The sequence below is a fragment of the Adhaeribacter arboris genome (assembly GCF_003023845.1).
In the GTDB taxonomy this organism is placed as follows: Bacteria; Bacteroidota; Bacteroidia; order Cytophagales; family Hymenobacteraceae; genus Adhaeribacter; species Adhaeribacter arboris.
The window spans coordinates 2,824,257-2,880,200 of record NZ_PYFT01000001.1; the positions used below are offsets into that span (position 1 = coordinate 2,824,257).

Here is a 55,944-nt window from a genome sequence, read left to right on the forward strand (position 1 = left end):
CTGGTTCTACTTTAAATGTACCCTTCTCAGTAGCTAATAAGCCTGGGGATTGCCAGTCCTACATTGTTCTATTATCAGATTCCAAAGGTTCCTTTGAAAATGCGCGCATAATTGGTAGAGGCTTAACCAGCCCTATTCCGGTCACTATCCCGGTGGCTTACTCTCTTGCTGGCAATGGATATAGGATTAAAGTGGTAAGTGCTACTCCGGCAATAACCGGAACGGATAACGGGACTGATATAAATATTATGGCGCTTTCCGAAATTACCATCAGAGCAAGTAAAACGGATCTTTGCCCCGGAACGGTAGGTGTCGTTTATACCGCTTCTTCAGACTCTGGATTTACTTCTTTTTCTTGGACTGTCCCCGGAGATTGGATTATTACCGGCGGACAAGGAACAAACAAAATAACCGTAACCACGGGTACATCAAACGGAGAAGTGGCGGTTACCGCGGTTAGTAAGGAGTGTAATATTCCGGTTACCAAGAGGTTGCCTATTGTTTTGACAGAAGTTTTTCCACCCCACGTTTGGAGCTATGCTACCGCCGTTTGTAAAGACGCCACTACTACTATTGTGGCATCAGGGGCGCCTTCCAATACTACTTATCAATGGTATTCTTCTGCTAATGGTACCAACCCGATCTGGAAGAGCAGTAGAGATTTTTCAAGTTCAGAGTCAAGATTCTATACCCCTGCAATTAATACTACTACCACTTTTTATGTATCTATTTTGTTTCCCAGTGGCTGTGAAAGTGAACGGGTCCCTGTTTTAATAACGGTTAATCCTCTTCCAGATACTCCCGCTTCTATTTCGGCATCCATAGTAAAACCATGCACTGGCTTAGTAGTAACGTATGAAGTTCCAAAGATGAATCAGGAATTAGGTTATAAGTGGGAAGTTCCTGCTAATTGGACAGTAATATCCGGACAAAACACTTCTAAAATAAATGTTCAAGTAGGTACGGGAACGGGAATGGTTAAGGTAGCTGCTTATAATTATTGCAGTTCTAGTTTAGTCCGTTCTTTGCCGGTTGAAGCCAGCACTCCCGTTCGTCCTACAATTGCCACAAGTCCCATATGTGGACCGGGCCGGGTTACCTTCAACGCTATTAACGTACCACCAACAAGTAGTTTACGATGGTATACAACTGCTACTGGCGCTACACCCATTGCAGGGGAAACAGGTAGTACTTTTGTAACCCCTTCTCTTACCTCAACCACCAACTATTATGTTTCTGTTGTTACTCCGGAAGGATGTGAAAGCTCCAGAGTTGCTATAGAAGCTATTATCAATTCAGCCCCAACAGCCAATGCCGGGCCAAATGAAACTATTTGTATAAGTACGCTAGGATATATATTAAAAGGGGGTGTTCCTGCTGGGGGGCAATGGTCCGGCAAGGGAGTAACTGCTGGTGGGTACTTTAACCCAGCTAGTGCCGGCGAAGGTAGTCATGAATTGACTTATAGTATCACCCAAGGTAGTTGTACCGTTGCAGATACAAAGACTATAATTATAACAAAGGGACCCGCTGTTACACTAGCTCCATTCGGAACGGTGTGCCGGACCGTTCAGGATTATGTTTTAACCGGTGGTCAGCCAGCAGGGGGAGTATATAGCGGAGCTGGAGTAGAGAATGGGCTATTTACGCCGGTAGATTCTATTGAACAACACTTGATCGCCTATACTTACACGGGTAAAGGGGGGTGCTCTACCACGGTTTGGCAGCCTATAACCGTTAGCACCTGCACTGGAATGGCGGAAAGTGAGTTGACTTCTAAGCTGGTAACTTATCCCAACCCAACCAAATCCGATTTAAATATTGAGCTATCGTTGCCAAAAGCCACTACCATAAAGCTGCTGCTCCTGGATGCAAGAGGGGCGAAAATGTTGGAGAGAGATTATTCTAAAGTACACGGAGCGTTTCGGCAAGTAATAAGTTTGAAAGACAAACCTCGGGGCATTTATCTGCTGCAATTAGTTTTTAAAGATAGCGTGATCACCAAGCGAATAGTGGTAGAGTAAAAAATCTAAGGGAAGTTCGCTTGTTCGAACATAAAATTGTTAATCTCTCTAGTTTCTTTTGTTAGAAGCGGTCCTAATAACTATTATTATGTTAAATATAATAATTGATTTAAGATGAATTTCTACACACTAACAATTACTACAACTTCTAAAATTACTTTTTCTTAATATGTTTAAACCTTTTATCAAATGTTAATTGAGCGTTGGAGATTACTTTTATTCTTGCTGCCTCAGGATGATTAGGATTTATTAAGTAATTGAATTCAGGAGGAACAATACTACTTGGTACTTTAAGAACAGCGGCACTTTTCTCCTGGACAAAATCATCACCTATTAATTGAGTACTAAGAATTGGTGGCTTAGCATCCCAATTATCAGGTAAATCTTCTATACTTAATTCTAATATTTCAACATCATCTGGTATGTCTATTTCAACATAGTGTCGATCAGTCGGCAAGTCTTCACTTAAATCCAGATGAACAGAAACCTCTAAAGTTGCTAGTGCACGTGACTCTGCCGTATATACTAGATAAGTGTTAAGACTATTCCATCGATAACCTTCCGTTAATGCTGCTCCAATTCCAGATAATGTAGTGTCAAGATATCTTTCCCTCTCAATTCTAAATACCCTCATTACGCCATATTTCCATATTCAAGCCTATTCAAACTATTCCTCACTTCTTGAATTCCTGTCAACGAATCGAATAAGCTTTCTGGAGTAGCATTCCCTAAAGAAGCATTTGGTTTTTTCAACCAACGCTGAAATTTTTCATTTTCATTATTAAAAACTTCTAACCCGAATCCTAATAATTCTGTAAGAATTAGGATTAATTCACTATCCCTTCCACTTAAAAATTCATTATCTCTCTTTCGTTTATTGTATGTAGTTTGAGCTAGTCCGATTAATTGCAGCATTTTCTTAACGGGTAAATCAGCCTTCTTACTAATAACATCAATTGATTCATAAGGCAATCCTGTTCTGATAAGGGCTAGTCGATCCATTTGCGTATCCCAAACGTATTCATTTTCATGTCCTGGAACATTAATACTCCATTTAACACGTTTCGTCTTTGTAGATATAGCATTTTTAATGCGTTCAGCCCTTTTAATGCTCTTTTCTGGATCAAACTTTCTTAAAGTAATCGATTTTTTATCTTCCCTTGTTGCCATAACAGTATATATACTGCTAATGTACAGCAAATATACTATAAATTCAAGTATTTTTTATTATTTACTGACTCACTAAGTTGGAGTAAACCTAGAACGTTTTACAGACACATAGCTTAAGTATTTAACCTTAGCTATGTTTTCCACAAATTGTAAAAAGCAACAAATTAATTAGATTTCGTTGTTTTGATTGAACAGAATAAAAATCAAATAGATAAATTAACCTATGTAATTAGCATTGTATACTTGAATTCTATATTGTCTATTTCGAAGACATTAACTTTGATGCATTCAAATTTTTCAGGATTAAAGATAGCTAGATTATAGCCTTTAGAATAAAGTGAGCTTTGAAACATTACTCCATCATAACCAATAGATTTAATGTATTCAGACAAATATTGAGTAGGTAAATAATCTAGTTCATTGTCATCCCTGCGTCTAGGCTTTGACAATGTGGATTCTAATTTAGAAATAAAAGGTAAATGAATCAGAATATTTTCTAATTCCTGCTGCTGTTCGCCATCCGCCCAAGTAATAGGATCATAAAAATTTCCTCTTAAATTTATAACTTTAATATCCTCTTTAAGTCTAAACTCTCCAATAGTTACATAATCAAATAATGAAGCACGTGCTTCATAAATAGTTGTAGTGACTTGATCTGCTAAATATAAATAAGATATACCTAAGGGATTAGCCCTGCCAGGCTTTGTTTTATCAGCAGGCGGATGTCCCATTTCTGAAGTACTAAAACCAATTTTAGAAGATATTCTTGCCCGAAAGAATTTACGGCCCTTAGAAACTATATATTTGTATGGAAGCAATAAAGATTTTAGCCTATCTAAATCTAAAAGATTTTGAAGGTGGAAACGATTTACTGATTTAATCTCTTCTTCAAATCTTTCCCATGTAATTTGTAGTGGTTTTACTTTATCATCGTTGCTGGCATTAATAGTACAACTTAACACTACTGGATTTTCAAACAATTCTTGATAACTAACATAATCATCAGCAACTATCTCTTGTAATAATTCTCTTCGTTTATCAGAAACTTTTTGGGAGAATATTTTATTAGTAAAATCTTGTTCAATCTTATTTTCAATGGGGCTACCTACTTCGGGATTGACCTCATATAAACCTAAAATATTTTGGAAGATTGGGTTCAACTCACAAGGATTATAAATGGATACTTGCTTAGAATAGCAATAATCGCAGTCTCCAATTGTAGCAAAACTATTTATAATACCTTTTAAATGTGGACTCGTAAAGCATTCTGAGCAACAATTCATTCTAGATCAAACTAAGGACTAATTCAATGTGATTCATAACCGAAAGCTTTTTAATGCTTCCTAATCCGGGAAAATGGCCATTATTATGTAACTCTTTAAATTCGGAAATTGCCCTAGTATCTAGAGTACTAGTATTACACCAATAAATTAATTTATTTAAAGCTTCTTCAAATTTGCCTCCTATATCAGTAGTATCCATGTTAGAATCCGAAACAAAATGTTTTACACGGATTTTATTTTGCCGGGTGATATAGGATAAATGAATAGCAATAGCATAAGGTAAAAAACCTCCATCTGAGTATATATCACCAATGGTCAAGAAATCTGAAAATCCTTTAAAACCATCTTGTTTATAAAAGAGATGTTCTTCCGAAAATTCACTGTCATCAATAGATAAATAATCAGCATTTTTTTGTTGACAACAGAAGAAGTCGTCTAATGTAACTAAAGTAGTGGATTCAAAATTTCGGTAGTACCGGCGATTAGTTTTTCCTAAATGAACTACATTATTAATAATAGGCAATTCACTATAATGTTGAATATACTTTAAAATGTTTGTAATGTCCTCACGGCCAGCAATATGAATCAGCGTTATTCCTGAGCATGATAATTGTTGAAAATCTTGGTTATTAACTAAGTTAGCATAGTATTTTACATCTTTGCTTCCATCTATTATAATGGCAGCTTGATAGTTAGTATATCCAGCTAAGTCCTTTTTCAACAAATTAAGAATGTTACCGGACGATTTAACTAAATCACCTACACCTGGATTAATGATAACATTATAATTAATATTCTCTCGGCTTAACTCAATTAAGGTTTTTTTTAAGGTAGGAGAATCTTTTACTGGTTCAATAATTGGAGAAACTTTGCTATCATTAGCAGCCATGATATCACAAATCTCTCTAAGAGCAATTAGTTCAAACTGCTTGCCTCGGAGGTAAGGAAAATACATATTAAATCATTTCTTTTAGGAAGTTAAATAATTCTGCATATTCATTTTCCGAATAGTCCATCGAGTAGCAGATATGCTTCAATTCATATGGGGTAAACTCTGATTTCAATAAATTAGGACATCTTATTTTCCTGTCTTTCAACTGATTAAAGGCCAGTACTTGAAAATCATTGATGTTAATCAATTTTGCCATAGATAAGCATTCTCTAAAGATCTTAGTACCTGGCACATTCGGAATTTCACCAAAATGATTCTTGATTAAATTTAGATATTCCTGCTTACGAAGAGTTTTAAATATAGTAACGTGGTTAAAATTATCTGTATTTGATTCGGCTTCCTTAAGCGTTTTAAGGCTCATATTTTTAGTAAACTCTATAATGCCAATTTCTGTGTCTCTATACTTATTTAACAGCTTATTGGCATGTTTTGAACAAGAGACTATATAAACTTTATTAGCAAATTCTTTATAATCAGAAACTTGCTTATCAAGCTTTGTTAAGCTATCCAAATCAGTTTTAATTTCAAAAATACGTGCTTCACCATTTAGTAGGATAAAGTCGGCGATAGATCCTCCTATTCGAAATTCATTTAAAACTGTAGTAGTATTTAAACTGTATTTTCCTAATAATAGCTTATTGAGAAGTGCATTTTTGTAGAAATACTCACTTCTATATTCAAAATGAAGTTCATTATAAAGATATTTAATAATAGAATTGTAAGATTCTGGTTTAGAAGAATTAATGTGTTTTTTTACACAATAACGCATATACTCTTTATCCTTCTTCTTAACAATCTTGTTGAAGTTAGAAGGAGTAAAAATTTGGGATAAGCTTCTAAAATTATTTGCGCTCTTCTCTAAAACAAACATTCTGAACAAGAATACTGAAATAGTACTATCTCCTAAGACATATTTACTTGCGAGTAATTTAAGAACAAATCTACAGCAACTATCATTCAGATGTAAATAAGTTCTGTTTATTTTGCTTTAACCCCAATTAAATATAGTTGTCAAAATATTTTACATTAGTTAAAGGGTGGTTTAGGTAAGTAAATAAACTGCTATCTTTACTTACGCCTAAAGTTTACTATTTCATGCCCGAACAAATTACCCCTTATATCGAGCAATTTTATGATGATGCGGAAATCTGGCTCATCATCAACGAGGCTACTTATTTCCAGCAGCAGTTCCAAGAACCGGATATCCTCAATAATACCGTTTGCGTGGTTTTGCCCATTGTTCGCCGGCTGCCGGGGTATGTACTCCATCAATTCGATTTAGAGCTCTTTATCAAGCATCCAGAAAGCACGGACTTAGGTCAGCTCGAGCTTTACCGGGTGCGAGATTTTATTCGCCAAAAAGTAGATCTAGGTCCTCTCATGCAAGGAGTACAGCAAATTACCGGCGTAAACATCCACCAGGTACTGAAAAAGATAAAGCAGCAGATTAAATTTTTACAGCAGGTAGAAAACCAAGATTTACCCATTGTACCAGCTCAAATGATTTCACCTTATAACTCCCCACTGTAACTTAACTATTGTAAATAAGTATAAATTTTGTATACTTTTGTATACCTTTATACTTTACTCGCTACAACTGTTGCTACAGCTATAACGAGTAGAGTATGAAGTGCTCTGAGGAGTATTCATTAAGCTTAGCGCTGTTAAGCTTAATGCTAGCACAAAGTTCTGGTAACTTAAGCTAGAAAGTAAAGTTTGCCGAATAGGATCAGTGAAGAAAATAGGTCAATAAGCCTATTAGTCACTTCCGGCGACATTTTAAAGGAAAACGTTATCTCCATTTGTATAAACGTTTAAGGGTTAGTAGAAGTACTCTCCCACAAAGAAGGAAACCGCTCGCAACAGTTTCCTTCTTTGCTTAATGTGATACGGGTAATCGACTTAAATACTCATCGACTGTTTTTATCACATATTTTAAAATACTCAGAAAACCTTAATACTTTCTTAATAGTAATTTTGAGTATAACGGTTTAGCACCCCACCATTGTTCTCGCTTGTCTAAACTAAATTATTAAGATGAGGATATTTTTTAATCAGGATACAATAGATATTACGTATTCTGGTTAAGGTATTCCAGCTTACCACTAAAAACCCAGATACTTTTTTGACATTTTTGGGCTAATTTTTAAATCATTCACCTATTTACTCCTAACTATTGAAGTATAGGGAAAAGAATCTATATTGGTTGATCCTTTAACTTACTTTACTATTTAACTGCGCCTACTTATTTTGAAAAAACTATTAGCAGTACTCTTGCTTGCAAGTATTTTAAAACTCATTAAAGTAGCTTAGAAAAAAATGCTGGCAGTCAAGTATAGAACTAACAAGAAACCAGATAATCTAGGTTACAATATTAGTTCAACTAACAATTATATAAACGGGGGAAATTGGCGTATTTTCAATTCAAATACTGTTTAACTATAATGTGTAGTCCGTAGTAGGTAATACTTGCGCATTCTCCTATCTGGCAAACTCACCACAATTACGTTCAGGATTCAAGTAAAAATACTGGGGGATTTTAGCTGAATGAACAACTAATGCATTATACTTTGACTAATCAAAATAGGTTACTAGTATATGGCCAAATTTCTTGCCAAGTTTTACATTTTAATTTCCATCAAAAGCTAGGTAAGAACCCTCTAGGTAAGAGAGGAAATAAGTGGACACCCTTCTATTTTCCTAGTTAAAAAAGGCGGTTTTTCAGGTATCTAGAGGCTTAGAAAAACTGGGCAAAAAAGAGTAGTTTTTATAAACAACTATAATTGCTTCTCTTAGTAATTGTGATAGACAATCAGCTCTTGAGAATAAATAAACTTGCTTATATATAATAAATAATATATATATTTGAGGGTTAATTTACTTCCTCATGTATAAAGCATTTTTACTGGCTCTGTCTTTTCCTCTTTTGCTAATTAGTTGTAAAAAAGAAGGCAATGAAGTGGCCCCTATACCCGTGACCCCTCCGGTGGCTGCTCCCGTAACTTGTACCCTGCAGCGCTCCAATGGAGACAATGGCACCATTGAGGTTTACGAGTACGATGTCAATAACCGGATCAAAGCGGTTAAAAGGCATGTTCCTGCTTTTTCCAATTCTCCTGCCCGCGATTTTACCTATACCTTTTACCGGGACAGCAACAATCGTATTGTAGAGATTATTGGGGGCAATGATGCTGCGCCAGAGTTTCAACAAAAGGAAACCTACGAGTACGATGACCAGGGGAGATGGATTAAAAACACGGTCACCAATGTACCAGACGATAAATATTTAAAAGTTACGGTACCGGAGTACGATGCCCAAAGTTTAATGGTGAAAGCTACCGAAACCCGAAAAAATGGATACAACACCTATGTTCGGGAACGCACCTACGAGTATAAGAACGGCAATGTCATTAGCATTCGAACCAAAGAAGGCGATCGGATTACTACCAGCCTGTACGAATACTATCCAGATCAGGAAAATCTATTGAGTGAATATGAACGCCAAACCTACTATACTTTTGGGTTAGGTAGTCCGCCAAAAAACAAGATGAAGAGCTATAAACACATAGATAATACCTATGTGACCGAAGGCACTTACTCCTACATCTTTACCGGACCTGGATACGTGCAGCAGCAAACTTTAACGGCAAGCGCGAATGGCTCCAAGACTAGTTCCACTTTTACCAATACTTATAAATGTGATTAAAAAGATAGGATAATAAATCTTAGGTATTTAACTCGAGGAACTTAAAGCTACCTGGTCGTTACTGAAAATAGCTTTAAAGTAATGCCTCTGATCCCGGTAAGTCGAATTATCAGGCAAGGCTACCCTGCGCTTCAACCAAGTCAAAAATTCAGGTAAAACTTTTTGTTTCACCAGTTCCTCTACTCTCTTTTTATCTTCTGGTTTGATGGGGCTAATCACAATATAATACCGTTCCTGATCAACCCTCGGGTTTGGTGGCCATAGCTCACAACTAAAAATAGGAAACTTGTCATCGAAATGGTTGGGAATCCGATATTTCAGAAGAACATTTATATCAAAGGGGAAGTCTCTTAAAGCCTCTTGCAGCAAAGAGGTTTGCAGGGCATAGCTCATTCCCTTTCTAATCTTCGGTTTTTCTATGGTTAGCTTCATAGATCAATATAACGTACCATCATTAAAGTTTAACCGCATATTCCAAGTAACGGTAACAGGTTGCTCTCGAAATTCCTAGAATTTTGGCAATCTCCTCCGCTCGCTTACCCGAGGCCAAAAGAACTTTCGCGGATTTCGCTTTTTCTTGCGCTTCGGGCGTTAAACCACCAGGCCTCCCTCCTGCTCTACCCCTAGCTTTTGCTGCTACCAAGCCCGCTTTGGTTCTCTCTTTAATAATCTCCCGCTCAAACTCCGCTAAAGAAGCAAAGATGTTAAAGGTAAAACGACCGGTGGAAGTAGCCGTATTGATCCCGTCTTGTAAACTCACAAAGTCTACTCCCCTTTTCTGAAATTCGGCTACGAGGTCAATCAGATCTCGCAACGAACGACCCAGCCGGTCCAGCTTCCACACCACCACCGTATCTCCGGAGCGGAGTTGCCCCAACATCTTCTCCAGCTCCGGTCGTTCTTTGTTTTTCCCCGATTTCTTTTCCTGGAACACCAGCTCACATCCTTGTTTGGTTAGGGCGTCTAGTTGCAATTCCAATTTTTGATCCTGGGTGCTCACCCGGGCATAGCCTATTTTCATATTTGTCTCACGAATGCCATCTCAAATATACAAATTTGTTTTTGATTTGTGAGATGGTCATTTGATACGGTTTTTAGCCGAAAAAAGCCTCTTTTCAGAGGCTCCGATTTCGTCTCACAAAACGGTCGTGGCTGTTGCACAACTCCCTTTTGAGCCGCGTCCTATTTCCCTATCTGAACTCAATGCTGCTCCTAATAGTGCTCTCTTAGTGGAAAAACAGCTTAGTAAAAGCAAAAGAATAGCTGCTAAAAGCAGATTCTTGATTCTTTTGAAGTGCCAAAGCTTGGCTGACCGCTTTCACCGGTTTAAACTTCAGATATTTCTTCAAGTTAAAAGCAGTGGTGGCCAGCAGCATCACCTTGTGAGCCCCGGCTTTACCCCGCACTCCTATTTTCCGGAGACCATAGTAATGAATTAAGCTGCCGAAGACCGGCTCTACCGTGCTTTGTCGAACTCGCTTCATCCGTTTACCTTTTCTACTTTGCTGTCTTTCTAATGCTCGTCGATATTCCGAATCGTATGCAGTACGGGTGATTTGGCGGCATTGGCTTTTGGGAACGCAAGAAGATTTGAGCGGGCAATGTTTACAGTCCTGGTAGGTAGCCCGGTAGATTTTTAGCAAACCTCCCTCCGCATTGGTGTCATAGGTCTTAAAGGCGAGTATCTTCCCGGTCGGACAGGTGAAATAGTCAGCTTGTTGGTCATAAGGAAAACCTTCTATCTCGGACTTGTACTGGCCAAATACGGGTATCCAGCCCGTTATCTTTCTTTGCTCTAAAAAGGCGTAGTTGCTACCGTTAGAATAGCCACCATCCGCTAGCAGTTCCTTTAGACGTAGTTCATTATCTAGTAGCCGTCGCTGCAATCTCAGCGTGATAGCCGGCAAATATTGGCTGTCCCGCCCATCAGCCAAATCCGCTTGAACATGGCTGATAACGCCTTTGGCTGTATCCACCGCCAGGCTGCAATAATAGTTAAGTTGTCTGGCTTTGCCCGGTTTGACCGATATGCGGGCATCCGGATCGGTGGAACTGTAGTGCGTTTTATTGCTGACCAGGCGGGCCTTCTCGTGCTTACCGCCTAAGCCTTTGGGAGATGCTTTCAGCTGATCTTGGTGCTTTTCCAGTTTTCTTAACTGGTACTCCGGAGCCGAGAGGAACTGTTCTGGCTTTCCCTCTTTATTCTGGTTGGACTTCTTTACTACCGCTTCATTCTCGAGGATAACCTTCGTTAAGTGCTTTTTCACCGACTCGGGTGATTGTTTTAAAAGCAGGCTATCCATCGAAGCATTGGCCTTAATGGGGGCGGAGTCAATCGCCTGCCGATGACCGGCTACCATGCCTTTCTCGACACATAAGCGAAAGACTCTATCAAACAGTAGCTCAAACAACTTCTCCGGGTAAAGCTGCCGAGTACGAGAAACCGTGGAGTGCCAGGGCAAGGGCTCATCTATTTGGTAGTCTAAAAAGTAAAGCAGATCTAGTCGGAGGCTACAGTGCTCGATCAGTTGGCGGTCGGAAACAATATTCTCCAGGTAACCCACCAAGCAGAGCTTAAAGAAGACTACCGGATCGATCGACTGCTGACCACATCGTCCGTAGTAAGGTTGGGTAAGCTCGTAGAGAAAATCCAAATTCAACTGCTGTTTCAAGCGGCGATAGAAGTTGTGTTCTGGTACATGTGCCGAGAGCGAAAAAAGCAACGCCTTTTCATCTTCCAAAACCTTTCTGCCTTGCATAACCTTAAAAAATAGTCCTATCCTTCTTCAACGATTAACTTCAATCAAGGGGTTGTGCAACAGCCACGGTCGTTTTACGAGACGCCTGGTCAACGTATTTCCGGACTAAATAAGGCCTGATGCTTACCGGGTCTCTCCTGGTAGAAATCACTTAACCGATTACTATCCGTGTATTATCCGTTTATAAACGGATATATCCGCTTATAAACGCGGCTAAGCTTATCAGATGGGCAATGGTAACTCATTTTATACCTCTAAATAGCAGGAAATATCAATTTAAATGCTGCGAAATGCTTTACGGGATGCAAGGATAAACCCTAAAAAGATCTGGAGATCCAAACGAGAGTGTGATTTGAAAGAAAAAGGGCGGTTGGCAAGATAATTGGATAATTTTATATATATTACTTCTAGTATGAACCAAAGAGCCTTATCTAGTAAAAAAGCCACTTTTAGCCTAATAGAAGCAACTATACCTATTCCGTACATAGTGCAGATAACCGGAACTACTCCGTTTAGCTGGTAGTTAGGCGTAATAGGAAAAATTTGGGCTGGGAAGGAGTGGCTAAACAACTGAAATATAGCCATAAAAGCAGAAAATTAGGAGTTTCAACCCGTCTTTGACAGCTAGGTCAAAGAAGAAAAAACAGGAAAAAAGACCGGATTAAAACCGTTTTTAAGGAAGGTATTTTACCTGTTTTTGGTACTTGTTAGAATAACAATACCTGGTTGAAACGAATAAAAAATGGCTTTTATTGCCTGCTAAAAAAAAGTTTAGCCCCGTTTTTACCTCTTTTGGCCAGCCCTTTATGGGTGTTTTATAAAAATAAAGGAGCTGGTGACTTCTCTTAGCCTCGCCTAAATGAAATCATCCCGCCTTTAGTTTTATTTCTTCATTTTTAGGAAAACGTTTGTTTCTCTTTAAAAAGCAGAGAAACCTAAAGAAGGGGAAAGCGGTAAATTTTTCCTACTATAAAGGGTAGTTCTTAAAAAATCAGCTACTTTACCTAAAAAAAGAACTACCCCGCCTAACTACACCTAAAAGACACCAAACCCCAGCCAATTGGACAAGGCGTCTTTTAGCCTTGTTCGTTACCTGTAAGAGAAATTAATAAAATTGGAAAAATATAGCACGGACTTCCTTATAGCGGCTCATAATAAAAGCTCTTCTCATAAAGAAGGAATTTTGAGTAGTGAAAAATGCATTTGCTTTTACTGCCAAGAAATCTATCCACCGACTGAAATTGAGGAATGGATTGAAGAAAATAGTGGAGGTGAAACAGCAGTTTGTCCAAAGTGCGGAATCGATTCGGTGCTTGGTTCAAAATCTGATTTACCTATTTATGACAAAGAATTCATCGACCAAATGACTGAATATTTTTTCTAAAAAATAAGGCTAGGACTCAAAACAAGAGCAAAAAAGAAAAAACTCCTACAGGTAACAACACCTAAACGTCAGCCTCGGCCGACGGCCTCCGCCGTCTTTTAGCTTAGTCCGTTGGCAGTAATAAAAGTTAAAATTCGGAATAATTTTTTAAGTAATCTGAAATGCCTTATATCTATAAAAAAGGTAGTGGACAAGTAATAGAAACTGGATTTAAGGATATTCCTTTGAAGTTGACAAAGGAAAATTTAAAAGAATTATTGACTGAGATAATAAACCAGGAAACTAAATATACTCACCAAGATTTTGCAAATTGGTGTAGAACTCACTTTTCAAAGATTATATCTCAAGATATTGAATTAGAAGAAATCGGAATTGATGAGGCGACTTATGAAGTAATAATGGACGTTGATGCGCAATGGGATTTATATTTGGTAAATACTTTCAAAATAGATGAACTAAAAGAACTGGACTTAACAAAAGTTCACTTGCCTTTGGAATGGTTTAAAAATTGGCTAAAGCAATTAGAACAATAAAATTACTTCCGCCAACAAAAGCTAAAAAACATTAAAACGTTTTTTAGCCCAACCGTTAGGTGGTATAAAAAATATAAAAGAAATGTTCTTGTTGATTTATCATGGGAAGCCGCAGAGTCAAACGGGCGACTTGGAAGATGTTGGTGGTGCTTACATAAAGTGCTGGATAGAGTCAGAAAATTTTGACCAAGCTGACACAACAGCACAACAAGAAATAGAAGGAATGGGCTGGAATGTTTTGGAATTAGATGAAGCCTTTACAATAACTAGAGAAGATTATTCAGAAGACCTAAATGAACTCGAATATTACGAGCAAGCATTAATTGATAAAGAAGTCTTCCTATTCCATACTTACCCGATTGAAGAAGAATAAGAAGAAAAAATTACACCACTTAACATTGCATAAACACCAAGCTACGGCCGACGGCCTTGCTCGTCGTTTATACTAGGCGTTAGCCCAAATTATAAAATAAAACCAGTGGATAATGTTTTAAGAAGTTTACTATCGAAATTAAAATCAACTTGGAATAAGGAAGGATTAGACGTCAATATTGGTATTTCGGATAATCAGATTGAAAGCCTTGAAAAAATAGTTAATTATAATTTTGATGAAGATTTTAAGGAATACTTAAGGCAGATAAATGGTTTAAAAGATTATGAATGGGATAAGGAGCTATTTTCTTTTTGGTCTATCGATAGAATAAAATCAGATATGGAGAATGTCACCCGTTAAAACTTATTTGCTTCGCTGATTATAGTATTAATCTTTGTAGCTATGGATTTAATATAGAAGATAGAAAGGTTTACAGTCATTACCAGCATACTGAAGGATTGCATTTTATATCAAATTCATTTACAGAATTTATAGACCTTTATCTAAAAGATTCAGATAGTTTAGTTAAATAATTAACTTGGGCTAACACAAGCTAAAAAGCATTAAAACGCTTTTTAGCCGCGGCCCGTTGGCAGTAATTACAATTAAATTTAGAATTCTGAATGAGTATAGAAGAACTGAGAAAGGGATATTTTTTATGTGACGGAGAAATTATTTCTTTAAATGTTAATCTGGACTATTCCTCCTATGATTCTTCGACCACAAAAGTTGCATTAAGGGTTAGAAAAAGGATAACAAGAAAGCTCTCTGAACCTTGCATTGTGGAATTAACCTTTATTAAAGTTCAAGATTTAAGGCTCTTTGAAGATTTTAAAAGCGGAAGAGATTATTCCGATATAGTTTTAAAAGAATTAGAATCCGGACAAATTTACCTTTCTCTAGACCCATTTGGGAATAGTGGAGAACCACACGAGGAGGACAATTTGGTAATAATTAGCAAAGGAATCCTTGTAGAAGAAAAGAAAAAAGAATAACAACTGCCAACACAATGTATACCAAACCCTTGCTTCGCTGCGGGCTCGGCATACACGCGGCACGTTAGCACTTATAATAAATAATAAATTAATTGGGGAAGAAGAACCAAGTGTTCACAATTAAGAAAGTAAATACCTTGAGATTGGTGTTTGTCCTCCTTTTAATATTCTTAACAGGTTGCCAAAGTAAACATGAGCCTGTAGAGAAGGTGCCGAACGAGCAAGGCAGGGAAAATGAGAGTTACGTAAAAGCACTTATGACCCATTATGTAGCTCCAAGCACTAGAAGCAAGGACTTACTTCCACCACCACCTTTAGGCTATTCCTATTTTACTGCAGGTGCAACATATAAAGGAGATACTCTTCGGATTCTGTTAAATACAGTGAAAGAATTAGTTGACTTAAGCGTGTTAGCTGGAGAATCGACGGACTCCGTTTCAATAGTTTCACTTGTCAAGGGTGAGACCTTGCTAGAACTGAATGAAGAGGCTAAAAATGAAACAAAAGTTATAAAGCGTTGGGCTAGTGTTGACTCGATTAAATCACAAGGGAAGAATTATACTCTTAACCATTACTTTAGTGAAAGTGGAATGCAGAGAAAGAACCTTGACTTTCCAGAACAAGCATACCTAATTGATGCTTTATCGGATTGGGGGTTGCTAGTATCTTGGGACGACTATATCGGAACTTATCGTATTAATAGCTTAAAATAAAAATTACAAGTGCTAACCACGCCTATACGGCAGCTTCGCCGCCGCATAGCCAAATACGTTAGGGGTAATATATAATAAAAATTAAGAATGAAAGAGGCAGTAATTTCGGTAATGATAGTCGGTGCTTTCATGGTTGCCTCCTACTACCTTCATAAGTACATGCGGAATATAAAATCTATGATTTGGTTCTTGTCCGTAGTTCTTATGTATATAGTGTTGCTTTACGGCTACTTAGAAATAATTAATAAAATACACCAATATCTTAGAGATAGAGGCATTTATATAGAATTTGGACATGCAAGTATTTTATTATTAGAATTGGGTGTAATCTGTTTGTTTTTTGCCTTAATAAATATTGTTTGGGCGGCTGTTAGTAGATATAGGAATTTACAAAATAAAAATACTTCCCCTAACCACACCTAAAGCACACTAAAGCGTGCTTTAGGTAAGTACGTTAGCAGCAAATTTATAGATATAAATAAAAAACCGAAGAATATGTTAAATGTAACGAGATTTACGCGCTTAGTAATTATTTTTTCAATGGCTATGGCTCTTGCTAGTTGTAAGAAAGACAGCGAAAGTGCTCCAAATTTATGGAGATCCAAAACTTGGAAGAGAGGCCTAATTGACAAAAACCCATCTACTAATCCACCAGGCGCAAATGTTTATTATGCTGTAGTTGATTGTGAAAAAGATGACACTTTCAAATTTGGTTCAGATGGAAAATTAGAATGGTTTAGAAATAATGACCACTGCGGAATAAACGAGACCCCAATGGTAACTCAAACTTACACTTTTAACAGAAAGACAAAAGAATTATTCATCGACAGCGATAAATATAGCGATACATATATTGTAGTGGAAGAAACAAATAGTCAGATTAAATTTTATATTCCAATAACTAGAGCAAATGGAGTTGAGAATATGATTTTTTTATTGCAATAGACAAAATAACAATATCTGCCGCTAACCATGCCTAAAGCACACTAAAGCGTGCCTTAGCCCAGTACGTTGTGCTTAATTTAAAATATTAATGAATGAAGTGAATGGATAAGGATACCGCAATATTAACGCTTAATGAAAAATGGAATTGCGACCTAAATTTTGGTTGGGTTCCCATTACAAGCAACGTTGCGATTGAGAATGTAGAAATATATGACTCAAGCTACTTTCAAAACTACATAGGTGAAATAAAAGAGATTATAAAAATCAATATCAAAGAAAACCAACTTTTAGAGATCCGTGAAGACGGACAATTCAAAGAAGTCAACATTGATGATTGCGATTTCTACTACGACGGACTTGAATATATTTATACAGACAAGAACTTCGAAATTGTATTATATTTTTCACACGAAAACTCAACTACAATTGGTGGACGGGAAATAATTTCCGAACTCCATAAAATATGGCCAGGATACCGTGAACATTTTTGGTCAATGTAAAAGAAAAACTAAGCACAACATTGTGTAAAAAATATGCTACGGACGACGGCCTAGCATACTTTTTACACGAGACCGTTGGGGCACATTAAAAATGATAGAAATTGATACACATAAAGTTTCATTAAAGTTTTTTGACTTTGACTGTTTACCAGATGAGTTGACAAAAGAACTTGGCCTCGAACCGACTAGGACAGCATTAAAAGGTCAGGAGTATTACATAGGACCAGAAAACAAGAGAGTAAAAAAGACTTGGAAATGGAATTTCTGGGAACATCAAATTACTATAGTAAAAAAAGACTTTTGGATTGGCAACCAAATAGATGACTACATAGACCAAGTTATTAAGCCAAGGCAAGAGAATATAAAAAATATAACATCTAAATGTCAGTCTGAATTTTCCATAGTACAGTACCTCTATGATGGTTGTAATCCAGGGCTGCACTTTAAAAGTAACAGGTTAAAAATCATTGCGGACATAGGAGCAGAAATTGATATTGATATTTATGTGCTTGGAAGTGAGCAGATAGAAAATAAAAAAAGGAAGAATAACGAGCCCCAACACAATGTATACCAAACCCTGCTCCGCAGTGGGCTTGGCATACACGCGGCCCGTTGTTAGCAATTATTAGTTAAACTTAACTTGGATACATCACAAGAGCTTGAAAAAAGAAATGCGATTAAAAGTCTAATTTTCTATGGCATTTATATAACCGTTATTATTTTGATTAATGCCTCAGGAGCATTTAAGTCAGGTCCTTGTACACCAAATCTTGATATACTTTCAATTTTTCTAATTGGACCAATCAGTCTGATTCTTCTAATAAAGAATTTAGGAAAGCTTTTCGCCAAACATCCTACAAAATATTCCACCTTAATTCACGGTGTAGGATTACTAACCTGGATGGTCATCCTATTCTTAGGATAGTGGAAAAAAACTGTTTCTAAAACTAGTTAAAGGGCAGTCGGGTAATGTTCGGTTGGAACAGGAAAGGTTTTTATAACGGTAATCAGTTCTCTAAGCAATAAACAAGTAAATCTCCCAGCCGCCGCTTAGCCGCGGTCTGTAGGTCGTAATTATAAATAAATTATAAATGAGTTATGATTTAATGGTTTTTCAAAAGAATGCCGCTCCATTAAGAAAAAAAGATTTTATGGCGTGGTATGAAAATCAAACCCAATGGACAGAAGACCATGGCTATGATGACCCTGAGAATACTTCCGCTGAGTTACGGAATTGGTATGTAGAAATGCAAGGGCGCTTTCCTGACTTGAATGGACCTAACGCAAACGACCCTACGGAAAACCCGAACGAAACGGATTATAGTATTGGGAGAAAGATAATTTATGCGGCATTTAGCTGGTCCCAGGCTGAATCTGCTTATCAAAAAACTACAGAATTGGCAGCAAAATATAAGCTGGGCTTTTTTGACGCAAGTGGTTCAAGTGCTATTTGGATCCCAGATGGTAATGGAAAATTAAAGATATTAAAAGAAAGTGAACCGAAGCCTTGGTGGAAGTTTTGGTAAAATAACGCCGCTCAACAGGGTGCCTAAGCCTTGTTCCGGCCGACAGCCGCCGCTTACACGAGGCTATGAACAGTTATACTAAAAGAATGACGTGAGATCTATTACCAGGATATCCAAACTCCATTTTTATGCCTTAGCCTTAATTCTTCTGAATTTTGGTATAAATCGCATTTTCGGATTCAGCCTAAATCTATTTCTAACAATTTGCTTAAAGTCCATTATTTACTTGTCTGGAATATTCCTTTGTCTAGTAAATTTAAAACCATTCCAAAAAAGAGCGTTTTATTATTTCATTTATCTCTTCACCCCAATTTCTTTTCTGATATTCTATTTTGTCCATGGAATATTTTGGGGACTGATTTGTTCCATGACTTTATCGCCTATATTTCCATTAAGCGCAGAGTATAAATCAGAGTTAATTATTTACGAAAAATTCAATGGTTTTTTGGGAGCCTGTTGCTATTATGAGGTACGGGAACCAAAGGTTCTCCTTTTTGAAAAAACATTAGGTGTCATTGATTTAGACGATCCATATATAAGCTTTAGAAAATTGAAGTTAAATGAAGGACAAGACTCCATTATAGTTAATGGTCAAGGTATAAAACTACAATAGTCCGGCTGTCAACACTGGCTGATTGTGATCGCTTGTTTTTAGTATTGCCACTAATCAATTCGCGACTAACAATTAGCATAAGCGTTAATAATTGGACAAAATCCAGAAAAAAGCTCCTATTTAACATATTAATCGTTATTGGCATAGTTCATTCTAGCATTTTAGATAACACTTTTTGGGAAACTTCTTCTGTTATTTTCACCATTAAATAAATACTTTTTAGTTGCTTATCTACAATCATATAGTTTAACAAAAAGCAATTATTTAAACTCTTACTGCTTTGGTTTAACACAATAAACTCTGTATTTCTCTCTACTCCATTTAACCTACAACATTTAGAAAGTAATTGCGGATTCTAGCTTCTGCTCCCAGAAAGAAACAACTTAACCAGTAACTTCTTGCTGGATCCTCCAAGTGTATCAAAATCGCGCGTTTGCTGTACCAAAAACGAACAAGTTTGTCTAGTAATAATTCTTATTCAACTCTATACCAACTACTTAACAACCCGGCACAAGGTTGGCACTTCGTATTTGTTTATGTAGAATTTAAGCGCTAGAATGAAGATTAGGCAATAAAAGCACCAGAGAAATTCATTTTTGTTCTTCCAAGGGAGGATGGAAAATGAACAAACCACTAATTACACCAGGGCTACTACAAAGGACAGAAGCTTTTACCAAAAACTGTACAACCTAAAACATATCCTTAAACCTGCGATCATGTTCAAAAATTATTTTACAACTGCCATCCGCAATATTTGGAGAAATAAAACCTACAGTGCCCTTAATATTTTCGGATTAGCTGTCGGTATTGCCTGCGCCGGGCTCATCTTTTTGTGGGCAGAAAATGAATGGAGCTGGGACAATTTCCATGCAAAGAAAGACCGGTTGTTTCAATTAAAAGTAAACATGACTTTCGGCGGAAATAATTTTACTATGGGCTCCACCCCAAGGCCCATGGCCAAGGCCTTGTTAAATGAAATACCCGGTATTGCCAATACCGCCAGAGTTTCCGATGAGGGGCAACGTTTGCTTTTTAAAGCCGGCAATCGGGTGTTCTATGCAACAGGTCTTTATGCCGATGCTGCTCTGTGCACCATGTTCTCCTTCGATTTTATCGAAGGCCATGCTAAAAATGCCTTTCCGCAATTACATTCCTTAATCATTACACAAAGTACCGCCAGGAAATTTTTTGGCGGGACAAAAAATATAGTAGGCAAAACAATCCGAATTGATAATAAACAGGATTATGTGGTTAGCGGCGTGGTAAAAGACCTACCCCAAAATTCCACGTTGCAATTTGAGTGGTTGGCCTCTTACGAAATTAAGATTGTAGAGAACAAAGTACGAGCTATTAAGGATAAAATTACCCTGACCGACGATATGGACTGGAGCGGCTATGGACCATTCACCTACGTGGAGCTGGATAAAACAGCTAATCTTACTACTATCAATAACCAACTAAAAGATTTTATTCCGCAACGAGCACCCGACCAAACCAGCCAAACTTTTTTGTATCCCATGGCGCAATGGCATTTGTTTAATGAATTTACCAATGGCAAACCCACCGGTGGCGGCGCGATTACCCAGGTTCGCCTGCTAGCTGTAATTGCTTGGATTATCCTCTTCATTGCCTGCATCAACTTTATGAATCTTGCCACGGCCAATAGTCATAAAAGAGCCAGAGAAATCGGGGTAAGAAAGGTGTTGGGTGCGGAAAAGACAAGATTGGTTTTTCAGTTTTTAACCGAAGCTTTATTCCTGTCCGCCATTGCCGCGGTGTTTGCAGTCATTATTATTAGTATAGCGCTGCCCACCTTCAATGCCCTCATGCAAAAACAGCTTTCCCTCCATTTGGAAAGTCCCTTCCATATAACTGGCTTATTGGTGATTGTTCTTATTTGTGGCTTGGTTGCCGGCAGTTATCCCGCCTGGTATCTTTCCTCATTCCATCCTGTTCTTGTACTGAAAGGATTGAAAATGAAAAACGGCAGCGCTGCCTTTATCCGGAAAGGTTTGGTTGTCTTTCAGTTTGCCGCATCCGTTGTATTTATCATTAGTACTGTTATTGTTTACCTGCAGATACAACATGTAAAAAATAGGAACCTCGGCTTTCATAAAAACAATCTAATCGAGATAAATCCGGAACGGGCTATTTCAAAAGTATTCCCGCTCATTAAAAATGATTTACTGAGCACCGGTGTCATCCAGAATGTTGCTCTGGCCGATCATTCCATCCTACAGGGTGGGAATACGGATAACCGGTTTAGGTGGCAGGGAAAACCAGATGGCCAGGAGGTATCCATTGCGAATAGAAGTGTAAGCCCGGAATTTATTGCTGCCTCTGGATTAGAAATTATTGACGGAAGAGATTTTAGAAATAATACTTCCGCAGAAAAGTCGAAGGTTATTATTAATAAAGCAATGGCTGATTTGATGGGTCAGGAAAGTGCGGTTGGAAAGATTATTCAATCGCCCAGAGGAAATGCGGATAATGTATTCACCAACATGACCGTCATTGGTGTCGTCAACGATTATGTGTATGGAAATATATACGGCAAAGCCCAACCTTTAATTATCTTTTGTCAGTCCCCGGAAAACCAGAATTTCATATACATAAGAACAAAGGCACCCGGCAACGCCCCACAGGCACTAGCCAGGATAGAAGAAGTAATGAAAAGATATAATCCGGCTTATCCTTTAGAGTATACATTTGTGGATGACCAATTTAATAATCTGTTTTCTAATGAAACACACATCAGCCAAATCTCGGGTGTGTTTGCCGCATTAGCCATAATCATTTCGTGCTTAGGCTTATTTGGTTTGGCAACCTACACGGCCGAAAGAAGAACCAAAGAAATAGGTATCCGCAAAGTATTAGGGGCTAGTGTTACCAACATTACCACCTTACTATCAAAAGATTTTTTACAGTTAGTAGCCATTGCCTGCCTGCTGGCTTTTCCCGTGGGGTGGTGGCTGATGCAAAACTGGCTGCAAAACTATGAATATCGAATCAATGTAAGCTGGTGGATATTTTTAGTAGCGGGATTGTTAGCGTTTGTAATTGCTCTGATGACGGTCAGTTTCCAAGCCATTAAAGCCGCTATGGCCAACCCGGTAAAGAGCTTGAGAACGGAGTGAGGTGTCAGATCTATTCTTTTGATCCTTGTTCTGGTAATGCTTTAAAACTATTTAAAGGTGACTGGCACAACTTAACGCCACGCAAAACATCCAAAAAATTAGATATAAGAGAATAGCGCTAGGAACGCTAAGTCATTAACGACTAAAGCGTTGCTACTCCCCTCCTACTCCGCTAATTAAGTCTTATAAGTTCAAATATGTAAAACAGCTAAATATAATCTCCTAACAATGGTTGTTCTCCAGACATTTGGTCCATGTATTTTGGAACAAGACAGACTATTCATGCTACCATTACGTACTTGAGTTATTTTCTTATTCAAGCACAACCTAGAATTAATCTGTCCAGTAAAAGAGCAAGTCTGTCAAGTAAAAGAGCAAGCTATGAACCCATTACCAACCAAAGGATACGGAGCTACGGGCTCCTTTTTTAGTGAACTAAAACCCCTGGACTTCGAGCGAAAAGCACCCCAAGCCGATGAGATTTTAATTGATATTTTATATACCGGGGTTTGTCATTCGGATTTACACCAGGTGAAAAACGACTGGGGCAATACCATCTATCCCTGCGTACCCGGCCACGAGATTGTCGGCAAAGTAGCCCAAGCGGGTGCGGCGGTCACCAAGTTTAAAGTCGGTGATATAGTTGGGGTGGGTTGCATGATTGATTCCTGCGGGGTTTGTCCTTCCTGCGCCGAAGGAGAGCAGCAGTACTGCGAGGGGCCGGTAAGTTGGACGGCCACCTACAATGGATACATGAAACCCGATGGGAGTGGTTTTAACACCTTTGGCGGTTACTCCGACAAAATTGTGGTCAAAGAATCCTTTGTATTAAAGATACCGGCAACTTTGGATATTAAAGCGGCTGCCCCTATTCTTTGCGCCGGAGTGACGACGTACTCTCCGCTTAGACACTGGCAGGTAAAAGCGGGGGATAAAGTAGCCGTGGTTGGTTTAGGCGGTTTAGGCCACATGGGGGTGCAGCTAGCCAAAGCCATGGGCGCAGCGGTTACCGTGATTACCACTTCCAAGGAAAAACAAGCCGATGCCGAAAAATTAGGCGCGCACCAGGTGCTTTTTTCAGAAGATACCGAAGCGATGCAGCAGCATGAACGCGCTTTTGATTTTATTTTGAATACCATTCCGGATGCTTACGACATCAACGATTATATAAGTCTTTTGAAAAGAGACGGTGCCGTTGTGGCCGTGGGGGTACTAGCGCCTTACAAAAAACCCACGAACAATATGGAAGTAGCGATGCACCGCCGGACGGTAGCCGGTTCATTAATTGGGAGTATCCAAGAAACGCAGGAAGTATTAGATTTTTGCGCCGAACACCAGATTTTACCCGAAGTAGAAATCATTCCTATCCAGCAGATTAATCAAGCCTTTAAACGCATGCAGCAAAAAGAAGTGCATTATCGGTTTGTTATCGATATGCAATCCTTAAAAGAGGAAAGTAATTAGCTTACCGGAGTTATTTCCATAATGCCGCGATAGCTACCAAGTCAGGAGAAACCTACAGCTATTCCCAGGAGTAGCTGTAGGTTTCTCCTGACTTAATCCGGTAGTTGATTAATGTCGCGGGGTTCTAAGCGAATTTGGGCATTCATCTCGTGCCGGTACCGGCTAGAAGTTTCGTAGGCCAAACGTCTTGCCCGGTTGATAGATCCTAAAGGCTGGTGTTCCGGTAAACAATGAAACGGATTGAACGAAAGCACATCGTCGGCAAACACCCTTCGCGCCGGACTGTAGGCCTCTTGCGCCGGAATCACGATCTTCCCAATGGGTTGATATGGGCTTAGCTCTTCGGGCCATTCTACGGAGGCATCTTCCACGGGCATGGTGCGCAGATCGGTACAAAGCTGGGCCCGTAACTCGTACTCGGCTCCTTGCTGGCGAAAGAAGTCCACTACCACGTCTCGCCAGGTTTCCTCATCTTCTACTTTCAACTCTTGCTTAGCTAAAGCCTGCACGTTGCCCGAAAGCGGTGCCGCACTAATCTTAGCCACGTAGTCCCCGTACCGGAAGGCTCCCATGGAGTGGTAGGTTTCCCCCAGAATGTGGTAATGCGGATGTCCCGGTCCAATCGGGTTGATTTGCGGATCCACGCCCACGGCTTGCAATGCTTTATTGGCAACTCGCGACACAGCCGACAACGCCTCTTGGAAAGCTTCCGGCGTATGGGCGAGTTTCTCTAGTTTCAGCTGCATGTCATGGTAGCTGTTGATGTCGCCCGTAGGGATCACGGGATCACTCACCAACAAGAAATCTTGGGTGACCTCGTCCGCTTTATCCGGCAGAAACTTGCGTCCTTCCACGCCAATTACCTTTATGGCAAATCCCTTGAAAGTAGATTGTTTATCCGAACCCAGCGCGCCCGGGGCGGAAGACAAACGAATTATCACGGGGTAAGTGCGGGCTTGTTGAAATAATCCTTGCGCTAGATGGCTGGGCAAATTAGAGTAAACGTGCAGCTCCCCCGAAGAATACCATGGCTTTTAGCGTGCGCATCCCGGATGGCGTGACGGTGCTTGTCGAACATATAGCGGTTCAACCGGCTCATCGAAGCCACCGTTTCTTCCGTTAATTGCTGTTCATCGGGTTGGGTTTCTTCCACGCCACTGTCGAAGCGGACGTAAGAAGCAGGTTGAGTGATAGACATAGGGACGATTGCTTTAGTAGGAAAAAGATAAACGCTCTCTTGCTTAATTAATAAGGTTGTACAATCCGGTAAGATTTAAATCCCACTTATACTGTCAGGGGAACTGATTTAAGAAAGGTCCTGGGCCTCTAACCAGTTATAGACGTACTCGGCTACTTCTTCCCAGCCCGGCTCACCGCAGATAAAATGACTCCGGTTGGCAAATTCCTGCAATGCCGTTACACTATTCATATCGGTATAGCCTCGCACGTTTTTCTCGTTTAAGTGCGGGGGACGATCTGATCTTTCTCGCCGGCGATAAACAGCAAGGGCACGTGCGGCAAGTCCAGATCTACCCGGCCCGCCTCGCCCATACAATCCCGGAACACGTTGCGGCTATCGTGCGTCGCGTACTGCTCATAAGCAAGGGTGGCTTCTGCTTCACTCAAGGTATTGGCAAAAGAAGCGTGGAAGGTTGCGGCATCCATGTAAATGGGTTCGTTTCCTTTCAGGGGATTGGCGATGGTAGCGCTGTTTTTGACAAAGCTCCAGTCCAGATCTACCATCGCGTTCGGGGCTACGGAGTCGATGGGCACCCCAGCTGCAATCAGCTCCCGGTTCGCCAGTAATTGCACGATTAAACCGCCTACGGAATGGCCAATGACAATAGGTTTCGTTTCTTGGTCTAAAATCAGCGTTTCAATGGCAGTCACTACATCATTTAATTCTAAATCGCCTAAACCAGCGGGTGGGTTCTGCCGCAGCTCGGCCGGCTCTCCTTCATGTAAAGGCCAGGCGGGAGCTAAACACGTATATCCCCGTTGGCTAAAATAGTGCAACCAATTTCCCCAGCTTTTTTGGTTTTGGAACATGCCGTGCACAAATAGGATCGTCTTCATCGTAGTAGTTTTTTGGTCTTCCTGGCATGTACGGAGAAAGGTTTTGGCTGGATTGCCAGTCAATAAATCAAAAGGTTTAATTTTAGTATTTTACATTCGGATTAGGTCAAGAAATACCTTCATCCATTTTTAGGAAAACGGCCCTTTTACGAGGCAATTTCTTTAAGCTAATTTAGGACAAGAAACTAGGTGCCGTTTCGTATTTTTAAAATGATAATCCATTTTCCATTGGTGACGAAAAAGAGTTATAAACGTTATACTTATGTGATAACTCCCCCCTGGCTTTCCCGTTCCTATACATATTACTTATACCCCCATGAAAGAAGTATTATTAGTAGAGGATGATCCGTATATGGCCGAACTGATAAGAATTCATCTTGCCGATGGGGGTATTACTTGCAGGTTTGTGAATCGGGCCGGGAGGGATTAAGGCAGGCCCAGCTGCGCCTTTTTGATCTGATTATTCTGGATATCATGCTGCCCGATTTAAGCGGCCTCGACCTCTGCCAAACACTGCGCGCCCAACAGGTGTCTGCTCCAATTATGATGTTAACTTCTAAAAGTGAGGAAATTGACAAGGTACTGGGACTGGAGTTAGGCGCGGATGACTACGTGACCAAGCCCTTTAGTATTCGGGAGTTTATGGCCCGGGTAAAAGCCCTGCTGCGCCGCCACGAACAATCTCTCCTTCACCCTCCAGATCCAGCCAATGGCCCCATTCGAGCCGGTGTTCTGCTTATCGACCCCAAAAAGCGGCAGGTATTTTTAAAAGAGCAGCCAGTTGAATTAACCCTGAAAGAATTTGATTTACTTTTTTTACTGGCCTCCAACCCAGGACGCCATTATTCCCGGCGGGAACTGCTGCAGCAAGTTTGGGGCTACGAGTTTGAAGGCTATCAGCACACCGTTACGGCTCATATTAACCGGCTACGCACTAAAATCGAAGAAAATCTAGCTGCTCCCCACTATATTCTTACTTCCTGGGGAATAGGTTACCGGTTTACCGATACCCCCGATTAATATGACAAGCTCCCGTAACCTTGGTGCCCGTAGCTTTTTTAGCCGTTTGTATTGGAAAATAGCCCTTATTTTCTTGCTGTTGCTGATGGTATTAGCCGCCATTTACGTTTATTTGACGGCCTATTCCGCTCAGCGCTACTTCGAAGCTACTCACCAACAGCTCAACCGGGAGGTCGCCGCCCACATCGTCAAATTCATGCCGCCCTTCCAAAATGGCAAAGTCCAACGGCAGCAAGCAGAAAATATTTTCTTTAACGTGATGGTTACCAACCCCAGCGTAGAAGTGTACCTGCTCGATACGACCGGAACTATTTTAACTTACCAAGCCCCGGCGGGAAAAGTAAGGCTCCAGCAGGTGGCATTACGGCCTATCCACCAATTTATTCAGGCCAAGGGCCAACTATTTATCCGGGGCGATGACCCGCGCCACCCAAACAAGCAAAAGATATTTTCGGCGGCCCAAGTACTACAAGGCCCGCGCGTAGCAGGCTATATTTACGTGGTGCTCACCAGCGAAGAGTACGTTTCGGAAACCGAATTACTATTCCGGAGTCATGTATTACGCTTAGGAGTTTTAACCATTACCATTACCTTGGTAGCCGCTCTGGTAACCGGGCTCCTCGCCTTTTGGGTAATCACTAAAAACTTAAATCAAATTATACAAACGGTGAAGCAATTCCGGGAAGGCGACTGGCAGGCCCGGATTCCTTTCCAAGAAAAAGGCGAATTAGGTGAGTTGGCTGCTACCTTTAACGAGATGGCCGATACCTTGCTCCGCAACGTGGAAGAATTAAATCGCACCGAGAAATTGCGGCGGGAATTAATCGGCAATATTTCTCATGACTTGCGTACGCCGCTAGCCGCCGTTCATGGCTACGCCGAAACCATGCTCCTGAAACAAGAAACCCTGACGGCCGCGGAACGAAACCAATACACCAGTGTCATTTTGCAGAGCAGCGAACGCTTAAAAAAACTGGTTAATGCTTTATTTGAACTCTCGAAACTGGAAGCGAAAGAAGTACAGGTCCAACCCGAGCCTTTTGTCATTGCTGAGTTAATGCAGGAAGTCCTCCAGGAATTTACCCTAACGGCGCAACACAAGGGCCTTCAGCTTGTCTGCACGCAGTGCAAAAATCCAGCGCGGGTATCCGCCGATATTGGTTTAATCGAAAGAGTACTGCAAAATCTTTTGGATAATGCGCTTAAGTACACTCCATCCGGCGGTACGGTAATCCTGCGGCTTACCCAACAGCAACAGATGCTGGAAATAAGCGTGACGGATACGGGTCCGGGGATCCCCGACACGTTACTACCCTATTTATTTGATCATTACCAGCGCTATTCGCAGGCCCCTACCGAAGGAGCGGGTTTAGGCTTGGTGATTGTAAAAAAGATTTTAGAGCTGCATCAGACTCAGATTTTTGTCAGCAGTAAGTTAGGCCAGGGCACTCGTTTCTGGTTTCAATTACCTTGCTACCAACCGGCCGTTTAATTATATAGATTTTACATTTTTTAGCTATTAGTCTGGAAATTTTTAATCTCAAAGCTCGGACTATTTTTATAGCTCATCTTAACCGTTCTATTAGGCATGCTTGCCTTTCTTTTCCCCTCAGTATCTTAGGTGGTCAAACACCCAAGTAAGTTCTTCTCTTCTTGTCAAGTATTATCCTGGACTAAAATCTTACTCTACAGTAAAAAATAATCCCTACTATCCCCTTGTATTTTACTAGTATAAAAGCTTTATCCTTTCGTGACACTTTCGTGATAACTGGCTGAATAGTATGCCGTTTTTTGATTGTATCCTTCCCGTTAACTTACTTAAACTATCATGAAAGAATCCCTTTATCTGAAAAAAAATTGTTATTTGGTAGCCATGGCGCTACTACCCATTCTCCTTTCGGCCTGTGAACAAGATGATGAGGGGACGCCAGTGGTAAGTCAACCCGTTACTATTACCGTAGAAAACGTATTACACTCCCAACCGCTGGTTGAATCCGGTACCTTTCAGGGCACCGGTACGCCGGCCTTAATTTTGCCTGGTCAGTCCACTTCCTTCCAGTTTTCGGCCGCCAAAGGAGAAGCGGTCACCTTTGCTACGATGTATGGCTGGTCCAACGATTTGTTCTTTGCTCCCGTCAATCCGGGTATACCCGTCTACCAGGCCAATGGAACCCCGATAGAAGGCGATGTCTCGGCTCAAGTTAGACTATGGGACAATGGCACGCGAATCAACCAAGCCCCAGGAGCCAGTGTCAACCATCCGGGAATAGCGGAAACTAAAAACATTGCCGAAGTGAATGGCAGTGATGCCCAAGGCAACAGTTATGTACCGGCCTCCCAACTGGTGAAAGCTACCCTTAAATACGAAGGAAATTCCGTTTTTACGCTCACTTTAGAAAATACTTCCGGCGGTACGGCTAATGAAACGCCCCTTAGTCCCGGCGTTTGGGCCGTGTCTTATATTGTGGGCGGTAACTTGCTCAATGCCGCCCCCTTGTACACGAGCGGTCAGCCTACGGCCAACGGGCTTACCAATATTGCCGAGATGGGAAATAATGCCCCATTGAACACGTATTTAGGCACCATAACCGGCATTTTTACTCCCCTTTCGCCGGTACTGGTGGTAATTTATAATGGCATCGACAACCCGATTTATAAAGCGGGCGAACTGGATCGTGGCCAAGGGCTGAGGCCTCTGGCGCAGAAGGGGAATGCCGATACGTTGGCGGCTTATCTAACCGGTAAACCAGGCATTAAAGCCGTATATGTGTTACCTGCCCCCACTACTAAAGTTTTGCTGCCGGTGATTGGTTCGCAGGCGGGAGGCAAGGTGTCGCAAGCTATTATGGTAGCACCGGACGACCGCCTGGCAATTGCTACGATGTATGGTTTTTCGAATGACTGGTTTTTCGCTACAGCGGATAACGGTGTGGATGCCATGCAAAGAGGAGACATTTCCTCCAGTATTCATTTGTATGATAACGGCACGGCTCTCAACCAGTTTCCCGGGGCGGGTATTACCCAGTTTAATTTAGCCGGCACTCCGCTTAAAGAAAGTCAACCTTTAGCCGCCGTTCCTAACCCCAATGACTTTACTACTTTACCAACTATCCCCAACATGATTCGGGTAGAACTTAAGTAACCTTTCCTTTTCTGAGAAACCTACAACAGGCATGGGACCATAAGCAGATGTCTGTTTTAGGTTTAAACCGTCTCCGGGCAAAATGAAGAAGAAGCAAGCTCCATAGGAATGTGGACCGCATTTTTCCAACCAAGAGCCCTTTTACTTTTCAACCTACCTAACGAAAACCTACTTATCCTATTTCTTAATCTTTTTTTCTTCCATCTTGTATAATTATGGCTTGGAAATAAATTCAAGGATTTGCTTCACCATCTTTTCCGCTGTGCTGGTATACTCCTCTTCATATTTTTGTAAGAGTTCTTCCCGGGAGATAATTGTCCCTTTAGCCTGTTTTTCCCATAACACCGATAAAGTGGTATAAGGCGGCAGAATCAATCCAATGGCATTAAAAAAATTGCTCAGGTTGGCAATGATATGTTGGGCCCCATCCGAATCACCTGTAATAATAATACCGCCTATTTTTCCTTCTAACCGCGAGGGTTTGCCTGCCAGTACTTCATCATGGAGTTCATCGAGCCGTTCGATTACTTTTTGAATTTCCGAAGATTGATTGTTCCACCAAATGGGAGTGGCAAAGAGGAGAATGTCCGCTGTTAACAGTTGTTCTAAAATCTGGGGCCAATCATCCCCCGAACCCATATTACTGTAAGTTCCGGGTAGAATTTGATAATTCACCAGCTTGATGATCGTACAATCAATCTTTTGCTGGCGCAAAAAACCGGCAAAGAACTCCGATAAGACTTCGGTATTAGATAAGCCTTCCTTTTTTAAAGTTCCTAGTAAAATAATAGCCTTCATCTGATAGGGGTGATTAATCGGTTCCTAATAATAATACTGCCTATGCTTTACTTCTTTTAAATTAATTTCCGCAAGCGTTGCAGTGCCTGGCGGGCCCGAGTCTTAACCGTGCCTAAAGGAATAGAAAGCTGCTGGGCAATTTCACTTTGCGTATATCCTTCGAAATACATCAAGTAAATAATAGTTTTATGTGGGATAGCTAATTGGTCGACTACCTTTCTCAGGCCAATATGCTCCGGCCGAAAGCCCTCATGCCCCAGCCGCTCCGCTAAGCTACTTGCCTCTTTTTTCTGGGTTTTTAGCTCTTGTAAATAGGTCCGGGAACGGGTTTTATCAATGGCTAAATGCCGGGCGATGTTGATGAGCCAAGTAAATAATCTGCCCTTGGCCTGGTCATAGAGATGAAAAGTAATCCAGATTTTAAGAAAGCATTCCTGCAGCACATCTTCCGCCGTTGGTTCGGCCCGGACGATGCGTAAAATTATTCCGTACAGGGCGGGAGAATAAGCTTGATAGAGGGCGGTGAGAGCCGCCGAGTCTTGGGCTTGCAGGGCCTGGATTAATTCAGTCTCGGCCATCGGGGGTTCTGTAGCCAGTGGTTGGCAATAGGTTACCTCCCGGGTGGGTAGCAGGAGCAGGGATTCTGGAAACAAGGAATGGTTGGTTAAAGGATTCTACGGACAATTATTTTCACTCGTATGCGCACTCTAACAACCAAGCGGCAGATAAACCTGTTTACTCCATCAGCAATCAGATAAACTTCTTAAATAAGTCACAATATATTTAATACGGAATAGAAAAATAAAGTTAAGTAAATAATTAAGTTTTTATATATTTTCTCTAACCGTACCTTTCTACGAAAATAATCGTGCGAAACTCCTTGGGGTAAATTCGGTAATCCGATTCTTCTCCCATGATTATATAAGTCCAATAAGTACATTTATGATAGATGACTTAAATGCAATCTCCATCAGAAAAACGGCTTTTTTACGAGAAAAAATCTATTTACCTATTCCCAAGCAAGATAATGTCTCTAAATTTTTATTAATCACTTTTGAGGACTAGCTCTTATTGAATTTAATCTAATAGTATCAAATAATTTATTCTGATCTCAGATTTAGTACTGGGTTGCTTAACGCGGCTTTTACCGATTGAAAAGTCATCGTTAAAACCGCTAAGGCTAAAACTAAGGCAGTTGTTATCACAAATACCGAGGGGAGAATGGGCGTTCTATACGCAAACTCTTCTAACCATTTACTCATCACATACCAGGTAATGGGGGTTGCTAGTAGCGAAGCCAATAGCACGGGCTTGATAAATTGCTTTAGTAATTCGGCCGTAATACTCAGTACAGTGGCGCCTAATACCTTTCTAATGGCAATTTCTTTAATCCTTAGCTGAATGGTATACAAGGAAAGGCCTAGAATGCCCAAGCAAGCAATAAAGATAGCTAAGAATGAAAAATAGCTGAATATGACCCCTAATTTTGTCTCACTGGTATACATAGCGTTTAAGGTATCATCCAAAAAGGTATATTCCAGCGATTGCTTCGGGGCTAAGCTGGTAAATTTTTTAGCTACTTCTTTTAGGACCTGATCGGCATTTTTTTGGTTAAAACGCAAGTATAAATATTGTAGCCGGTTGGGAAAATAGTGTAGCACTAAGGGCTGCACAGTTGTTTTTAGCGGGGTTATATTAAAGTTTTGGACCACGCCCACTACCTTTCCCTTTTTCAATACGGTATTAGGCTGTACCCATTGAATAGTGGTACCAATGGCTGCTTCTGATTTTTGATACCCTAGCTTTTTTACGGCTTCTTCATTGATGAGGAAACCTTCCGTTTTATCTAATGCCATTTTCTCACTAAAATCCCTGCCTGCCACAATTTTCATTTTCATGGTGCGGATAAAGTCCAGGTCAGTAAATAGCATTTGCATCGATTGGGCTTGGCTTAGATTAGAACTACCATCGTTCACCTGGTTAATCGGAATATTGGCACTTGGAATAGAGGAGGAGGCACTTACGGAATAAACTGAGCCATCTGCTAGTAACGAGTTTTTGAAAGTAGCCAAGCGGGTGGAATCCATATCCGGTAGTGGTAAAGAAAGTATGATGGGATAAAAAGAGGCAGTGAAGTGTTTAAGATGATGGAATGTTCGAAGTTCAGATCAAAATAAACTGTCCCCACTGCCAGAGCAGCAAGGTAGTAAAAAATGGCAAGAAAAAGAATGGTTCTCAGAACCTTCTATGTCGTAATTGCCAGAAGCAATTTCAGCCAATATATCGCTATAGAGGAGCGGATCCGACTACCAAGCGGTTGATACGGCGTCTTCTGGAAAGAAATAATGGTGTTCGTGACATTGAAAAGTTGCTGGAAGTGAGTAGAAAGTGTGTGCTAAGCAACTTGTGCCGACAGGGGAATGCCCTTAAGATTCAACCAACCCAAAAGCATTATAGATCCGTACAGATCGATGAAGTCTGGAGCTTTGTCGGAAAGCGCAAGAAAGGAAAATACTGGTTGTTGTATGCTTACTGTCCCCAAACAGATGAAGTACTGGCTTATAGTTGTGGCGGCCGAAGCGCTAAAACAGTACGCCAGCTACTCAAAAAGCTAAAAGGAGTGGAAATAGAACAATATTGTACTGATCATTGGAAAGCGTTTGCTCAGGTAATCCCCCGACAAAGCACACGATAGGAAAAGCTTACACTAAAAACATAGAAGGCGTGAATACTTGCATCAGAGCCAGAAACAGACGGTTCGTCAGAAAAACAACCTGCTTCTCCAAAAAGAAGGAAAACCATTTAGCAAGTCTAAACCTGATGTTTGACTATCGCAATAGACATAAAGCCAAACATCATACTTTGTAGTCCACAACTCCATATCCTTGGGTAGCGTTAGAATAACTACATTTTCTCGGTCGAACCCGAGGTTTTTACTCTTTAAAAAATTAAGTTGATGATTGACTAAAAAGGTACCAGCAATAAGCCCCATGGACACTACAAATTGGAGAGTAACCAGGAAGAGTCTAAGGGATAGACCTTTCCTAGAATTACTAAACTTGCCTTTGAGTACTTCCGTGGGTTTAAAAGCCGATAGTATTACCGCCGGGTAAAGACCCGCCAGTATACCTACGACTAATACTAAGCCAATCAATACGAAGGTAAGTAAGGGATTATGGACAAAATCGATCGTTAAGCTGCGCTCCGCCACGCGGTTGAATAAGGGCAAGGCCAAATAAGCCATAGCAATAGCTATAATCAAAGCTAATAGGGCAAAGAGGGTAGTCTCCGTTAAAAACTGTTGTAGCAGTTGCCTTTTCTCCGCCCCTACTACTTTTCGGAGCCCCACTTCTTTGGCTCGGGTCAGGGAGCGGGCCGTAGACAAATTGGTAAAGTTAAAACAGGCTAGAAGTAAGACAAACAAGGCAACACAAGCAAACGCATAGACATAGGTTATATTTCCATTCGTTCCTATTTCCCCGACCAGGTTGGAGCGTAAATGAATATCGGTAAGAGGCTGTAAATGGATGTCCTGTTTGCCATCGGCACTAGGATTGTTCAAAATGTACCGCTTCACAAAAGCAGGAAATTTGTTTTCTAAGCTGTTAGCGGCTGTGTTACTATTTAATACTACATAACTCTGAAACATGTGAAAGGACCATAATCCGCTTAGGTCTCCCAGCGTTGCCAGGGATACCAGAGAACTAAACGCAAAATGGGAATTAGCCGGCATTGGCCTGGCTAGAGCAGTCACTTCTACCGTAAGATTTCTGCCAAAAGAGTTGATGCTAAGGGTTTTTCCAATGGGATTCGTATGGCCAAAATACTTTTTAGCGGTTTCACTAGTTAAGATGATGCTATTAGGACGTTCCAGTGCCCGCTTCACCTCTCCCTTTTCCAAACTAATAGTAAAAACATCGAATAGAGTGGAATCGGCATAAAGCAAATTGTTTTCAAAAAATTGTTGTTCGCCAGGAGGGCCGATCAATGCTTTTTCGTCTTTTAATAGTCGAGTGTAACTTTTAATTTCCGGGTAATCTTTTTTCATTAAGGGTGCCCAAGGAGCGGGGGTTACGGCTAAATGGGTACTACCATTACTCCCGTCCATGGCTGATGTTATCCGGTAAATATCCTTGGCCTGTACATGAAAGCGATCATAGCTCTGCTCGTGTTGAATAAAAAGAAACATGAGAATACAGCACGCCAGACCAACCGAAAGGCCTAAAATATTAATAAGAGAAAAAACCTTGTTTTTCCACAGGGTGCGACTAGCGATTAGTAAATAGTTTTTCCACATACTTAAAGCAACTATAAGTAAATAATTTAGGGTACTATTTTCTTGAAGAATAACTTGTTCAGAGTCAAGTCATCCTTTTTTATCGGGTTAGGGAGGATGATGCCCAACCCAAAAGCAGTGGTTTCATTATCATTTTTATTAATAAAAGCACCTTCCCAGACTTCCTCTTTACCGTCGCTCATTTTCAGGGTGGCTTTAAAGTAAGCGTCTTGGATCTGAACCAAATCGGAAGTGACCTTCCTGGAATCAGGATAGCTGAGAATAGCTCGGATATTATTTCCCGTCTCCCTTTTTAATTCTAGTCGTGTTCCTTGATTTTCATCGACGTATTGGCCTATGTAAAAGGTAGACTCGTTACTGATGACCGGAGTCGAATGGATTACTTTACTCTTTTCCTTGACAATGCCATATTTTTCTTCCCTCTTATATTTTGATTTGCTAAAGGCATTACTAGCAAAGAAGGCCGCTTTTTCTTTGGGGCTCAAGCCTTGGCTAATGGCAGAAGAGTGGGTCAGAAGAAAAGTAATTAGCCCCAAAAAGAAGATTTTCATACGCTTATTCTTAAAGGATTGAAGATATTATCGGATGTGAACAACCAGATTTTATAGATATCCTCTTTAGGAATCCCATAATTTATGCCAAATAAAACTAATTGATTATCATTGTATTGTGATGAATGAAGAGTCAAAGATTGTATCACTTCCGAACAAAAACTGTTCGGAAGTGATACAGAAGAAAGAAAATAATAAATTTAAAATAGAAAGGTTTGCTAAGATTAGCGATAAGAAGAAAACGATTCCTTTTACTGCAACCAGTAGTCTTTTAGCAAGAATACCTTCAGCAGAGCGTTTTTGTCAAATGAAATAGCTCTTTTTATCTGGGACTATTTACTTGCAAAAGCCATTTTACAATGACCTATGCAGAAGGGATAAAGAGAGTTGCATGATGAAAACAAAGACATTAAATAAATTCGTGTTTGGTAGTATAACCTATCCCTAACAAAGCTCTTATTTAATAAGCTAAGTTATTGTATTAATGAAAAACGGTTATATCTATAATAAATTAGTGTCCGAAATATGTCCGAAGAAAATAAAAAACCCTTTTAGGAGTTACCTAAAAGGGTTAGCTGTGATCCCGCTGGGGATTGCTTTATTATTACAATAAGTTAATAATGAACAATTTAATATAAGCTGCTGACGTAAAAACTAACGTCTAAATAAGAAAACACGAAAAAAGCACCCGAATATCAGGTGCTTTAAAATGGGTTTCATCAATTTGGCTTTCACCAAACCAACCCTCTAAATTACGTTATTTTCCCCATAAAGGCTACTGCTGTCCTCTCCAAATAAGTATAAACTTAGGATTACCTATCTGGTCCAGGGCACTTTGAAAAGAAGCTAGTGGCGTAGAGAACATTTTACCCTGGTGCATGGGGTACTGATAATCCTGGTAGGCTAAACCAAAACTAGTATAATCCGCTTTGTATACCCACCTTGTTGCTTGCCAGGCTTTCACTTTTTCGGCTTCTCCCCAGAAAATTATTACTATTCCCTGGGCTTTGGCTCGGTCGCGGGCTTCTTTTAAGTCGTTCCAGGTCGCAAAGCCGGCTAGGTACAGGTCGCTGGATTCGGTGCGGCGGAGGTGGATATAGGGCATATCAGTATAAATACGGAATTTACTTAAATATGGAAAAATAACTGAAATTTCATGTTCATTATTTTGCACATTGCGTATAAGTTAGTATATTTGATACAGTTAAACAGAGCGGCGCAGCTCGATAAACTCTGCAAAAGGAAAATGACAATTCAAACCACCTCCGAAAAAGTTATTTTAGTTAATCGCGATAACGAAAAAATCGTTGAAATATCGCGTCAATTTTTAAACGAAGTAAATAACCTTATATTAGGCAAACAATTTAACGGCAAAGTTTACGGTTCTGAATCCAAGGGATTATCCATTTATTTAAATGGGGAAAAGGTTTCTATAACATTAGAACAAAAACAGGTTATTTATATCTTAACTGAAACTTTGTATCTGTACGATATCGAATTTAACGGCCAAATGCTTTCTAAAAGTGATATTGACGCTAAAATAGATAGTGGTAGTCCTTATATAATGGCATCCAGCTTTGTTATTTTAAGTTACGCTATGGATAACGCAAAAAAAGAAATAGAAATAGAAATAATAAACGAAAACAACATGGATGCATTAACAATCCCAACCCAAGCAGAAGCGGAACAAGTTTTCGGAGAGGTTTGCGCCGGATTACTCGATCATTTTAAATCCCCTCATTTTGATTATACGGGATATGGCGTAGTAGAAGATAAAAGATTAGGTATACACTGGGCGCATACTTTAAAAAAACTAACTCCTTTGTTTGCCGTTTTGCCCAAAGAGATTGTAAATAAAATAGGCTATGTAAATATGTTTATGGTTAATAGCGGCTTAGACTATTTACCTATTTCCCAAAAGTTTCATTTTGGCCTTTTTGATGCAACCGCAAATTTTGCCAGTAAATAAAATTTTAAATGAAAGGCAACATTACCGAAGAAGAATTGATTGCCGAGCGCAAACGGGTAGGTAATCTGCTCCGGCAAAAACGGGAAGAACGCGGCTACAAGCAAGAGGATTTTGCCCAGCTGACCGGCATGTCGCGTAGTACCATTTCCAAGATAGAAGCCGGTAATTGGAATTTCGGGATAGATACCCTTACCTTGTTTACTAAACATTTAGGAATTGAGAAATTAGGCAAATAAAAAAGCCCCTTACTCGGGGCCTTCTTTTTAGATGGGAAATAGGGAAGGCAGATAATAAAGGTTGGTAATTATTTATAATTGGATTTTATTTTAATGTAAACTTGTTGTAATTTTGCAACTTTTTTTCTACGTTGCTCACGTATACTAAAAAATCAAGGCCTTTAAGCCAAAAAATACGTATTTACTCTAAAAAATTTAAAAAAGGAAAAACAATGATAAAACCTTCAAAAAAACTTACTGTTACTGGTATTTTAAATAACTCTGGACGAATAACTGCTTTTTTCAATGAAATGCCAGGGTTGGTGGTTCAAGGAATTTCCGAAGAAGATGTTAAAGACAAATTAATAATTCTACTCGATGCATATATTATTCGGCTTGAATCAATGAAAAACAATCTTGATATTCAAACTACTTCACTAGCATGACCCGGAATTATTTTATAAATCATCTAATCGAACAGGAGTGTTATCCTGATGAAGAGTGCAACTCAGAAATTTCCCAGTTGTGGCATAATGCTATTAGTGGTGATGTGTGTTATGTGCCTTTAGACGAAGAACTAGAAATACCTACTTGGTGTCATATCATATTTGAGTTAGGAGTTAATCCTCCAATCGAATTTGATTCAGACTATCATGTTTATTGTACTTTTAGAGAAGATCATTTAAAACAAGTTGTAATTAATAAAAATAGGCAGTAATTTATATATAGTTAATAATAAAAAAAGAGGATTATAAACCCTCTTTTTTTATTATAGTTTACTTTTGCGGCTAAAAGGTTACTACGGTTATAGTTTACCCTAATTCTATATCCATCTTTTCTCGCTTATATTTAGTATGAGAGCAAATATGGCAAGAACAAGGTGCGCCGTGGGAACGATACGCATAAAACTTACCTTCTGTATTTTGCAGGTTCAGTTGCTTCAGCCTTTTTTTGTATTTGCGCATCTTGATTTGATGCCGTAAGCCTTTATCCATTCTTACAATTTTTCCTGTAAGCCTCAAGCGCGGTTAAACTAATAGCTAGTTCTTTAATACACTCAGTAATAGAATTTGCAGTAATAGTTATACCAGTATATTCTTTGCCTTCAATCCAAGCAAGATATTTGTTATCTGGCAAATCATCATAACATTTAATCTGGATGTTTAACTGATGATTATGTTGTATCGTTTGTACCATTATTTTACTACACTATACGTTAAAATACCTACCATTCCCAAAAACCCCGAAACCACCAAAAACAAAAGGATAAAGACGATATTAAAGTTATGGTAAAGCCAATATGTGGGGCTTCATGGTGCCTGATTACACCAACTATTAACAATAGAATAAAAATAGCATAAACCGACCAATAAAATCTATAAGCCTTCATTTCACCATATTATTAGTCTTTTCTTTATGGCAATCTTGGCAAAGCGTTTGAAAATTTGAGATACCACATGCGCCACCCCCATTAGAAACCGGCAGAATATGGTCTGCTTGCCAATTTGGGGTTATAACACCACAGTTGCGGCAAGCTCCTTGGTCTAATTGATAGAGTAGTTTTCTAATAATACCAGTATTCCCTTTAATAATAGCAAATTGTATATAAGAGTTATCTCTACATTTATTTGAATACCATTTTTTTCGAGGGTTATCCAGTAAATTACCACAACCGCAGGCGCATACTCCAGATAATACGGGGAATAAATCTTCTAGATTTAAATTTTTTTGGTATCTACTATAATTATCAACCATTACTTAACAAGGCTATAAGTAAAATGTAGGGATAGCAACTTTTAATCGCACTATGATAGAATGGAAATGTGAACAGTGGTTATCTTGTGCATACTAAAATCGAACGATAGTTTTACCAATACTAATACCCACGAAAGGAACTGGTTTAAAGGTTTCGGTAGGTGCTATTCCGTACCCGGCGCTTAGGCTTATATTCCAGTTTTTAGGTTTAGTGTCCTTTACGTATTTAGCATTAAGGTTTTGAAATTCTTTATCCAGTTCTGCCTGAGTTAATTTAAGCTGCTTATTTTCGTTATCGTAAGATTCTAATTGAGTATCCTTCTCTAAAATAACCCCATCCTTTGTTTTAGATTCTTTCTTTAAACTGGAAATAACCTTATCCTTAGAAGCTATTACTGCTTTCCCATTATCCAGGGTAGGTACTTTAAAATACCTGTTTACAATAACCGTATCCTGTGCTTCTGCGGCTATTCTAAGTGCCCTTTCTTCTTTTAAGCTATCCCGTATTAACTTTTCCCGAATGTCCGACTGTGCCCTATATTGGGCTTCTATCGTGCTATTATCCAGGCTTTGGTTAATAAGCTTATCGTGGTTGTCTACCCGCTTGGCGTTCTGGTTTTCATGTTGGCAGGATTTTATTAAACCAATTAACAGGAACAGCATTAGAAATACAATGCCTATTCCAATCCATAATTTTTTATTTTTCATTTCGAAATCCGACAATTAGTACAAGATAAATTCCATCGTTCAGCTTTTTCAATACCAGGGCATCCTTTGCAATAGGGTTTAAGAAAGGAAGTATTATAACCATTAGGCTTAAATTCTTCTATAAAGGGTCGGCGCATGAGCTTACCCATGTCTTTATTGTAGTAGCCTGGGGTCATCTTTATCCACGAGTATAGTCTTAGCATTGCCAACTTGCAGTTCAACTTTACAATTCTGAGTTGAGACTACGGGTGTATGAGTATTGGCAGGTGGCAAGCCAGTTAATGTGCTTATAATTCCTGCACCGGCACATATCTTACAGGTTTCATAACCAAACTTCGTTAAATTAAGTGTGCCATAATAGCCTTTCTCGCCATTACATTTAGGGCATAGTTGCCATGTATTCATAATTTTAAGGTTTAAATATCCAATTCATTATCGACCATAACACCGTCCAGATTGTCAGAACAGCTAAGCCCATGCCTATACATTGTAGCAGGGGTTTCATTTACTTTCTGGGTAATAATGTTCAACTCTCCATTCTCCAAACTTGGACATTACTTTTATGCCATCCGGACTAGTAAAGGTTGTTCTCCATTCACTAAGTCCTGTATTGTTTTTGAAACTTTCAATGGCTTGCAATACTGCTTGTACTGTTTTATACTTTTTACCCCAATACCATCGAGAACACTTTGTACCGTCAGAAAATATTACCCGAAAGGTTACTCGGTATAAACTTTCACTCATTTTTGTATTCTCCTAATAATAAGCGTAGCCACTAATAATAACATCCAAAAAGTAGGGTAACAGGGATCTATTGCAGCATCGGCAGGCGCGGCATTACGTCCAAAAAACCGCTTTTCTCATTCCCGATATACAGGTCTTTTAACAGTACTACCCGTTTATATTTAATGTGCCGGCTGTAAATACCTACCTTAAAATATCCGGGCATTTCGGCATCGTTGTAGGCGTTCGGACCATAATACTTAAGTACTTGTTTTCCGTTAATGGCCAGGATAATTAAGCCTCCTTCCGTCTTGTATCGTGGATCTGATTCGGAGAAAGTTTTGTAACTGTGCCTTACGTACCAGGTAAAGACTACATCCTGATCTTTGGGTAAGGGAATAAGTTTAAAGTTCTTTTTACCCTCTCTGTTCGTATTAGTCGTTACTTTTTTACTATCCCAACACACCATTACGTGCAAGTAATCTCCTTCCGCAAACAGCGCAATAGGTGGAACAAGGGGCTTTTCGCCTAGCCTCTTATCCTCGTGGTTATGCCATTGGGTTATTATATCGGGTTCTGAGTGCGCCTGCCAGTTTTCTACCGGGAATCGCATGGTATAGCCGTAGCGAGAAATTAAGCCGGGTTCGGAATCTTTTAGTATTTCCGAACGGACAACGCCATTCTTGTTATCGTTGGCGCTTAAAACAAACCGGGCCCACTTGGCACCTCCCAATTCCACGAACTGCAAGCCCATCGGATTAGCCGTTTGCTTGCGGAAACCTCTGGGCAAAGTGGTGCTGGCAAAGTCGTGCTGCGTACTTAGATTAGCCCGCTTTTCGGGTATCTGGAATACTGGGTCGTTGGGTTTCGGCTGCTCCGGAGTAGGCTCGTTCGGAGTAATCACCTCTGGAACCGGTACGCTTATTTCCGCTTCTTCTTGCTCAGGAGGGGTAACTACTACGGCCGTATCCGGTTGCTCTGGAGGTTCCGGTGTTACAACTGGTGGTTGGTCCGGCGTAACTACGGGAGGCGTTTCCGGTTGTTGGACTACCGGTGGATAGTACGAATGGTTATTGTTCTGCTTCTTTGGCTCACAGCTAAGCAGCAGGTTTAGGGAGAGGATTAAAAGTAATAGCCTTTTCATTTTATAACATTTCATAATGGTTACCGTCTACAAAGCCTTTAAAGTCCCCGCCCCAACGGTTTTGCGGGTGCAAGCTTTTCCAATATTTACCCAAAGGTGCGTGCGCCGTGGAATCGGTTACATATTTACCGCCGATAAATAAGTTTAAATCGCCTGCTAGCTTATCCTGGTGTTTGCTTCTATCTGCTTTGCTTTTACCGTGCGCAATGTTCCAGGCATGTTGTTGGTCCGTGCGTAAAAGTTCGCCGGCCGTAACTTCGTATCCTTGCTCAAAAGCCCATAGAATAAGTAGGGCAAAGTTTTTTAGGAATAAAGATTGTTTTTCGCGTAAAGTCATACTAATTCTCCGGCTTGATTTACTCTATATCTAGGTTTTGGTGCTTCGATTATTACATCAATCGGGCTTTTTACATCGGGAATCTTTTCAGGTGGGGTCTTCCGGTAGTTAACCGTCATTTTAGCTATAAAAGCCGCTCCTACACAGATGGAACGGACTGTTTTTAACCATTCGGCGTGTAGCCAAGCCGGGTGGAATTGTGGGTCGCTTATTTGCTCGGTAATAAAGTCCAGTAGTTCTGGGGCCGCCGCCAGAGTTAAGGCGCCATAGAAAATGCGTTTGAAGTAAGTAGGCGTAACCGACTTAAAAAGCCGCTGGTAAACCTCCCGTATTCCCTTGCCTATTACACCATTCTGGTAATACAGGATTATACCTAAGAGGACTAGGCAAAGCCCCGCTAATCCAGCTAGTGCCCCATATAGAATGTGTTCCTTATCAATGTGGAAACCGTTTATATTCATTAGTGCGTTTTAATTTTAAAGTGGTCCGCTATGTTCTGCGTAATTAAAAGGATGCGATTCATGGCCTCGCGTGGGTCAGACTTGGCCAGGGCGTCTTCTACATCGTGGACAAATTTTAACTGCTCCAGAGACATATCCCGGTTAGTTTTATTCAGTTCTTTTATTTCTAAATCTTTGGATTTAATATCTAATTTGTGAGATTCAATCAAAGCCGTTAATTCTTTTAGCCATTCTTTGCGCTCGGCTAAATGCTCTTTATCTCTACTTTGCACCCACTTGTATAAAACATATATGACAATCCCCATAAAGACTACTGCTGCCGTTTGTTGCAACAAATAGTCTATTCCTTTACTTTCCATCCGGTTCTTTGCGTAGTCGTACCAATAAGTTTTGTTTTATTTCGGCGGCGGCGGAAAGATTATCCCGGGTTTCTAGTTGGTTGACGCTGTTAATTACATCTTCTTCCAGTTTGTGCTGAATAAGCTTTTCCTTGGTTAAATCTTTAATGGCGGTGATGCGTACTTGCTTGCCCTGGTAGCGCACATTCTCCCCCTTACTTCTAAATAAAGCTTGCTACCGTCTTTATGCTTGCCTAAACACTCGTACTTCTCCCGGTAGTTTTGCCCCCTTAACTGCATAATCCTTTCGTAATCTTCCGGCCATATCAGTTCTTTTACATCGAGGTTTAAAAGTTCCGCTTCCGTATACCCGTAAATCTTACAAGCCTTTTGATTCGCGCTTACCATCTTGCCATCTTCTGTGCGAATGTGCCCCTCTAAAGAAATAGCCTCCATGGCTTTAAAAAGACTTATTTCTTCTTCTATTTCTTCCCGGGTCGGAATACGCAGCAGGCGCGGGTATAAATAATGCAAGACAAAAGCCGATATCGCCGTAACCAGGCCACGCATAAAAATTACTCCGCTTTTTAGGTAGAGATTCGGAAAGAAAATACTGGCCAATGTTTCTGTATTGGTAATTAAGGGTGTGCTAATAAATAACACCACGCAGACAATTACCAAGGGGAAACGCTGGATATCCCGGCGTTTGCGGAACAGGCGGTAGATGTTAAATAAAAGCACCCCCGTACCCATCACCAGCATTAGTACGCCGGGTAGAATTAACCAGAAAAAAAGCGGCTGGAGAGGGTACATATCCATGTTTCTAGTAAAAATTAAAAACTACCCGATATAGTTCTAAATTTGCGGAATATATCGCTAAAATAAAAGCATTTAGGGGGTTAATTTGAAGGTACTAAGAGTACATTAAAGGTTTCCCAAGTCGCCGTATCGCTGCTAACGCCTAGCTGTACTTCTAAAGCTATAGTTAAAGCCTGAGTAGTATCAAAACTATAGTTCGTTATCGTTATCGTCGCCGCCGTTCCACTCGGCGCTATGGTCATGGTAGCACTGGTAGTTGTGTTTATCTGGGCATTGGTAGCGTTTCGGTTAGTTAAGCGAAAACTACCCCGAAACGCATTGCCCGTTGTTTGGGTGCGCTGCATAACCGTGGAACCATTCACCCGTAAGCGGAAGGTTTTCGTATTGGCATTATCCGTCCAGCTTAAAATAAAATCCATCTGCAAAGTACCATTAGCCCCCATGACGTTGGCCGGAATAGTGCCGGAAAATACCGTTTGTGCCGTTGTGCCGCCAGTATAAGAAGCCGCTACGTTGTTGGCTAACACTTGCCGGGCGGTATCCTGGCTAATATTGCGTACCACCCCCGCCGAATTTTTCACGTACCATTCTCCATCCGTTTTCGGATAAATTATACTGTACCCACTCGCTGGCGTGGCAGGGTCTGCACTTAGTTGCTGTTTTTGCAGTAGTAAGGTTACGTCTTTCATATTATCCTTGAACGACTACCCGATAAGCGGAAGAAGCTGGTGCCGTCGCAAACGTGATGCTGACATTATTGGCATCCACCACCGCGGCGTCTACTAATACTAATTCTTTTGAACCGCCCGTTTCCCAGACTTGTACCAACACGTCCGTAGTATTCAGTGCGTGGTTGACGGTGAAGGAAGTATTCGTGCCGTTACCGATAGTGGCGGCGGCTTTCCGGGCTACTACCGCCGTATCAACGGCGATGGTACTACCGGAAATAATAATTCCCGTACTCTGCGTATAAGAAGTCCCCTGCCCCGTTTGGATCCATACCAAGGCGGTAGTACCCAGCGTAATGGGGGCATCCGTGGTCATTTGCCAGTTGGAATTACCCAGCGTGGTTCCTTGCGAAACAAAAACACTCGCTCCTTCTAATTCCGCGGTGGCATCGTAGTCCGTGGCTCTTGTCCAGGCACCCGTTGCCACAATATAAATCCCATTAGCGGAACCCGTGCTTTGGTTCTTAACTAATACCCTATCGCCGGCCACGAGGGAAACGCCATCTACGGTTTGGGCACCGGAAAGAGTAAGGTTCCCGGTAGAGGCCGCTTTTACGGGCTCTTTCCATTTGTAGCCCTGCACGGCGGCATCTAACTGCGCTTTGTTTACGGCCTCATCGGCGTTTACTCCATTGGCCAGTCCCGAAATTTTATTCGACCCTAATTTTAGTTCATTGGTGAGTTTCATCTCTAATTAATTAATGTAGACCGTTCCGGCCTGGTTAAAGGTATGATTGATATGGACTTCGTTTAATGACACATGAATGATTTCAGGAATTATCACTTCGCCGGTGGTGTCGGTACAGGTTACCGAGGGTCGATAACCACGGTTATGGACAATCACCCATTGCAGCGCAGTGGACTTTTGGTAGGTAGTTCCACCGCTAGAGGAAGAAGGAAAGTTAGAGCTGATGTGCAGCTTTATAGGACTAGGTGCCGGAACAATTATTTTTACTGCTTCCATGCTATACCACTCGAATAGTGCCCATTACATAAGTTATAATTTCTCCCGACTGGAAAGTAAACCGGAGGTCGTAATAAAATTCACCTCGTACTAGTTGTCCTAAAGCTACTAGGCGTACTTGATTACCTTGCACAGCTAAGCCATTGCCTACCGAAAAGGTAAATAAGACGTTTGTATCTCCTGCATTTCTTTTCACCACCATTTGAATCGTAGAGGCGATTACCGGTAAAGGAGTATCCGCTTCGTTATAGAATTCCAGTACGGCCGCCAGTGTATCTCCTTGGTAGAGGTGAATGTCTAAATTCTCGGCACAAAGTAGGTTGAGCGTTGCCATAGTTAGTTGATAGTAGCTAGTATTTGTGCGTGGAGCGCTAATAAGTCGGTTTTAAAAGCTTCGTAGTGTCTGAACCGGACAATAATTTCGCCGACATAATTTTTAAGCGTGGTGCGGTTGCAGCCTAATAACTGGCTGACCTGGAGAGTAATGCCTTTTAATGCCGGTTTTTGGATCAAACCGTAAAGTTTTTCCGGTTGGAAACAAATGAGCAACAAGGCTAGAAACTCTTTTCGGTATTGGACAAGTTTCAAATCTACTTTGTATCCGTACACGTGCAATTGCTCTGGGTTGATTTGTCGAATCTGGCAATACACGTGCAGTAGTTGGGGAATGAGGCTAAAATCGGTGAGGGTTTGTTTCGGTAAGATGGTAGCGAGTTCTTCGGTAATTTTTTTATTTACCTCCGGGTATTTTGTGCGCAAGTAACTCACCACCAGGTCCGGTGCGTAGCTGTTCAATCTTAATGCTCCCATAAGAGTAAAGCCATATTCTACAAAGCAAAGTAAATATAGCGATATATTCCGTAAATTTAGAACTATATCAGCATATTAATTAACCTAATTCCCCTAACCGTTGCCAGTAAACCCCATCAAACGTATATTCATCGGTCCATTCACATTTCATGCGGGTAGTTAAGCCTTTGCCGTAGATATTGTTCCCTTGCCCCACTACGTAGAGGTCAATCGGTTTTTCGTGTTTCACGCGGATTTTTCGACCGGTAGTGGGTGAAGGTAGTTGAATAGTGCCGTTCGCGTTAGCGGTATAAATTATCTCAAAATCGTCTTCCTGGCAGGCGTATGTCGTAATGTTTGGCTCTAGCCGACGAATATTCACGCTCTGAGAGCCTTTCATTTCAAAACCGCCTCGGACAGATAACCCAATATTACGTCCCCCTCCCGAAGCCTCTACGATGACGCCGTAGTTAGTACCAAAGGGATTCGGCTCCTGGTTGACAAAATACCCTACGGCCCGAATCCCACTAGAAGGCGGTAAGATATTACTACCAATCCGGGCCTCGGCGTATTTACCATTGCCGAAACTTTTCCGGTTGATAATGTAGGCATCCTGATCCGAATCGTTCATCAGCCCGTAATTGTCTATTTCCCAATTGCCAATCTTACCCGATTTTGCCAGAATGGCCGCTTCAATCACGGCGTTATTCATGTAGACCAATCCGTTATCGTACACCCGAAAAGGGGCTACTTCCCGGTTCGCGTAGGTATCCCCGGCGAAAAAACGAATGGTACTGCCTTCGCCAATCACGCCGGCGTTTACACCTTGCTCGTTACCTAAGAGAATGTTGCCGGAGGTTATCAGGTTGCCATCTACTATAGAGCTGGTACCATTATTACCAAATTTGATTTTACCTTCAATTTCTCCCGTATCTAAATCAAAAGAAGTCAGACCATCCGCGCTTTTAATTTTACCCGTGGTAATCTCCCTCCCGGAAATGAAAGAAAAACCGTAAGTTAGCGTTAAGGGCCGGAAGTTATCAATCACCGAACCGAGTTCACCAATGGTGAAATGATAAAAAGATGGATCAGCATCGACTAGTATCGCTTTGGGATTCAGCACAATTTCCCCGGCATCGGTAGTACGACTGCATCTAGCGTAGATAAAGTAAGGAGAAGAAGGGTCTAAGCCCGTTAACTCGGCTCCCGAAATTTGCCATACCTTTACGCTATCGGCAATGGTGAAGTGATGCAACGAGCCGGAAGTCCAGGCAAAACGGTTGGCATCGGACTGGTAGTTAGCGGCAAAGCGAATGTCCCGTAAAATGAATTGCTGCGACCTAGAACCGGTCAGTAACCCCATCGTTTCCACAAACAAGGGCTTTATTTTTTCGGTAAAATAATTCCCCTCCGGGTCGAACACTCCCCGAATATATTCTTGGATGGATTTGTAATTAATCTTAGCCCGTTGCACGTCCGTTAATCGGTTCAGCGCAATGACCCTTTCAATCTTCTCCTGGGCGGCGTACTGCCTTACCACGGGTGCGATTGTAACGGTATCGGCTAACTCTAGCTGGTAAGCGTAAGGATCGTGTAAATCCCTAACCAGGCCGGTTATTCGAATGTTTCGATCTAAATGTAAATCCGCATCGGTAATTTTGACGTAATCGCCGAGCTTTAAACTAATCTTCTCTTTTTTAAAATGTAAAGGGTCACATTCCACCGCGTAGATGACGCGAGGGCTGCAATTCTGGTCCAGGTAGGCTTGCGCTTTGAGGTGCAGTTCCTTTTCAGCCGCAACAATGTAGCTATCCGGCATTAGCAAGTCTACCAAAACGTACTCGTCGCCAATGGACGGACGGAGCAAAGCCGAAGGTACTTCCATCGCTTTTTCCTGCTCGTTTTTATTTAATGCAAAAACCTTGGTAGCCGCATTATAGGTGCCTTCAAACTCATAACCCGCTAGTTGTCCTGTATTAAAAACGACTTTAAACCCTAACCCGGGTAAAAGGTGCGCGTTTACGTCAAAGTCGAGGCTGCTATCTTCAAATAACAAAGGACTTTCGGCAATATTGGTTATTGTGCCGGTGCGATGCGGATAAATATCCTCAAATATTTCGGTGTGCTCAATAACCCCGTAGAACTCGGTATTTTCTTCCAAGTACACGCCATTTTGCACCGTTACCCCGTCCGGATGCAGGAAAGGTAGTTTTAACCGGTTGGAATAATTGCGGTAGGTGGCCGGTAAGTTTTTACTGCCGCCGTAGGCGTACAAACGGGTAACTAATTGCTTTTCCGGTACATTGTTCCGCGTAATTTTATATAAACCCTTCCCTTTACCGTACTCAAATGCCAATCCGGAAACCGCGCCCTTAGTGGCTAAATGAATAGTTTTGTTTTCAATCCAAAATTCAGTATTAAATTCTTCCGCTAACCGGGAAAGCACCTGTAAACAGTTTTCTTTACTGAAAGTTAGGTTTTTAAATTCCGTATCGGCCACCGTTCCCATATTCCAGCCCGGACTAATGCGGTTGGCGTTACGAAGCAAGAGTTTGATAAAGGTTTCAGCGTTGCCCATAAGCGAAAAATCCGCTTCTTTCAGGGTATTATCATCACCTAACATCATGTACTGCACCTTGGCTAAATTATAGCCTTCCGCTTCAAAGGTGCATTCATAGTGAAACTCTCGGCTATTTTCCTTTTGAACTACGGTTAATTGATTTAGGTAATGCGGTTCGTTGTAAACCAGAATGCTATCCCCAATTGTAAAGTCAAAGGCCTCGGGTAAGTCAAAAGAAAGCTGCACGACGTTAACCGACATGAGTTTTTTGGTCTGGCTTCCTACGGGCCGGACGGAAAGTAAAACGTTATTGCCGCGTACTATGTCGTAGTTCATAAGTATACAATAGCCATATCTTTGTCGGGTATTATATCCCGAATATTCGCCGTGCCTTTACCCCAACAGATTTCATCGTAGTAGATAATAAGTTTATCCACGTTGGGCCCCCATCTCCGCTTGTACTTGCCGAACTTGGGATAATCGGCCATAATGCTATTATTATAACCGGTAGGGCCCGAGTACTTAATTATTTGGTAGAGCTTTATTACTCCCGTAACCGGGTCGGGCTTACTCATAAAGCCGTTTACCCAGCCGTCCGAGTTGTAGGAAATATTAACGTCCCAATAAAAATCCACCCATCTATCTTTCGGTGGGGCACCTAAATCAAATAACTCCGAGCCATCCGGGTCGGTCTTGCCGAGGGTGGCTCCGTAGTTAATTTTATAGTACATTTTAGGGCCTTTGATAAAAATCCCTCGGGGAGGAGTTCGGGTATCCCAGCCGTGTTCCTGCATACAGTAGCAGTAGTAATCCGAGACGTCTAAATCATTCGGGAAATCGCTTGATCCCATGTAAATGGAATAGGCGAATTTCCGCTTGGTAAAAAGTAGATCCGTATCGTTAATTTTAATCTCCGAACGGCCCTTATTGCCCACGGTAACGGTAGAATCGGCGCGCATTTCAAAGCGACCCGATTTACCTCCGGGGAAACGGCTCCGAATGGAGGACACCCCAAAACCATAATCCTCGTAGACTTCCTGTTTAAAGTTGGGGTTCAACGCACCCCATCGAAGTTAGATTGGGCTATAATTTGGCTCAGATCGCGCTCGTAACCTCCCGTTGGGTTGTACTGGCATAAATTCTGATCGTGAACAGTGGCCTTATCGTTGTAGTTAGTCGCGTTTTTATCCATACAGCCCACAATTTCCGTGGGCGGCAACGTAACCCCGCCGTAGCTTAATTGATTCTGCCTATCAATAATATCTCTAATCAATAAAGCCATTTACCAAGTTGTCAAAACGTTGGAAGAATAAGCCGAATCCGGCAAGTTGGTACTGGAATTATCTAGTGCCCGAATTTTAGCATAGTAAGTTTGTCCAGTCGTTAAATTTCCTTTGCCTCCGCCGGTTAATGGGTAGGTGTAAGTAGTTGCTAGCTTGTTTGGGTTATTTTCGGCGGGTAAATACACTGTTGTCCAGCCGTCCACCCCGTTAAAAGAAATCTGAATCTGGTAGGTACTTGCTCCTTGTACAGCGTTCCAAACGTACTTAATACCGGAGGCGGTTTTACTGGCCGCAAAGCCCGTAGGTACGGCTAAAGAACTAACGGTAACCGTTCCTCCGGCTAATGAATCCCAGACCATTGTTTTTGTTAATTGCCGCCAACCTAGCAAAGTTGTGGCGTTGGCGGAGGTAGAGGGTGCCACGGGAGGGGCTTGCCCATAAAAACTAACGGCATACCCGGTAGCACCTTGTTCAATTTCGACTAAACCCGAACTTCCAATATTTACCGCTGCGGCGGATGCGCCAGTAGGTTTTAGGGTAGTAACCCCAGTAATGCGAATAAAAACATTAGGCCGCAAAGGATTATACTCCCAGGTTGTAATGCCGTTGGGTACACAAATAATAGTTTCCGGCGTGGTATCTATCACACTAGCTTTACTGGTAACCGTATCCCAATTAGTTACTTTTTGCAAGGTAATATCGTCTAGCACATCCGAGTTAGGCAGTTCGGCGCTTTCTATAATTCGCCGGTAACGACTTTCAGCGGCTACCCAATAAAACCGGAAACTATGCACCTGAATCTGGTTAACAATAGGTAAGGAGGCGGGTAAATCGCCGGTAAAAAAGTTGCCATCCCAGGCTAAATCAATATCCTTATTCGCCGTTACGGTAAAGTTTAAGGTAAACGGTGCCCCTCCCAAACGATCGGCGATACTGATGGTTAAAGCCGCGTTGACCGAGGTGTTAATATTGGTAACTTCAATACTAGCGTTTACCGCAATGGTGGCAGGACCGGCGTTGGAAATATTAGTAATCGGTTGCCGGGCGGCAATATCAAAGTTAGCCGTGTTGTTGGTGTACCGGGCAGCTAGAGTGCCAGCATCGTTAAAAGTAGTCGTGTTGCGGAGGCGAAGAATCAAGCCGCCTTCGTACAATAACTGTCCTCCCTGGTAGGTATTGCCAACCGTGTATAGAACTGGTTTACCCGAGTTGCCTTCAAAGAAGGTTTTTAAATCTTTGGACCTGATTAACTTATCACTCCCGGTCGTTGGTTCGGTATCATAAGCCGGTACAAAAACGTTCGCCGTAATGTAATCGGCTACGGCTTTGCCCGAAACCGGGTCCGTACCGTTGGAAGTAACGGTACCTGCTACCGTACCATTTTTCCCAACTGGTTCATAATACGTTTTACCCGCTTCCGTTAATGGATTGGGATAAGGAGCCGTTAAGGGTAATGCGGTGCCATTGCGGTAGAAACCCTGCCAAATAACCATCGAAGGATTGCTGGCATCTCGCACCTGGATTTGCCGGGTGTCGTTAATTGGATACTTAATATTGGCATCCCAAAAGGTTATTTCATCTTCCCCAGTGCCGCCGTTAAATCGGATATCTACTTCTGCCATATTATTCAGGGGCTTCTACTTCGCCGGTTACAGGGTTAAACAAGGTGATGCCTTCTAAATGGATTAGCAGGCCGTTCAATATCATTTTCTCAATCGCCTCTCCCGAACGGGCATTATCGTAGAAATACTGCCAGTTCTCTTGCGTAGTCGCGGTAAAGGTGGTAATGGTTCCCGCCGAGCGAATCTCGCCGTGTACGTCGACTAAAACCGGGATGTATTCTACCGTGATAGTTTCTAAGTCCATGGCGATGCGCACGTCTTTAATTTGATAGCGGGTTAAAGGTCCGGAAAAGTCGTTCACCTGGAGGTAGCGCGGCGTTTGGCCAATCTGCGCCGTAAAGTCTTTGTTATTATAGGAGAAAGTATAAAGCATCAGCGTAGATTATTTAAAGGAGTGAGAGTAAAGCCACTACCCGAAAGCGTAGCGTGGTTCGATCCAATTAAATCCAGAATCTTATTGCCGCTATCAATTAAATTAAACAAATAATAAGCATCCAGTTTGCGGCGAATGGATTTAGAAGGATTAGCGTACAATCCGTTATTTTCCAGGGTTATTTTCTCGCCCGGTTGTAAGGTTTGTCCCGCTTTTACGTGGTAGGCTTGCACGGCGTAGCCTTTAAAAGAGTTGATTACCGTTCCCGAGAGAGGGAAGCTAATCGTATGGGTCGCATCGAGTAACAGGCCGTTCTGTATTTCGGGAAAGCCCGTTTTGACTTCCAGCCCGTTGCTCACCCGGTTGATGGCGGATTTGGTGTAATAATCTACCCAGGCAAGGGCGGCTTCCGCATCGCTAAAATTTACCAAATCGCCGTGATTCGCATTTAAGGGTGGTCCGTAAGCCGTAACGTATACCTTAATTCCGTACAGGGTAAAACTTGCCCCAACGTCGCCGCTGCCTCCTGCATTAAAAAACAAGTTGGTAGTGCGCGCTGCGGAAGAAAAAAACAGTTTTACTTTCCTGCGGGTACCGGCTCCCACAAATAAATCTATAACGTTGCCAATCCGGACCTGAACGGTGGTATTGTTATTCTCTAAATCTAATTCAATCGTGTAGGTTCCACCGGCTAACGTTAGAGGGCTGTTACAAATCAGGTGGGTTTGATTTTGCGCCGAAGTGGAAACGGTTTGCGTTAATGTAACCGAATTGGCCACGGTATCATACACAATCGTCGCGTTCCCCGGATTGGTAACGGTAAACTCACTCAGTCCTTTGTCTAAAGTAGGGTCTTGAATGTATTGGGGTTTGGCGTAATTAAATAACTCTACCGAATCCCAGGCTTTTTTACCACTTCTATGATTAAAGGTCCAGTATTCGATACCATGCGGGTGCAGAAATTTAGGCACTATCCCAATTTCTTTAAAAAACAACTCGCTTTCGGTCAGGGTAATTTCCCGGTTAAAGAAAGCTAAATTGGAGTAATAGCTATCAGAATACTCCGTCTTGTTGTAGCGTTCTCCCAGGCGAATAGGGCTAGTATTAACCGCTACCGAGGTAAAAGTACCCGAACCGCCTACGGTCGCTGGGTATACTTTGCGGTTGACAATAAAGTAAGCACTCGTATTCACATTGCAAAACAGAATCTTTTGCGCCAGGTTATTGGGTAAAGCAATAGAAGCCTGCCAGGCTCTCCTGCCCGAACTTAAAGTGCCGTAAGCGTTGCGAAGATTAAAAGATAAAGTGCTGCCCGTATATTCCAAATCCCAGCCGGTAACGGTGTTGTTGGCCGTGTCTTGTAGTTGTTTGAGGTATAACCGGCCGTTTTTTAGTACCACCGTTACCATTAAAGTAAAGGGTTTAGTTAAATCAAAAAACGGCTCCATTCGCTCCGGTTGATTTACCAGCGGAATATTTACGTATTGGGAAGGTTTTAGATAAAGCATGTTCTCCACGTTTACCCAATCTTTTTCCGTTTGATTATCTCTTATCTGGACTGCTCGCATCGCTATATTTTCCTAATGGTGAGCAGCAAAGAATTGGGTACCAGCGTTACCGTATTGATGGCACGCACGTGCATAATCTGGGTATCGGAAGTAGTGGCAATGGCCGTTTGCAAAGCCGCTACGGTGCTAGCGGTTGTCCAGTTAGCGGCAAAATTCAGCTTATATTCATAAGTGTAGTTGGTTAGCGGGATAGCCGTGGCATCGTAGTTATTCAAAGCATCCGCTACAACCGTCGCTACTTTGCCTTTAATGGCGATACTATTGGAAGTCGTGTTTATATCTGGGTTCAGGTCCAGTTGGTAGAGCTGCTGGGCTTCGGTCGTTAATCTGGGGTCGTTATCCCCTACCGCAATGGGAGCGGATGCCAGTAAAGGAACAACGGATAAAGTAACGCCTCCCTTACCGGTTTTACTCGCATCGGGTAGAGTGTAATTACTTCCAGTGGTGGCACCCCCGCTCCGCACCGGAATAACTGAAAGCACATCCCCGGCCAGTAAAGTCGTGGTAAATACAATCTGGTCAGAACCTGCTGCCCGTGTAAATTGGGCGTCGTATAAAATACGAGGAACTAAGGCATTGTAAATAATTACTTTGTCTACCTGCGGGTAGCCCGTTGGCAAGGCAAAAGAATTCGTATTGGTGTACACTAAATCCGCAATCCTAGCCCCTGTTCCCCCACTACCACCGCTATTGGTGCCGATATAATCCAGCACTTCCTGGCTTAAATGGGTGAGTAGTACCGCCCCGGCGCTTAAGCCATTGGTAACGGTAGATATATTCTGAATCGCCAAAGCTACGCCTTGGAACTGGTCAGAAATATACTTTTGGCTAAGGGTTTTATCGGTATTTTGTCCGGGCGCGTTTAATACATCAGCTCTTGGCAAGGCACCCGTTACCCGGCTGTCATTACCCTGCATCACGGTGCCTGAAGCAGTACCAAAATCTTTATTAAAAGCGGTGCCTTTGTTGGTTATTGCGGGTTCTGCCCCAATATCTCCCGGCGAAAGCGGGTCGTTGCCGTCTTTGGAGTGCGTACCTGCATGCCAAGGCATTTCCAGATTGCCGGTTAAAGCTTCCGGGTGGAAAGTATTATTGCCAACCGATATACTTAATATCCCTTTGCCTATTTCTTCCCCTAAGTCCGCCATTAACTCGTAGACGAGTTTCATGTTAGGTACGTCGGTAGTCGACTCAGATAATACCCCCTTAACGGAAGATTTAGGCAGGTAATCGCCTATTGCCGTTTCGGTCGCGAAACTATCTTTAATATCAGCGGCCCATTCCTGAAAGGTTCCCCCGTTAATAGCAGCCATGCCGTTAGGAGCAAATTTAACGGCCCACTTCGCGATAAATTCGGCTTTCGTTAACTTGCTCATAAGGTTTGAATGTTAAGGCCGAATGCAAAATCGGAGGTTATCTGTAAAGCCCCTCCTGCGGGTACAGTGGCTATCGTTTGCCCTAAAGCGTTTTTGATGGTTACCGGCAAACCAGGTCCGCCTGTCTCGGGCACGTTGATTTCGATTTCGTTCGAAACCACTAATTGTAAGTCAAATAGTACAATCACCTGGGGCACGTTGCGTAAACGGCGGCTGGTTTTCTCCCAATTACCCGAATCCACGTAGCGGAC

65 protein-coding genes and 1 pseudogene (2 of these 66 running past the window's edge) are annotated in these 55,944 nt (G+C 41.3%); 26 read left to right on the forward strand and 40 right to left on the reverse strand.

Features of this window, described 5'->3' with window-relative positions; genetic code table 11:
- Positions 1–2,024, forward strand: partial view of an SBBP repeat-containing protein gene (locus tag AHMF7605_RS11380; protein ID WP_106929382.1) — the 3' portion only. It extends 3,301 nt beyond the left edge of the window; only the last 2,024 of its 5,325 coding nucleotides appear in the window; the start codon falls outside the window, past its left edge; its stop codon occupies positions 2,022–2,024.
- 154 nt (positions 2,025–2,178) lie between these two features.
- Here the strand turns inward: AHMF7605_RS11380 and AHMF7605_RS11385 are convergent, their stop codons facing one another.
- From AHMF7605_RS11385 to AHMF7605_RS11405, 5 genes are all read right to left on the reverse strand, one after another.
- On the reverse strand, positions 2,179–2,658 hold the full coding sequence (locus AHMF7605_RS11385; RefSeq protein WP_106929384.1) for an RES family NAD+ phosphorylase: 480 nt from the start codon (positions 2,656–2,658) through the stop codon (positions 2,179–2,181).
- A complete protein-coding gene (gene parS / locus AHMF7605_RS11390) occupies positions 2,658–3,194 on the reverse strand; it encodes a type II RES/Xre toxin-antitoxin system antitoxin (protein ID WP_106929387.1) in 537 nt (178 codons plus the stop codon). The genes AHMF7605_RS11385 and parS overlap by 1 nt, the downstream gene beginning before the upstream one ends.
- A 221-nt stretch (positions 3,195–3,415) precedes the next feature.
- The gene (locus AHMF7605_RS11395; protein WP_158267500.1) at positions 3,416–4,354 is read right to left on the reverse strand and encodes an RES family NAD+ phosphorylase; all 939 of its coding nucleotides are present in this window, start codon (positions 4,352–4,354) and stop codon (positions 3,416–3,418) included.
- Between the two features lie 124 nt (positions 4,355–4,478).
- The gene (locus AHMF7605_RS11400) at positions 4,479–5,432 is read right to left on the reverse strand and encodes a sce7725 family protein (RefSeq protein WP_106929392.1); all 954 of its coding nucleotides are present in this window, start codon (positions 5,430–5,432) and stop codon (positions 4,479–4,481) included.
- A 1-nt stretch (position 5,433) separates the two neighbouring features.
- On the reverse strand, positions 5,434–6,300 hold the full coding sequence (locus AHMF7605_RS11405) for a sce7726 family protein (protein WP_146153570.1): 867 nt from the start codon (positions 6,298–6,300) through the stop codon (positions 5,434–5,436).
- Positions 6,301–6,524: 224 nt separating this feature from the next.
- Between AHMF7605_RS11405 and AHMF7605_RS11410 the strand changes: the two genes are divergently transcribed.
- Both AHMF7605_RS11410 and AHMF7605_RS11415 read left to right on the forward strand, forming a co-directional pair.
- Positions 6,525–6,959: a hypothetical protein gene (locus tag AHMF7605_RS11410; protein ID WP_106929396.1), complete on the forward strand. Its 435-nt coding sequence runs from the start codon at positions 6,525–6,527 to the stop codon at positions 6,957–6,959.
- Between the two features lie 1,357 nt (positions 6,960–8,316).
- Positions 8,317–9,135 (forward strand): hypothetical protein, encoded by an 819-nt coding sequence (locus AHMF7605_RS11415; protein ID WP_106929398.1) that lies wholly within the window; start codon positions 8,317–8,319, stop codon positions 9,133–9,135.
- 27 nt (positions 9,136–9,162) lie between these two features.
- Here AHMF7605_RS11415 and AHMF7605_RS11420 read toward each other — a convergent pair whose 3' ends face one another.
- From AHMF7605_RS11420 to AHMF7605_RS11430, 3 genes are all read right to left on the reverse strand, one after another.
- Positions 9,163–9,567 carry a hypothetical protein gene (locus AHMF7605_RS11420; RefSeq protein WP_106929401.1) on the reverse strand — a complete coding sequence of 135 codons (405 nt, stop codon included), beginning with the start codon at positions 9,565–9,567 and terminating at the stop codon, positions 9,163–9,165.
- A gap of 22 nt (positions 9,568–9,589) precedes the next feature.
- Positions 9,590–10,156, reverse strand: a complete 567-nt coding sequence (locus tag AHMF7605_RS11425; RefSeq protein ID WP_106929403.1) for a recombinase family protein — start codon at positions 10,154–10,156, stop codon at positions 9,590–9,592.
- Positions 10,157–10,361: 205 nt separating this feature from the next.
- Positions 10,362–11,894, reverse strand: a complete 1,533-nt coding sequence (locus tag AHMF7605_RS11430) for an IS1182 family transposase (protein ID WP_106925799.1) — start codon at positions 11,892–11,894, stop codon at positions 10,362–10,364.
- 1,114 nt (positions 11,895–13,008) lie between these two features.
- On the opposite strand from AHMF7605_RS11430, the gene AHMF7605_RS11440 reads away from it, so the two are divergent.
- From AHMF7605_RS11440 to AHMF7605_RS11510, 14 genes are all read left to right on the forward strand, one after another.
- Complete coding sequence (locus AHMF7605_RS11440) at positions 13,009–13,278, forward strand: cytoplasmic protein (RefSeq protein WP_199200224.1); 270 nt, start codon at positions 13,009–13,011, stop codon at positions 13,276–13,278.
- Between the two features lie 161 nt (positions 13,279–13,439).
- Positions 13,440–13,811: a hypothetical protein gene (locus AHMF7605_RS11445; RefSeq protein WP_106929408.1), complete on the forward strand. Its 372-nt coding sequence runs from the start codon at positions 13,440–13,442 to the stop codon at positions 13,809–13,811.
- An 82-nt stretch (positions 13,812–13,893) separates the two neighbouring features.
- The gene (locus AHMF7605_RS11450) at positions 13,894–14,184 is read left to right on the forward strand and encodes a hypothetical protein (RefSeq protein WP_106929410.1); all 291 of its coding nucleotides are present in this window, start codon (positions 13,894–13,896) and stop codon (positions 14,182–14,184) included.
- A 105-nt stretch (positions 14,185–14,289) separates the two neighbouring features.
- Positions 14,290–14,544, forward strand: a complete 255-nt coding sequence (locus AHMF7605_RS11455; protein WP_106929413.1) for an SMI1/KNR4 family protein — start codon at positions 14,290–14,292, stop codon at positions 14,542–14,544.
- A 263-nt stretch (positions 14,545–14,807) separates the two neighbouring features.
- Positions 14,808–15,179 carry a hypothetical protein gene (locus AHMF7605_RS11460; protein WP_106929416.1) on the forward strand — a complete coding sequence of 124 codons (372 nt, stop codon included), beginning with the start codon at positions 14,808–14,810 and terminating at the stop codon, positions 15,177–15,179.
- A 92-nt stretch (positions 15,180–15,271) separates the two neighbouring features.
- Positions 15,272–15,892 carry a hypothetical protein gene (locus AHMF7605_RS11465; protein WP_106929419.1) on the forward strand — a complete coding sequence of 207 codons (621 nt, stop codon included), beginning with the start codon at positions 15,272–15,274 and terminating at the stop codon, positions 15,890–15,892.
- A 495-nt stretch (positions 15,893–16,387) separates the two neighbouring features.
- On the forward strand, positions 16,388–16,837 hold the full coding sequence (locus tag AHMF7605_RS11475; protein ID WP_106929423.1) for a hypothetical protein: 450 nt from the start codon (positions 16,388–16,390) through the stop codon (positions 16,835–16,837).
- Positions 16,838–16,938: 101 nt separating this feature from the next.
- The gene (locus tag AHMF7605_RS11480; RefSeq protein ID WP_106929425.1) at positions 16,939–17,337 is read left to right on the forward strand and encodes a hypothetical protein; all 399 of its coding nucleotides are present in this window, start codon (positions 16,939–16,941) and stop codon (positions 17,335–17,337) included.
- A gap of 91 nt (positions 17,338–17,428) precedes the next feature.
- Positions 17,429–17,956 (forward strand): DUF4279 domain-containing protein, encoded by a 528-nt coding sequence (locus AHMF7605_RS11485; RefSeq protein ID WP_106929427.1) that lies wholly within the window; start codon positions 17,429–17,431, stop codon positions 17,954–17,956.
- A gap of 21 nt (positions 17,957–17,977) precedes the next feature.
- On the forward strand, positions 17,978–18,262 hold the full coding sequence (locus tag AHMF7605_RS11490) for a hypothetical protein (protein ID WP_106929429.1): 285 nt from the start codon (positions 17,978–17,980) through the stop codon (positions 18,260–18,262).
- 166 nt (positions 18,263–18,428) lie between these two features.
- A complete protein-coding gene (locus AHMF7605_RS11495; RefSeq protein WP_106929431.1) occupies positions 18,429–18,863 on the forward strand; it encodes a hypothetical protein in 435 nt (144 codons plus the stop codon).
- Between the two features lie 367 nt (positions 18,864–19,230).
- A complete protein-coding gene (locus tag AHMF7605_RS29475) occupies positions 19,231–19,476 on the forward strand; it encodes a hypothetical protein (protein WP_146153571.1) in 246 nt (81 codons plus the stop codon).
- 716 nt (positions 19,477–20,192) lie between these two features.
- Positions 20,193–22,613, forward strand: a complete 2,421-nt coding sequence (locus AHMF7605_RS11505; RefSeq protein ID WP_106929435.1) for an ABC transporter permease — start codon at positions 20,193–20,195, stop codon at positions 22,611–22,613.
- Between the two features lie 381 nt (positions 22,614–22,994).
- Positions 22,995–24,077 (forward strand): NAD(P)-dependent alcohol dehydrogenase, encoded by a 1,083-nt coding sequence (locus tag AHMF7605_RS11510; protein ID WP_106929437.1) that lies wholly within the window; start codon positions 22,995–22,997, stop codon positions 24,075–24,077.
- A gap of 92 nt (positions 24,078–24,169) precedes the next feature.
- Here the strand turns inward: AHMF7605_RS11510 and AHMF7605_RS11515 are convergent, their stop codons facing one another.
- From AHMF7605_RS11515 to AHMF7605_RS11520, 4 genes are all read right to left on the reverse strand, one after another.
- Entirely contained in the window at positions 24,170–25,069 is a 900-nt protein-coding gene (locus AHMF7605_RS11515; RefSeq protein ID WP_199200225.1) for a catalase family protein, read from the reverse strand.
- The gene (locus tag AHMF7605_RS30145; protein ID WP_199200226.1) at positions 25,054–25,275 is read right to left on the reverse strand and encodes a hypothetical protein; all 222 of its coding nucleotides are present in this window, start codon (positions 25,273–25,275) and stop codon (positions 25,054–25,056) included. The genes AHMF7605_RS11515 and AHMF7605_RS30145 overlap by 16 nt, the downstream gene beginning before the upstream one ends.
- Positions 25,276–25,383: 108 nt before the next feature.
- Positions 25,384–25,524 carry a hypothetical protein gene (locus AHMF7605_RS30150; RefSeq protein WP_199200227.1) on the reverse strand — a complete coding sequence of 47 codons (141 nt, stop codon included), beginning with the start codon at positions 25,522–25,524 and terminating at the stop codon, positions 25,384–25,386.
- An 11-nt stretch (positions 25,525–25,535) separates the two neighbouring features.
- Entirely contained in the window at positions 25,536–26,153 is a 618-nt protein-coding gene (locus tag AHMF7605_RS11520; protein WP_199200228.1) for an alpha/beta hydrolase, read from the reverse strand.
- 396 nt (positions 26,154–26,549) lie between these two features.
- Here AHMF7605_RS11520 and AHMF7605_RS11525 point away from each other — a divergent pair, with 396 nt between their 5' ends.
- The 3 genes from AHMF7605_RS11525 to AHMF7605_RS11535 all read left to right on the forward strand — a co-directional run bounded on the left by AHMF7605_RS11525 (position 26,550) and on the right by AHMF7605_RS11535 (position 30,315).
- The gene (locus tag AHMF7605_RS11525) at positions 26,550–27,173 is read left to right on the forward strand and encodes a response regulator transcription factor (protein WP_233219017.1); all 624 of its coding nucleotides are present in this window, start codon (positions 26,550–26,552) and stop codon (positions 27,171–27,173) included.
- A gap of 1 nt (position 27,174) precedes the next feature.
- On the forward strand, positions 27,175–28,665 hold the full coding sequence (locus tag AHMF7605_RS11530; RefSeq protein ID WP_106929439.1) for a HAMP domain-containing sensor histidine kinase: 1,491 nt from the start codon (positions 27,175–27,177) through the stop codon (positions 28,663–28,665).
- A 336-nt stretch (positions 28,666–29,001) separates the two neighbouring features.
- On the forward strand, positions 29,002–30,315 hold the full coding sequence (locus tag AHMF7605_RS11535; RefSeq protein ID WP_199200229.1) for a spondin domain-containing protein: 1,314 nt from the start codon (positions 29,002–29,004) through the stop codon (positions 30,313–30,315).
- A 213-nt stretch (positions 30,316–30,528) separates the two neighbouring features.
- Here AHMF7605_RS11535 and AHMF7605_RS11540 read toward each other — a convergent pair whose 3' ends face one another.
- The 3 genes from AHMF7605_RS11540 to AHMF7605_RS11550 form a co-directional block, all read right to left on the reverse strand.
- Complete coding sequence (locus AHMF7605_RS11540) at positions 30,529–31,113, reverse strand: flavodoxin family protein (protein WP_106929441.1); 585 nt, start codon at positions 31,111–31,113, stop codon at positions 30,529–30,531.
- 56 nt (positions 31,114–31,169) lie between these two features.
- Positions 31,170–31,766, reverse strand: a complete 597-nt coding sequence (locus tag AHMF7605_RS11545) for an RNA polymerase sigma factor (RefSeq protein WP_233219018.1) — start codon at positions 31,764–31,766, stop codon at positions 31,170–31,172.
- 447 nt (positions 31,767–32,213) lie between these two features.
- Positions 32,214–33,200, reverse strand: coding sequence for an ABC transporter permease (locus AHMF7605_RS11550; RefSeq protein WP_106929444.1), 987 nt, complete (start codon positions 33,198–33,200; stop codon positions 32,214–32,216).
- A gap of 65 nt (positions 33,201–33,265) precedes the next feature.
- On the opposite strand from AHMF7605_RS11550, the pseudogene AHMF7605_RS11555 reads away from it, so the two are divergent.
- Positions 33,266–33,981: pseudogene (locus AHMF7605_RS11555) on the forward strand (IS1 family transposase).
- Here the strand turns inward: AHMF7605_RS11555 and AHMF7605_RS11565 are convergent.
- Positions 33,875–35,410 carry an ABC transporter permease gene (locus AHMF7605_RS11565; RefSeq protein ID WP_106929450.1) on the reverse strand — a complete coding sequence of 512 codons (1,536 nt, stop codon included), beginning with the start codon at positions 35,408–35,410 and terminating at the stop codon, positions 33,875–33,877. The pseudogene AHMF7605_RS11555 and the gene AHMF7605_RS11565 overlap by 107 nt on opposite strands.
- 26 nt (positions 35,411–35,436) lie before the next feature.
- The gene (locus AHMF7605_RS11570; protein WP_106929452.1) at positions 35,437–35,961 is read right to left on the reverse strand and encodes a hypothetical protein; all 525 of its coding nucleotides are present in this window, start codon (positions 35,959–35,961) and stop codon (positions 35,437–35,439) included.
- 121 nt (positions 35,962–36,082) lie between these two features.
- On the opposite strand from AHMF7605_RS11570, the gene AHMF7605_RS11575 reads away from it, so the two are divergent.
- On the forward strand, positions 36,083–36,277 hold the full coding sequence (locus tag AHMF7605_RS11575; protein ID WP_106929454.1) for a hypothetical protein: 195 nt from the start codon (positions 36,083–36,085) through the stop codon (positions 36,275–36,277).
- Positions 36,278–36,736: 459 nt separating this feature from the next.
- On the opposite strand, the gene AHMF7605_RS11580 is transcribed toward AHMF7605_RS11575, so the two are convergent.
- Complete coding sequence (locus AHMF7605_RS11580; protein ID WP_146153572.1) at positions 36,737–37,066, reverse strand: hypothetical protein; 330 nt, start codon at positions 37,064–37,066, stop codon at positions 36,737–36,739.
- 141 nt (positions 37,067–37,207) lie between these two features.
- Here AHMF7605_RS11580 and AHMF7605_RS11585 point away from each other — a divergent pair, with 141 nt between their 5' ends.
- The 4 genes from AHMF7605_RS11585 (at position 37,208) to AHMF7605_RS11600 (ending at position 38,863) form a co-directional block, all read left to right on the forward strand.
- Positions 37,208–37,930 carry a hypothetical protein gene (locus AHMF7605_RS11585; RefSeq protein ID WP_146153573.1) on the forward strand — a complete coding sequence of 241 codons (723 nt, stop codon included), beginning with the start codon at positions 37,208–37,210 and terminating at the stop codon, positions 37,928–37,930.
- A gap of 8 nt (positions 37,931–37,938) precedes the next feature.
- Positions 37,939–38,166: a helix-turn-helix domain-containing protein gene (locus tag AHMF7605_RS11590; RefSeq protein ID WP_106929460.1), complete on the forward strand. Its 228-nt coding sequence runs from the start codon at positions 37,939–37,941 to the stop codon at positions 38,164–38,166.
- Between the two features lie 212 nt (positions 38,167–38,378).
- Positions 38,379–38,591, forward strand: coding sequence for a hypothetical protein (locus AHMF7605_RS11595; protein ID WP_106929462.1), 213 nt, complete (start codon positions 38,379–38,381; stop codon positions 38,589–38,591).
- Positions 38,588–38,863, forward strand: a complete 276-nt coding sequence (locus tag AHMF7605_RS11600) for a hypothetical protein (protein ID WP_106929464.1) — start codon at positions 38,588–38,590, stop codon at positions 38,861–38,863. Before AHMF7605_RS11595 ends, AHMF7605_RS11600 begins: the two co-directional genes overlap by 4 nt.
- A 269-nt stretch (positions 38,864–39,132) precedes the next feature.
- Here the strand turns inward: AHMF7605_RS11600 and AHMF7605_RS11610 are convergent, their stop codons facing one another.
- The 22 genes from AHMF7605_RS11610 to AHMF7605_RS11725 all read right to left on the reverse strand — a co-directional run.
- A complete protein-coding gene (locus tag AHMF7605_RS11610; RefSeq protein WP_106929468.1) occupies positions 39,133–39,342 on the reverse strand; it encodes a hypothetical protein in 210 nt (69 codons plus the stop codon).
- Between the two features lie 189 nt (positions 39,343–39,531).
- Positions 39,532–39,900: an HNH endonuclease gene (locus AHMF7605_RS11615; protein ID WP_106929470.1), complete on the reverse strand. Its 369-nt coding sequence runs from the start codon at positions 39,898–39,900 to the stop codon at positions 39,532–39,534.
- 93 nt (positions 39,901–39,993) lie between these two features.
- Entirely contained in the window at positions 39,994–40,608 is a 615-nt protein-coding gene (locus tag AHMF7605_RS11620; RefSeq protein WP_106929472.1) for a hypothetical protein, read from the reverse strand.
- Positions 40,609–41,419: 811 nt separating this feature from the next.
- Positions 41,420–42,475, reverse strand: a complete 1,056-nt coding sequence (locus tag AHMF7605_RS11635; protein WP_158267501.1) for a heparin lyase I family protein — start codon at positions 42,473–42,475, stop codon at positions 41,420–41,422.
- Between the two features lies 1 nt (position 42,476).
- Entirely contained in the window at positions 42,477–42,812 is a 336-nt protein-coding gene (locus tag AHMF7605_RS11640; RefSeq protein WP_106929480.1) for a M15 family metallopeptidase, read from the reverse strand.
- Positions 42,809–43,273 carry a hypothetical protein gene (locus AHMF7605_RS11645; protein WP_106929482.1) on the reverse strand — a complete coding sequence of 155 codons (465 nt, stop codon included), beginning with the start codon at positions 43,271–43,273 and terminating at the stop codon, positions 42,809–42,811. The genes AHMF7605_RS11640 and AHMF7605_RS11645 overlap by 4 nt, the downstream gene beginning before the upstream one ends.
- Complete coding sequence (locus tag AHMF7605_RS11650) at positions 43,273–43,632, reverse strand: KH domain-containing protein (protein ID WP_106929484.1); 360 nt, start codon at positions 43,630–43,632, stop codon at positions 43,273–43,275. The genes AHMF7605_RS11645 and AHMF7605_RS11650 overlap by 1 nt, the downstream gene beginning before the upstream one ends.
- Complete coding sequence (locus tag AHMF7605_RS11655; protein ID WP_106929486.1) at positions 43,622–43,816, reverse strand: hypothetical protein; 195 nt, start codon at positions 43,814–43,816, stop codon at positions 43,622–43,624. Before AHMF7605_RS11655 ends, AHMF7605_RS11650 begins: the two co-directional genes overlap by 11 nt.
- The gene (locus AHMF7605_RS11660) at positions 43,768–44,430 is read right to left on the reverse strand and encodes a PAS domain S-box protein (RefSeq protein WP_106929488.1); all 663 of its coding nucleotides are present in this window, start codon (positions 44,428–44,430) and stop codon (positions 43,768–43,770) included. The genes AHMF7605_RS11655 and AHMF7605_RS11660 overlap by 49 nt, the downstream gene beginning before the upstream one ends.
- Positions 44,431–44,510: 80 nt before the next feature.
- Positions 44,511–45,119, reverse strand: coding sequence for a hypothetical protein (locus tag AHMF7605_RS11665; protein WP_106929490.1), 609 nt, complete (start codon positions 45,117–45,119; stop codon positions 44,511–44,513).
- A gap of 1 nt (position 45,120) precedes the next feature.
- On the reverse strand, positions 45,121–45,846 hold the full coding sequence (locus tag AHMF7605_RS11670; RefSeq protein ID WP_106929492.1) for a head decoration protein: 726 nt from the start codon (positions 45,844–45,846) through the stop codon (positions 45,121–45,123).
- A gap of 6 nt (positions 45,847–45,852) precedes the next feature.
- On the reverse strand, positions 45,853–46,122 hold the full coding sequence (locus tag AHMF7605_RS11675) for a hypothetical protein (RefSeq protein WP_106929494.1): 270 nt from the start codon (positions 46,120–46,122) through the stop codon (positions 45,853–45,855).
- A 1-nt stretch (position 46,123) separates the two neighbouring features.
- The gene (locus tag AHMF7605_RS11680) at positions 46,124–46,456 is read right to left on the reverse strand and encodes a hypothetical protein (protein ID WP_106929496.1); all 333 of its coding nucleotides are present in this window, start codon (positions 46,454–46,456) and stop codon (positions 46,124–46,126) included.
- A gap of 2 nt (positions 46,457–46,458) precedes the next feature.
- On the reverse strand, positions 46,459–46,932 hold the full coding sequence (locus AHMF7605_RS11685) for a hypothetical protein (protein WP_106929498.1): 474 nt from the start codon (positions 46,930–46,932) through the stop codon (positions 46,459–46,461).
- 79 nt (positions 46,933–47,011) lie between these two features.
- On the reverse strand, positions 47,012–49,807 hold the full coding sequence (locus AHMF7605_RS11690) for a phage tail protein (protein ID WP_106929501.1): 2,796 nt from the start codon (positions 49,805–49,807) through the stop codon (positions 47,012–47,014).
- Positions 49,804–50,529, reverse strand: coding sequence for a heparin lyase I family protein (locus AHMF7605_RS11695; protein ID WP_106929503.1), 726 nt, complete (start codon positions 50,527–50,529; stop codon positions 49,804–49,806). The genes AHMF7605_RS11690 and AHMF7605_RS11695 overlap by 4 nt, the downstream gene beginning before the upstream one ends.
- The gene (locus AHMF7605_RS11700; RefSeq protein WP_106929506.1) at positions 50,526–50,753 is read right to left on the reverse strand and encodes a hypothetical protein; all 228 of its coding nucleotides are present in this window, start codon (positions 50,751–50,753) and stop codon (positions 50,526–50,528) included. Before AHMF7605_RS11700 ends, AHMF7605_RS11695 begins: the two co-directional genes overlap by 4 nt.
- Complete coding sequence (locus AHMF7605_RS11705) at positions 50,754–52,376, reverse strand: hypothetical protein (RefSeq protein WP_106929508.1); 1,623 nt, start codon at positions 52,374–52,376, stop codon at positions 50,754–50,756. It lies immediately after the preceding gene.
- 1 nt (position 52,377) lies between these two features.
- Positions 52,378–52,749, reverse strand: coding sequence for a hypothetical protein (locus AHMF7605_RS11710; RefSeq protein WP_106929510.1), 372 nt, complete (start codon positions 52,747–52,749; stop codon positions 52,378–52,380).
- Positions 52,749–54,317, reverse strand: coding sequence for a hypothetical protein (locus tag AHMF7605_RS11715; protein WP_106929512.1), 1,569 nt, complete (start codon positions 54,315–54,317; stop codon positions 52,749–52,751). The genes AHMF7605_RS11710 and AHMF7605_RS11715 overlap by 1 nt, the downstream gene beginning before the upstream one ends.
- A gap of 2 nt (positions 54,318–54,319) precedes the next feature.
- Positions 54,320–55,693 (reverse strand): hypothetical protein, encoded by a 1,374-nt coding sequence (locus AHMF7605_RS11720; protein WP_106929514.1) that lies wholly within the window; start codon positions 55,691–55,693, stop codon positions 54,320–54,322.
- Positions 55,690–55,944, reverse strand: the end of a protein-coding gene (locus AHMF7605_RS11725) for a hypothetical protein (protein ID WP_146153574.1). It continues 321 nt past the right edge of the window; the window shows 255 of its 576 coding nt (coding positions 322–576); its start codon lies off the right edge, out of view — the gene reads right to left on this strand; the stop codon is at positions 55,690–55,692. The genes AHMF7605_RS11720 and AHMF7605_RS11725 overlap by 4 nt, the downstream gene beginning before the upstream one ends.

Excerpts from the sequence above, each read along its gene's own strand:
- AHMF7605_RS11635 (WP_158267501.1), bottom strand. The coding sequence starts at position 42,475 with ATGAAAAGGCTATTACTTTTAATCCTCTCCCTAAACCTGCTGCTTAGC.
- AHMF7605_RS11710 (WP_106929510.1), bottom strand. The coding sequence starts at position 52,749 with ATGCTTTATACTTTCTCCTATAATAACAAAGACTTTACGGCGCAGATT.
- parS (WP_106929387.1), bottom strand. The coding sequence starts at position 3,194 with ATGGCAACAAGGGAAGATAAAAAATCGATTACTTTAAGAAAGTTTGAT.
- AHMF7605_RS11550 (WP_106929444.1), bottom strand. The coding sequence starts at position 33,200 with ATGGATTCCACCCGCTTGGCTACTTTCAAAAACTCGTTACTAGCAGAT.
- AHMF7605_RS11535 (WP_199200229.1), top strand. The coding sequence starts at position 29,002 with ATGAAAGAATCCCTTTATCTGAAAAAAAATTGTTATTTGGTAGCCATG.
- AHMF7605_RS29475 (WP_146153571.1), top strand. The coding sequence starts at position 19,231 with ATGACTTTATCGCCTATATTTCCATTAAGCGCAGAGTATAAATCAGAG.
- AHMF7605_RS11520 (WP_199200228.1), bottom strand. The coding sequence starts at position 26,153 with ATGAAGACGATCCTATTTGTGCACGGCATGTTCCAAAACCAAAAAAGC.
- AHMF7605_RS11410 (WP_106929396.1), top strand. The coding sequence starts at position 6,525 with ATGCCCGAACAAATTACCCCTTATATCGAGCAATTTTATGATGATGCG.
- AHMF7605_RS11615 (WP_106929470.1), bottom strand. The coding sequence starts at position 39,900 with ATGGTTGATAATTATAGTAGATACCAAAAAAATTTAAATCTAGAAGAT.
- AHMF7605_RS11645 (WP_106929482.1), bottom strand. The coding sequence starts at position 43,273 with ATGAATATAAACGGTTTCCACATTGATAAGGAACACATTCTATATGGG.
- AHMF7605_RS11600 (WP_106929464.1), top strand. The coding sequence starts at position 38,588 with ATGACCCGGAATTATTTTATAAATCATCTAATCGAACAGGAGTGTTAT.
- AHMF7605_RS11405 (WP_146153570.1), bottom strand. The coding sequence starts at position 6,300 with ATGTTTGTTTTAGAGAAGAGCGCAAATAATTTTAGAAGCTTATCCCAA.
- AHMF7605_RS11595 (WP_106929462.1), top strand. The coding sequence starts at position 38,379 with ATGATAAAACCTTCAAAAAAACTTACTGTTACTGGTATTTTAAATAAC.
- AHMF7605_RS11570 (WP_106929452.1), bottom strand. The coding sequence starts at position 35,961 with ATGAAAATCTTCTTTTTGGGGCTAATTACTTTTCTTCTGACCCACTCT.
- AHMF7605_RS11585 (WP_146153573.1), top strand. The coding sequence starts at position 37,208 with ATGACAATTCAAACCACCTCCGAAAAAGTTATTTTAGTTAATCGCGAT.
- AHMF7605_RS11420 (WP_106929401.1), bottom strand. The coding sequence starts at position 9,567 with ATGAAGCTAACCATAGAAAAACCGAAGATTAGAAAGGGAATGAGCTAT.
- AHMF7605_RS30145 (WP_199200226.1), bottom strand. The coding sequence starts at position 25,275 with ATGTCTATCACTCAACCTGCTTCTTACGTCCGCTTCGACAGTGGCGTG.
- AHMF7605_RS11540 (WP_106929441.1), bottom strand. The coding sequence starts at position 31,113 with ATGAAGGCTATTATTTTACTAGGAACTTTAAAAAAGGAAGGCTTATCT.
- AHMF7605_RS11445 (WP_106929408.1), top strand. The coding sequence starts at position 13,440 with ATGCCTTATATCTATAAAAAAGGTAGTGGACAAGTAATAGAAACTGGA.
- AHMF7605_RS11575 (WP_106929454.1), top strand. The coding sequence starts at position 36,083 with ATGAATGAAGAGTCAAAGATTGTATCACTTCCGAACAAAAACTGTTCG.
- AHMF7605_RS11700 (WP_106929506.1), bottom strand. The coding sequence starts at position 50,753 with ATGGCTTTATTGATTAGAGATATTATTGATAGGCAGAATCAATTAAGC.
- AHMF7605_RS11670 (WP_106929492.1), bottom strand. The coding sequence starts at position 45,846 with ATGAAACTCACCAATGAACTAAAATTAGGGTCGAATAAAATTTCGGGA.
- AHMF7605_RS11705 (WP_106929508.1), bottom strand. The coding sequence starts at position 52,376 with ATGGCAGAAGTAGATATCCGATTTAACGGCGGCACTGGGGAAGATGAA.
- AHMF7605_RS11450 (WP_106929410.1), top strand. The coding sequence starts at position 13,894 with ATGTTCTTGTTGATTTATCATGGGAAGCCGCAGAGTCAAACGGGCGAC.
- AHMF7605_RS11580 (WP_146153572.1), bottom strand. The coding sequence starts at position 37,066 with ATGCCCTATATCCACCTCCGCCGCACCGAATCCAGCGACCTGTACCTA.
- AHMF7605_RS11590 (WP_106929460.1), top strand. The coding sequence starts at position 37,939 with ATGAAAGGCAACATTACCGAAGAAGAATTGATTGCCGAGCGCAAACGG.
- AHMF7605_RS11720 (WP_106929514.1), bottom strand. The coding sequence starts at position 55,693 with ATGAGCAAGTTAACGAAAGCCGAATTTATCGCGAAGTGGGCCGTTAAA.
- AHMF7605_RS11475 (WP_106929423.1), top strand. The coding sequence starts at position 16,388 with ATGTTAAATGTAACGAGATTTACGCGCTTAGTAATTATTTTTTCAATG.
- AHMF7605_RS11650 (WP_106929484.1), bottom strand. The coding sequence starts at position 43,632 with ATGGAAAGTAAAGGAATAGACTATTTGTTGCAACAAACGGCAGCAGTA.
- AHMF7605_RS11385 (WP_106929384.1), bottom strand. The coding sequence starts at position 2,658 with ATGAGGGTATTTAGAATTGAGAGGGAAAGATATCTTGACACTACATTA.
- AHMF7605_RS11610 (WP_106929468.1), bottom strand. The coding sequence starts at position 39,342 with ATGGTACAAACGATACAACATAATCATCAGTTAAACATCCAGATTAAA.
- AHMF7605_RS11415 (WP_106929398.1), top strand. The coding sequence starts at position 8,317 with ATGTATAAAGCATTTTTACTGGCTCTGTCTTTTCCTCTTTTGCTAATT.
- AHMF7605_RS11460 (WP_106929416.1), top strand. The coding sequence starts at position 14,808 with ATGAGTATAGAAGAACTGAGAAAGGGATATTTTTTATGTGACGGAGAA.
- AHMF7605_RS11680 (WP_106929496.1), bottom strand. The coding sequence starts at position 46,456 with ATGGCAACGCTCAACCTACTTTGTGCCGAGAATTTAGACATTCACCTC.
- AHMF7605_RS11400 (WP_106929392.1), bottom strand. The coding sequence starts at position 5,432 with ATGTATTTTCCTTACCTCCGAGGCAAGCAGTTTGAACTAATTGCTCTT.
- AHMF7605_RS11565 (WP_106929450.1), bottom strand. The coding sequence starts at position 35,410 with ATGTGGAAAAACTATTTACTAATCGCTAGTCGCACCCTGTGGAAAAAC.
- AHMF7605_RS11480 (WP_106929425.1), top strand. The coding sequence starts at position 16,939 with ATGGATAAGGATACCGCAATATTAACGCTTAATGAAAAATGGAATTGC.
- AHMF7605_RS11485 (WP_106929427.1), top strand. The coding sequence starts at position 17,429 with ATGATAGAAATTGATACACATAAAGTTTCATTAAAGTTTTTTGACTTT.
- AHMF7605_RS11640 (WP_106929480.1), bottom strand. The coding sequence starts at position 42,812 with ATGACTTTACGCGAAAAACAATCTTTATTCCTAAAAAACTTTGCCCTA.
- AHMF7605_RS11665 (WP_106929490.1), bottom strand. The coding sequence starts at position 45,119 with ATGAAAGACGTAACCTTACTACTGCAAAAACAGCAACTAAGTGCAGAC.
- AHMF7605_RS11425 (WP_106929403.1), bottom strand. The coding sequence starts at position 10,156 with ATGAAAATAGGCTATGCCCGGGTGAGCACCCAGGATCAAAAATTGGAA.
- AHMF7605_RS11505 (WP_106929435.1), top strand. The coding sequence starts at position 20,193 with ATGTTCAAAAATTATTTTACAACTGCCATCCGCAATATTTGGAGAAAT.
- AHMF7605_RS11620 (WP_106929472.1), bottom strand. The coding sequence starts at position 40,608 with ATGAAAAATAAAAAATTATGGATTGGAATAGGCATTGTATTTCTAATG.
- AHMF7605_RS11690 (WP_106929501.1), bottom strand. The coding sequence starts at position 49,807 with ATGAACTACGACATAGTACGCGGCAATAACGTTTTACTTTCCGTCCGG.
- AHMF7605_RS11660 (WP_106929488.1), bottom strand. The coding sequence starts at position 44,430 with ATGGATATGTACCCTCTCCAGCCGCTTTTTTTCTGGTTAATTCTACCC.
- AHMF7605_RS11715 (WP_106929512.1), bottom strand. The coding sequence starts at position 54,317 with ATGCGAGCAGTCCAGATAAGAGATAATCAAACGGAAAAAGATTGGGTA.
- AHMF7605_RS11430 (WP_106925799.1), bottom strand. The coding sequence starts at position 11,894 with ATGCAAGGCAGAAAGGTTTTGGAAGATGAAAAGGCGTTGCTTTTTTCG.
- AHMF7605_RS11510 (WP_106929437.1), top strand. The coding sequence starts at position 22,995 with ATGAACCCATTACCAACCAAAGGATACGGAGCTACGGGCTCCTTTTTT.
- AHMF7605_RS11530 (WP_106929439.1), top strand. The coding sequence starts at position 27,175 with ATGACAAGCTCCCGTAACCTTGGTGCCCGTAGCTTTTTTAGCCGTTTG.
- AHMF7605_RS11685 (WP_106929498.1), bottom strand. The coding sequence starts at position 46,932 with ATGGGAGCATTAAGATTGAACAGCTACGCACCGGACCTGGTGGTGAGT.
- AHMF7605_RS11675 (WP_106929494.1), bottom strand. The coding sequence starts at position 46,122 with ATGGAAGCAGTAAAAATAATTGTTCCGGCACCTAGTCCTATAAAGCTG.
- AHMF7605_RS11495 (WP_106929431.1), top strand. The coding sequence starts at position 18,429 with ATGAGTTATGATTTAATGGTTTTTCAAAAGAATGCCGCTCCATTAAGA.